The 55,812-nt window shown below is 45.8% G+C and carries 62 protein-coding genes (2 of these 62 only partly in view); 29 read left to right on the top strand and 33 right to left on the bottom strand.

The genetic code is table 11. From position 1 onward, the window contains the following. The 4 genes in view from LZG75_RS05790 to LZG75_RS05775 are tightly spaced (at most 45 nt apart) and all read right to left on the bottom strand, a layout consistent with a single transcriptional unit that may run on beyond the window. Positions 1–726, bottom strand: partial view of a tripartite tricarboxylate transporter substrate binding protein gene (locus tag LZG75_RS05790; RefSeq protein WP_233936113.1) — the 5' portion only. Its footprint begins 312 nt before the window's first position; the window shows 726 of its 1,038 coding nt (coding positions 1–726); its start codon is at positions 724–726; the stop codon falls past the left edge of the window. A gap of 7 nt (positions 727–733) precedes the next feature. Beyond that, entirely contained in the window at positions 734–1,453 is a 720-nt protein-coding gene (locus LZG75_RS05785; RefSeq protein WP_233936111.1) for a haloacid dehalogenase type II, read from the bottom strand. 45 nt (positions 1,454–1,498) lie between these two features. After that, entirely contained in the window at positions 1,499–3,397 is a 1,899-nt protein-coding gene (locus LZG75_RS05780) for a ferrous iron transporter B (protein WP_233936107.1), read from the bottom strand. Further along, positions 3,394–3,642: a FeoA family protein gene (locus LZG75_RS05775; protein WP_233923927.1), complete on the bottom strand. Its 249-nt coding sequence runs from the start codon at positions 3,640–3,642 to the stop codon at positions 3,394–3,396. Before LZG75_RS05775 ends, LZG75_RS05780 begins: the two co-directional genes overlap by 4 nt. A 146-nt stretch (positions 3,643–3,788) precedes the next feature. Between LZG75_RS05775 and LZG75_RS05770 the strand changes: the two genes are divergently transcribed. Beyond that, positions 3,789–5,243 (top strand): carbohydrate porin, encoded by a 1,455-nt coding sequence (locus LZG75_RS05770; RefSeq protein ID WP_233936103.1) that lies wholly within the window; start codon positions 3,789–3,791, stop codon positions 5,241–5,243. Between the two features lie 5 nt (positions 5,244–5,248). Here LZG75_RS05770 and LZG75_RS05765 read toward each other — a convergent pair whose 3' ends face one another. The 6 genes from LZG75_RS05765 to tcuB form a co-directional block, all read right to left on the bottom strand. After that, the gene (locus LZG75_RS05765) at positions 5,249–6,487 is read right to left on the bottom strand and encodes an ABC transporter permease (RefSeq protein ID WP_233923925.1); all 1,239 of its coding nucleotides are present in this window, start codon (positions 6,485–6,487) and stop codon (positions 5,249–5,251) included. A gap of 4 nt (positions 6,488–6,491) precedes the next feature. After that, complete coding sequence (locus tag LZG75_RS05760) at positions 6,492–7,184, bottom strand: ABC transporter ATP-binding protein (RefSeq protein ID WP_233923924.1); 693 nt, start codon at positions 7,182–7,184, stop codon at positions 6,492–6,494. A 20-nt stretch (positions 7,185–7,204) separates the two neighbouring features. After that, on the bottom strand, positions 7,205–8,527 hold the full coding sequence (locus tag LZG75_RS05755) for an efflux RND transporter periplasmic adaptor subunit (protein ID WP_233936100.1): 1,323 nt from the start codon (positions 8,525–8,527) through the stop codon (positions 7,205–7,207). A 79-nt stretch (positions 8,528–8,606) separates the two neighbouring features. Beyond that, complete coding sequence (locus LZG75_RS05750; RefSeq protein ID WP_233923922.1) at positions 8,607–9,218, bottom strand: hypothetical protein; 612 nt, start codon at positions 9,216–9,218, stop codon at positions 8,607–8,609. Positions 9,219–9,388: 170 nt separating this feature from the next. Continuing rightward, a complete protein-coding gene (locus LZG75_RS05745; RefSeq protein ID WP_233936098.1) occupies positions 9,389–10,615 on the bottom strand; it encodes an aminoacetone oxidase family FAD-binding enzyme in 1,227 nt (408 codons plus the stop codon). Between the two features lie 67 nt (positions 10,616–10,682). Continuing rightward, positions 10,683–11,858, bottom strand: coding sequence for a tricarballylate utilization 4Fe-4S protein TcuB (tcuB, locus tag LZG75_RS05740; RefSeq protein ID WP_233936096.1), 1,176 nt, complete (start codon positions 11,856–11,858; stop codon positions 10,683–10,685). A 220-nt stretch (positions 11,859–12,078) separates the two neighbouring features. Here tcuB and LZG75_RS05735 point away from each other — a divergent pair, with 220 nt between their 5' ends. Next, on the top strand, positions 12,079–12,813 hold the full coding sequence (locus LZG75_RS05735) for an ABC transporter substrate-binding protein (protein ID WP_233936094.1): 735 nt from the start codon (positions 12,079–12,081) through the stop codon (positions 12,811–12,813). Between the two features lie 61 nt (positions 12,814–12,874). Here LZG75_RS05735 and LZG75_RS05730 read toward each other — a convergent pair whose 3' ends face one another. Continuing rightward, positions 12,875–13,162, bottom strand: coding sequence for a hypothetical protein (locus LZG75_RS05730; protein WP_233936092.1), 288 nt, complete (start codon positions 13,160–13,162; stop codon positions 12,875–12,877). 58 nt (positions 13,163–13,220) lie between these two features. On the opposite strand from LZG75_RS05730, the gene LZG75_RS05725 reads away from it, so the two are divergent. The 3 genes from LZG75_RS05725 to LZG75_RS05715 are packed head-to-tail and all read left to right on the top strand — an operon-like array spanning position 13,221 to position 15,232. Further along, complete coding sequence (locus LZG75_RS05725) at positions 13,221–13,874, top strand: FABP family protein (RefSeq protein ID WP_233923917.1); 654 nt, start codon at positions 13,221–13,223, stop codon at positions 13,872–13,874. 40 nt (positions 13,875–13,914) lie between these two features. Next, a complete protein-coding gene (locus LZG75_RS05720; protein ID WP_233923916.1) occupies positions 13,915–14,082 on the top strand; it encodes a rubredoxin in 168 nt (55 codons plus the stop codon). Next, positions 14,060–15,232, top strand: a complete 1,173-nt coding sequence (locus LZG75_RS05715) for an NAD(P)/FAD-dependent oxidoreductase (RefSeq protein ID WP_233936089.1) — start codon at positions 14,060–14,062, stop codon at positions 15,230–15,232. The genes LZG75_RS05720 and LZG75_RS05715 overlap by 23 nt, the downstream gene beginning before the upstream one ends. A gap of 78 nt (positions 15,233–15,310) precedes the next feature. Here the strand turns inward: LZG75_RS05715 and LZG75_RS05710 are convergent, their stop codons facing one another. Continuing rightward, a complete protein-coding gene (locus LZG75_RS05710; RefSeq protein ID WP_233923914.1) occupies positions 15,311–15,907 on the bottom strand; it encodes a urate hydroxylase PuuD in 597 nt (198 codons plus the stop codon). Positions 15,908–16,061: 154 nt separating this feature from the next. Between LZG75_RS05710 and LZG75_RS05705 the strand changes: the two genes are divergently transcribed. Beyond that, the gene (locus LZG75_RS05705) at positions 16,062–16,985 is read left to right on the top strand and encodes a hydroxymethylglutaryl-CoA lyase (RefSeq protein WP_233924083.1); all 924 of its coding nucleotides are present in this window, start codon (positions 16,062–16,064) and stop codon (positions 16,983–16,985) included. Positions 16,986–16,987: 2 nt separating this feature from the next. On the opposite strand, the gene LZG75_RS05700 is transcribed toward LZG75_RS05705, so the two are convergent. From LZG75_RS05700 to LZG75_RS05680, 5 genes are read right to left on the bottom strand one after another with little or no spacing between them, the layout of a single operon-like run. After that, positions 16,988–17,764, bottom strand: a complete 777-nt coding sequence (locus LZG75_RS05700) for a 3-hydroxybutyrate dehydrogenase (protein ID WP_233923913.1) — start codon at positions 17,762–17,764, stop codon at positions 16,988–16,990. A gap of 54 nt (positions 17,765–17,818) precedes the next feature. Then, entirely contained in the window at positions 17,819–20,215 is a 2,397-nt protein-coding gene (locus LZG75_RS05695) for a xanthine dehydrogenase family protein molybdopterin-binding subunit (protein ID WP_233936087.1), read from the bottom strand. Further along, positions 20,199–20,684, bottom strand: coding sequence for a (2Fe-2S)-binding protein (locus LZG75_RS05690; RefSeq protein ID WP_233936085.1), 486 nt, complete (start codon positions 20,682–20,684; stop codon positions 20,199–20,201). Before LZG75_RS05690 ends, LZG75_RS05695 begins: the two co-directional genes overlap by 17 nt. A 41-nt stretch (positions 20,685–20,725) precedes the next feature. Beyond that, on the bottom strand, positions 20,726–21,583 hold the full coding sequence (locus LZG75_RS12320; protein WP_233936083.1) for an FAD binding domain-containing protein: 858 nt from the start codon (positions 21,581–21,583) through the stop codon (positions 20,726–20,728). After that, positions 21,580–22,053, bottom strand: coding sequence for a CoxG family protein (locus tag LZG75_RS05680; RefSeq protein ID WP_233923909.1), 474 nt, complete (start codon positions 22,051–22,053; stop codon positions 21,580–21,582). Before LZG75_RS05680 ends, LZG75_RS12320 begins: the two co-directional genes overlap by 4 nt. Before the next feature lie 110 nt (positions 22,054–22,163). Between LZG75_RS05680 and LZG75_RS05675 the strand changes: the two genes are divergently transcribed. The 8 genes from LZG75_RS05675 to LZG75_RS05640 all read left to right on the top strand — a co-directional run bounded on the left by LZG75_RS05675 (position 22,164) and on the right by LZG75_RS05640 (position 29,272). Then, positions 22,164–22,844, top strand: coding sequence for a TetR/AcrR family transcriptional regulator (locus LZG75_RS05675; protein WP_233923908.1), 681 nt, complete (start codon positions 22,164–22,166; stop codon positions 22,842–22,844). Beyond that, positions 22,844–23,299, top strand: coding sequence for a VOC family protein (locus LZG75_RS05670; protein WP_233936081.1), 456 nt, complete (start codon positions 22,844–22,846; stop codon positions 23,297–23,299). The genes LZG75_RS05675 and LZG75_RS05670 overlap by 1 nt, the downstream gene beginning before the upstream one ends. Positions 23,300–23,306: 7 nt before the next feature. Then, positions 23,307–24,572 carry an FAD-dependent oxidoreductase gene (locus LZG75_RS05665; protein ID WP_233936079.1) on the top strand — a complete coding sequence of 422 codons (1,266 nt, stop codon included), beginning with the start codon at positions 23,307–23,309 and terminating at the stop codon, positions 24,570–24,572. Between the two features lie 48 nt (positions 24,573–24,620). Further along, a complete protein-coding gene (locus LZG75_RS05660; protein ID WP_233923905.1) occupies positions 24,621–25,859 on the top strand; it encodes an ABC transporter substrate-binding protein in 1,239 nt (412 codons plus the stop codon). A gap of 64 nt (positions 25,860–25,923) precedes the next feature. Next, complete coding sequence (locus tag LZG75_RS05655) at positions 25,924–26,820, top strand: branched-chain amino acid ABC transporter permease (RefSeq protein WP_233923904.1); 897 nt, start codon at positions 25,924–25,926, stop codon at positions 26,818–26,820. A gap of 12 nt (positions 26,821–26,832) precedes the next feature. Further along, a complete protein-coding gene (locus LZG75_RS05650) occupies positions 26,833–27,813 on the top strand; it encodes a branched-chain amino acid ABC transporter permease (protein WP_233936076.1) in 981 nt (326 codons plus the stop codon). Continuing rightward, positions 27,810–28,565 carry an ABC transporter ATP-binding protein gene (locus LZG75_RS05645; RefSeq protein ID WP_233923902.1) on the top strand — a complete coding sequence of 252 codons (756 nt, stop codon included), beginning with the start codon at positions 27,810–27,812 and terminating at the stop codon, positions 28,563–28,565. Before LZG75_RS05650 ends, LZG75_RS05645 begins: the two co-directional genes overlap by 4 nt. 2 nt (positions 28,566–28,567) lie before the next feature. Continuing rightward, entirely contained in the window at positions 28,568–29,272 is a 705-nt protein-coding gene (locus LZG75_RS05640) for an ABC transporter ATP-binding protein (RefSeq protein ID WP_233923901.1), read from the top strand. A 12-nt stretch (positions 29,273–29,284) separates the two neighbouring features. Here LZG75_RS05640 and LZG75_RS05635 read toward each other — a convergent pair whose 3' ends face one another. Both LZG75_RS05635 and LZG75_RS05630 read right to left on the bottom strand, forming a co-directional pair. Next, positions 29,285–29,797, bottom strand: a complete 513-nt coding sequence (locus LZG75_RS05635; RefSeq protein ID WP_233923900.1) for a YqaA family protein — start codon at positions 29,795–29,797, stop codon at positions 29,285–29,287. Continuing rightward, entirely contained in the window at positions 29,797–30,990 is a 1,194-nt protein-coding gene (locus LZG75_RS05630) for a CaiB/BaiF CoA-transferase family protein (RefSeq protein ID WP_233923899.1), read from the bottom strand. The genes LZG75_RS05635 and LZG75_RS05630 overlap by 1 nt, the downstream gene beginning before the upstream one ends. 109 nt (positions 30,991–31,099) lie before the next feature. Here LZG75_RS05630 and LZG75_RS05625 point away from each other — a divergent pair, with 109 nt between their 5' ends. Beyond that, positions 31,100–32,269: an acyl-CoA dehydrogenase family protein gene (locus LZG75_RS05625; protein WP_233923898.1), complete on the top strand. Its 1,170-nt coding sequence runs from the start codon at positions 31,100–31,102 to the stop codon at positions 32,267–32,269. Then, entirely contained in the window at positions 32,269–33,489 is a 1,221-nt protein-coding gene (locus LZG75_RS05620; protein ID WP_233936074.1) for a CaiB/BaiF CoA-transferase family protein, read from the top strand. The genes LZG75_RS05625 and LZG75_RS05620 overlap by 1 nt, the downstream gene beginning before the upstream one ends. A 19-nt stretch (positions 33,490–33,508) precedes the next feature. Here LZG75_RS05620 and cls read toward each other — a convergent pair whose 3' ends face one another. From cls to LZG75_RS05605, 3 genes are read right to left on the bottom strand one after another with little or no spacing between them, the layout of a single operon-like run. Next, positions 33,509–35,002 (bottom strand): cardiolipin synthase, encoded by a 1,494-nt coding sequence (cls, locus tag LZG75_RS05615; RefSeq protein WP_233936072.1) that lies wholly within the window; start codon positions 35,000–35,002, stop codon positions 33,509–33,511. Next, complete coding sequence (locus LZG75_RS05610) at positions 34,999–35,712, bottom strand: endonuclease/exonuclease/phosphatase family protein (protein WP_233923895.1); 714 nt, start codon at positions 35,710–35,712, stop codon at positions 34,999–35,001. Before LZG75_RS05610 ends, cls begins: the two co-directional genes overlap by 4 nt. A gap of 26 nt (positions 35,713–35,738) precedes the next feature. Further along, on the bottom strand, positions 35,739–35,975 hold the full coding sequence (locus LZG75_RS05605; protein WP_233923894.1) for a (2Fe-2S)-binding protein: 237 nt from the start codon (positions 35,973–35,975) through the stop codon (positions 35,739–35,741). Between the two features lie 136 nt (positions 35,976–36,111). Here LZG75_RS05605 and LZG75_RS05600 point away from each other — a divergent pair, with 136 nt between their 5' ends. Both LZG75_RS05600 and LZG75_RS05595 read left to right on the top strand, forming a co-directional pair. Then, the gene (locus LZG75_RS05600) at positions 36,112–36,807 is read left to right on the top strand and encodes an ABC transporter permease (RefSeq protein WP_233923893.1); all 696 of its coding nucleotides are present in this window, start codon (positions 36,112–36,114) and stop codon (positions 36,805–36,807) included. Between the two features lie 4 nt (positions 36,808–36,811). After that, the gene (locus LZG75_RS05595; protein WP_233923892.1) at positions 36,812–37,498 is read left to right on the top strand and encodes an ATP-binding cassette domain-containing protein; all 687 of its coding nucleotides are present in this window, start codon (positions 36,812–36,814) and stop codon (positions 37,496–37,498) included. Between the two features lie 19 nt (positions 37,499–37,517). Here LZG75_RS05595 and apbC read toward each other — a convergent pair whose 3' ends face one another. The 4 genes from apbC to LZG75_RS05575 all read right to left on the bottom strand — a co-directional run bounded on the left by apbC (position 37,518) and on the right by LZG75_RS05575 (position 41,216). Beyond that, the gene (gene apbC, locus LZG75_RS05590; protein ID WP_233923891.1) at positions 37,518–38,606 is read right to left on the bottom strand and encodes an iron-sulfur cluster carrier protein ApbC; all 1,089 of its coding nucleotides are present in this window, start codon (positions 38,604–38,606) and stop codon (positions 37,518–37,520) included. A 20-nt stretch (positions 38,607–38,626) separates the two neighbouring features. Next, on the bottom strand, positions 38,627–39,568 hold the full coding sequence (locus LZG75_RS05585; RefSeq protein WP_370634790.1) for an anion permease: 942 nt from the start codon (positions 39,566–39,568) through the stop codon (positions 38,627–38,629). Positions 39,569–39,663: 95 nt separating this feature from the next. Then, positions 39,664–40,311, bottom strand: a complete 648-nt coding sequence (locus LZG75_RS05580; protein WP_233923889.1) for a DUF47 domain-containing protein — start codon at positions 40,309–40,311, stop codon at positions 39,664–39,666. 98 nt (positions 40,312–40,409) lie between these two features. Beyond that, entirely contained in the window at positions 40,410–41,216 is an 807-nt protein-coding gene (locus LZG75_RS05575) for a DUF3047 domain-containing protein (protein WP_233936068.1), read from the bottom strand. Positions 41,217–41,302: 86 nt separating this feature from the next. On the opposite strand from LZG75_RS05575, the gene LZG75_RS05570 reads away from it, so the two are divergent. The 6 genes from LZG75_RS05570 to LZG75_RS05545 are packed head-to-tail and all read left to right on the top strand — an operon-like array spanning position 41,303 to position 47,702. Continuing rightward, positions 41,303–42,211: an NAD(P)-dependent oxidoreductase gene (locus tag LZG75_RS05570; protein WP_233936066.1), complete on the top strand. Its 909-nt coding sequence runs from the start codon at positions 41,303–41,305 to the stop codon at positions 42,209–42,211. A gap of 22 nt (positions 42,212–42,233) precedes the next feature. Further along, positions 42,234–43,760 (top strand): glycosyltransferase family 39 protein, encoded by a 1,527-nt coding sequence (locus tag LZG75_RS05565; RefSeq protein WP_233936064.1) that lies wholly within the window; start codon positions 42,234–42,236, stop codon positions 43,758–43,760. Further along, positions 43,757–44,800 carry a lysylphosphatidylglycerol synthase transmembrane domain-containing protein gene (locus LZG75_RS05560; protein WP_233923885.1) on the top strand — a complete coding sequence of 348 codons (1,044 nt, stop codon included), beginning with the start codon at positions 43,757–43,759 and terminating at the stop codon, positions 44,798–44,800. The genes LZG75_RS05565 and LZG75_RS05560 overlap by 4 nt, the downstream gene beginning before the upstream one ends. A 9-nt stretch (positions 44,801–44,809) precedes the next feature. Next, positions 44,810–46,054, top strand: coding sequence for a glycosyltransferase family 9 protein (locus LZG75_RS05555; RefSeq protein WP_233923884.1), 1,245 nt, complete (start codon positions 44,810–44,812; stop codon positions 46,052–46,054). A gap of 28 nt (positions 46,055–46,082) precedes the next feature. Beyond that, entirely contained in the window at positions 46,083–46,823 is a 741-nt protein-coding gene (locus LZG75_RS05550; RefSeq protein ID WP_233936061.1) for a phosphatase PAP2 family protein, read from the top strand. Positions 46,824–46,850: 27 nt separating this feature from the next. Continuing rightward, on the top strand, positions 46,851–47,702 hold the full coding sequence (locus LZG75_RS05545; protein ID WP_233936059.1) for a 23S rRNA (adenine(2030)-N(6))-methyltransferase RlmJ: 852 nt from the start codon (positions 46,851–46,853) through the stop codon (positions 47,700–47,702). Positions 47,703–47,720: 18 nt separating this feature from the next. On the opposite strand, the gene LZG75_RS05540 is transcribed toward LZG75_RS05545, so the two are convergent. From LZG75_RS05540 to LZG75_RS05515, 6 genes are read right to left on the bottom strand one after another with little or no spacing between them, the layout of a single operon-like run. Then, the gene (locus LZG75_RS05540) at positions 47,721–48,665 is read right to left on the bottom strand and encodes an LD-carboxypeptidase (RefSeq protein WP_233936056.1); all 945 of its coding nucleotides are present in this window, start codon (positions 48,663–48,665) and stop codon (positions 47,721–47,723) included. After that, on the bottom strand, positions 48,662–49,114 hold the full coding sequence (tadA, locus tag LZG75_RS05535; protein WP_255698800.1) for a tRNA adenosine(34) deaminase TadA: 453 nt from the start codon (positions 49,112–49,114) through the stop codon (positions 48,662–48,664). Before tadA ends, LZG75_RS05540 begins: the two co-directional genes overlap by 4 nt. A 4-nt stretch (positions 49,115–49,118) precedes the next feature. Beyond that, complete coding sequence (gene queD / locus LZG75_RS05530) at positions 49,119–49,589, bottom strand: 6-carboxytetrahydropterin synthase QueD (protein WP_233924082.1); 471 nt, start codon at positions 49,587–49,589, stop codon at positions 49,119–49,121. Between the two features lies 1 nt (position 49,590). Next, positions 49,591–50,244 carry a 7-carboxy-7-deazaguanine synthase gene (gene queE / locus LZG75_RS05525; protein WP_233923879.1) on the bottom strand — a complete coding sequence of 218 codons (654 nt, stop codon included), beginning with the start codon at positions 50,242–50,244 and terminating at the stop codon, positions 49,591–49,593. Between the two features lie 40 nt (positions 50,245–50,284). Then, positions 50,285–50,998, bottom strand: coding sequence for a hypothetical protein (locus LZG75_RS05520; protein WP_233936051.1), 714 nt, complete (start codon positions 50,996–50,998; stop codon positions 50,285–50,287). After that, positions 50,989–51,762 (bottom strand): hypothetical protein, encoded by a 774-nt coding sequence (locus LZG75_RS05515; protein ID WP_233923877.1) that lies wholly within the window; start codon positions 51,760–51,762, stop codon positions 50,989–50,991. Before LZG75_RS05515 ends, LZG75_RS05520 begins: the two co-directional genes overlap by 10 nt. On the opposite strand from LZG75_RS05515, the gene LZG75_RS12265 reads away from it, so the two are divergent. The 5 genes from LZG75_RS12265 to LZG75_RS05495 are packed head-to-tail and all read left to right on the top strand — an operon-like array spanning position 51,756 to position 55,682. Next, positions 51,756–51,878, top strand: a complete 123-nt coding sequence (locus LZG75_RS12265; protein ID WP_255698798.1) for a hypothetical protein — start codon at positions 51,756–51,758, stop codon at positions 51,876–51,878. The two genes, LZG75_RS05515 and LZG75_RS12265, sit on opposite strands and share 7 nt — an antisense overlap. A 48-nt stretch (positions 51,879–51,926) precedes the next feature. Then, a complete protein-coding gene (locus LZG75_RS05510; RefSeq protein ID WP_233923876.1) occupies positions 51,927–52,907 on the top strand; it encodes a tripartite tricarboxylate transporter substrate binding protein in 981 nt (326 codons plus the stop codon). A gap of 4 nt (positions 52,908–52,911) precedes the next feature. Then, entirely contained in the window at positions 52,912–53,811 is a 900-nt protein-coding gene (locus LZG75_RS05505; RefSeq protein ID WP_233936048.1) for an N-formylglutamate amidohydrolase, read from the top strand. A 7-nt stretch (positions 53,812–53,818) separates the two neighbouring features. Then, complete coding sequence (locus tag LZG75_RS05500) at positions 53,819–54,694, top strand: oxaloacetate decarboxylase (protein WP_233936046.1); 876 nt, start codon at positions 53,819–53,821, stop codon at positions 54,692–54,694. Between the two features lie 10 nt (positions 54,695–54,704). Next, complete coding sequence (locus LZG75_RS05495; protein WP_233923873.1) at positions 54,705–55,682, top strand: tripartite tricarboxylate transporter substrate binding protein; 978 nt, start codon at positions 54,705–54,707, stop codon at positions 55,680–55,682. Positions 55,683–55,705: 23 nt separating this feature from the next. Here LZG75_RS05495 and guaA read toward each other — a convergent pair whose 3' ends face one another. After that, positions 55,706–55,812, bottom strand: partial view of a glutamine-hydrolyzing GMP synthase gene (gene guaA, locus LZG75_RS05490; protein WP_233936043.1) — the final stretch only. The gene runs 1,501 nt beyond the window's last position; the window shows 107 of its 1,608 coding nt (coding positions 1,502–1,608); its start codon lies off the right edge, out of view — the gene reads right to left on this strand; the stop codon is at positions 55,706–55,708.

Genomic DNA, 55,812 nt, shown 5'->3' with positions numbered 1-55,812 from the left:
TGCGCGTATTTCACCCGCCTGAATTAATGGTAATGCTGAAACCAGATTATCAAAAGCCATACTGATGCGCCCGCTAACGAGGTCAGGTAAAAATTGTGCCCGCCCCTTGTAGGGAATATGCCGTATTTGTATTCCAGTCATTTCCTTTATTAGTTCACCCGACATGTGCAAAGAAGTACCCGACCCCGATGAACCAAAAGTCAGCTGATTAGGCTCGGTTTTGGCTAGGGTAATGAGTTCACTTAAATTACTGACCCCTAATTTTTTATTCACTACCAATACATTCGGGGTGCTAGCTAAAAAACTAATGGGTGCAAAATCACGGACAGGGTCATAGCTCAATTTCTCGTAAAGCACGCCATTAATTGCATGGATGCCAACGGTGCCAATTAACAAGGTATAGCCGTCAGCATCGCTTTTAGCTACATAGTCGGCGCCAATATTGCCACCAAAACCTGGGCGATTTTCAACTAAGACGTTTACTCCCAGAGTCTTCTGCCAACTTTCAGCCAAAATACGCGCCAATGAATCGGGAGCACCCCCAGGCGTAAAGCTCACGACCAGATGAATTGGCTTTTTGGGCCACAGCATCACGTCGCTTTTCTGGCTACTAGCACTAGCACTAGCATTTTTATGCGCATTCGCTTGCGAAAAAGCTACTGTGCTCAGCAGGCAAAAAACTAAGCTCAACAATAAACTTGCAACTATTTGAAAATGTTTTTTCACGGGTAAATTAACTTATACCAAGCTGATGTGCTAGATCGAGAAAATCTTTAGCATGAAAATCAGTCCAAGTCTCCACCTGCATATCTTGACGCAAATGATTGGGCCCGTGCTCAAAGGGTCGCTCAACAAACGCAGTTTTAAGACCTAGTTTGTGGGCCGCTAATAAGTCGTCTTTATGGGTAGCCACCAGCATGACCTGCTCGGGAGCAATATCAAAGGTTGCCGCTACCCCTAAATAGGTTTCTGGATCAGGCTTGTAATGACGAAACACTTCGGCTGACAAAATTAAATCCCACGGCAGCCCCACATTTTTCGCCATCTCGGCCAATAAGCCTAAATTCCCGTTCGATAAAGTCACAATAGTGTATTTGCTTTTGAGCCGCTGTAAACCCAGTACGGTATCGGGCCACGCGGCTAGCCGATGCCACACCAAATTCAAATCTTTTTTCTGCGCCTCATTCAGTGCATCAACCTTGAACTCAATTAGCACTTGATCCAGAATCATCCGATGTAAATCGTCGATACGCGTCCAGGGCAACTCACCCGAGCGCACACGGGCCATAGCGGGCTTATAGCCATTACGCCAAGCAGTGGCAAATGCTAATGGATCAACATTGAGATCAAATTGAGAAACTTCTTTTGCAATAGACCCATGCCAGTCAACGACGGTACCAAAAACATCAAAGGCCAAAACACGAATTGCGCCTACATTACTCAAGGCTTGCATAGGAGTTACCATATTTAAAGCAAGGATTGCCGAAGGTTCATTATCTCATCCCCATCCAAAAATAAGTGCAGTTTGATAAGTAATAAAAGAGGCTAAATAAGCTAAGCCAAATAAATAGCCAAGCATAATCAGGGGAATTTTCCAACCACCTGTTTCGCGCTTCACTGCTGCAATGGTCGAGAGGCACTGCGGCGCAAAGACAAACCAGGCCAATAAAGAAAGTGCGGTGGCTAAACTCCATGCGTGGGAAATTAACGGAATCAGAGATTGACTAGCTTCAGTATTAACTACAGATAAAGCATAAACAGTCGCCAATGAACTCACCACGACTTCACGTGCAGCCATGCCTGGCACTAAAGCTATGCTAATTTGCCAATTAAAACCAATCGGTTGAAGAATAACTGCCAATGTTTTACCTAACATGCCCGCAAGGCTATATTCAATCGGCGCACCACTAGCATTTGGTGGTGGGGCAGGAATACTAGAGAGCGCCCATAGGCATACTGTAAGCACAAAAATAACTCCGCCTACCCGTCGCAAAAATATTTCACATCGCTGCCATAAACTAATCAGTAAATTACCTAAACGGGGCAAATGATAACTCGGCAGCTCCATCATTAAAGCATGTACTTGAAATTGCTTACTGGTAAAGTGCTGCAAAACCCAAGCCACCGCCATTGCGCCAACAATGCCCACAAGATACAGAAAAAATAATACGAGACCCTGTAAATCAAGGCCCGCCCATAACTTTTGATTGGGAATAAAAGCAGAAATTAATAAAGCATATACAGGTAAGCGCGCTGAACAAGTCATCATCGGAGCAATTAAAATGGTTACAAGACGATCTCGTGGATTAGAAATACTCCGCGTAGCCATGATGCCCGGAATAGCACAAGCGAAACTTGACAACAAGGGAATAAAAGAGCGGCCCGATAAGCCAACTGTCGCCATTAAGCGATCTAATATAAAGGCAGCTCGTGGTAAATAACCCGACTCTTCGAGCAGCAAAATAAAAAAGAACAGGATTAAAATTTGCGGTAGAAATACTAATACCCCTCCTAAACCTGCCAAGATGCCATTGATGAGCAGGCTACGTATCCAAGAATCTGACATATGGGAACTGACTACTCCCGCCAAAGCATCAATTACCCACTTAATTGCTTCCATCGGCAGGGCAGCCCAACTAAAAACGGCTTGAAAAATTAAAAAAAGTATTGCTACAAGAATCATGGGGCCGAATATTGGCTGCAGCAAAATACGATCGAGACGATCGGCTAATACATCAGGCACCACTTCGTTGAGTGCGAGCTTTTCTAGTATTTGATGAACCCGCAGATTATCGGTTTCAGTGTGATTGAGTAGGCTATTAACTTGTGCAGTTCCTGTAGTTAGCCGAGATAAATTCGACCAGTCCAGCTCATCTAAAAAGTGCTTCAAGTCATCAGCCCCGTGTGGCTTGATGCCAATGGTCGAAATCACCGGCAAACCTAACTCCGCCGATAAATCAGCAAGCTTAATTTTTAAACCCTTGCGCTGGGCAATATCTGCCATATTGAGCAAAACAATACAGGGTAAACCCAAGCGTTTTGCTGCTAACACTAACCGTAAGTTTCTGCGTAGATTTGTAGCATTTAATACACATAAGACTAAATCGGGGCGCTTTTCGCCTTCGGCACGACCGAGCAGCACATTGCAAGTTACTCGCTCATCAAGCGAACGGGGATACAAGCTATATGCGCCCGGTAAATCTAGAATGCGGATGGCTTTACCCGAAGGCAGTGTGAGGCGCCCTTCTTTACGTTCAACGGTGACGCCAGCATAATTCGCCACTTTTTGCCGACTACCGGTGAGCAAATTAAAGAGTGCTGTTTTGCCGCAATTAGGATTACCCAATAACGCTAACAGCGGATCGCTATCAAAAAAATGAATCTTGCTCGATTTCATTGAGAAATAATTGCCACCTCAATCAATTGAGCCTCGGCGCGCCGTAAAGCAAAAGTTGAAGTGCCAATTCGCACCATTAAAGGGTCGCCCAGCAAGCTGCGCCGCAATACAGTTACCTGCTCGCCAGGCAAAAACCCAATATCTTCTAATTGTTGGGCTAATTCAGGCTTATTACTCGGCGCATTTACGCGCTCGACTTGTCTTACTAAGCCAATGGGAAGCTGGTTCACAGTGATGGATTTCATGGTTGTTTCACACTAACAAGCTAGAATCACGCAAGCATTTCATATGCCGAAAATTGTTATCAAGAATCATTATCATTATAAGCTATTCTATTGAGAATGATTCCTATTATCGGTTTAGAGCGTTTTTTTGATTTTGGCGTTAAAACATGTCGGATTTTCAGTTCCAGTATCGCCATCTACTTGGCAAACTTCGAACCCAAATTAATTGCTGGGCGGGACACTATCAACTCAATTTTCCTGCCCTATTCCTTTTCCTTGCCCTATCCTTGATCGCCATACCTCCTGCCATTGCAGCGGAAGCCATCTCCGATACGCCGATTGTTGATAGCTTAACGCCATTAGCCAATGATACCGAGCAATGGAGCATTCACGCGCAATCAACTTATATATCGCAATGGAAAAATAACTTTAATTCACCCTACTATGGTGAAAAAAGTATGCTGAATAAAACTGAGGGCGATATTGGTCGCAGCTACACCTTTTCTGCCACGGTATTTTTGGGGGCGCGCTTATGGGAAGGTGCGGAGGTGTATTACAACCCAGAAATGTTTGAGGGGCTGCCCTTTTCGAATTTTAGTGGACTGGGTGGTTTTACCAATGGGGAATTACAAAAAGGGACTTCAGTACCCCCTTCGTATTACACTGCGCGCGCATTTATACGCCAAACCTTTGGCCTAGGTGGCGGTAAGGAACATATTGAAGGGGTAGCCAATCAATTAGCTGGTAATGTTGATAAAAATCGATTGGTCTTTAGTTACGGTAAGTTTGCTGCTTTAGACTTTTTTGATGCCAATACTTATAGCCGTGATCCGCGTACCCAATTTTTAAACTATGCCATTATGTCCAGCGGTGCTTATAGCTTTGCAGCAGACACCAAAGGCTATACCTATGGCGTAGTTGCAGAGTGGTATCAGGGTGATTGGGTGACACGTGCAGCACGTTTTGCCATGCCAACCGAGCCTAATACCTTGCAGCTTGATTACAGCATGACGCAAGATTACGGCAATCAAATTGAAATTACCCGTGACCATACCATAGGGGACCAAGCAGGAAAAATTCGCGCTTTATGGTTTCAAACCCATGCTTATATGGCCAACTATCAAAATGCCATTAGCTTAGCTGCTAAAACCAATTCGGTCCCCTCAATCTATAACGCTCGGCAAGCCAATCAAACGGCATGGGGGTATGGCTTAAATGCAGAGCAAGCTTTGACCAAGGACATCGGCATTTTTGCGCGCTGGAGTTGGAATAATGGCCAAACTGAAACCCAAACATACGACATTAGCAAGTCATTATCTGGCGGTGTTTCTGTGAATGGTGCAATCTGGAACCGCAAAGAAGATACCTTTGGGTTAGCTTTTGCAGCCAATGGCATTTCTGCTTCTGAAATTAACTACTTACAACTAAAAGCCAGCACGATGTTTATCGGTGACGGTGCCTTGAAATATAAGCCCGAACAAATTATTGAAACTTACTATAGTTTGAATGTTTATAAAGGTGTCTACTTAACTGCCGACTATCAGCGCATTGCTAATCCAGCCTATAACGCTGCACGGGGCCCGGTCAATTTCTTTGGCCTACGCGCCCACCTTGAACTCTAAAGAAACTATTCATAACGCAAAGCTTGAATCGGTTGCATAGTGGCAGCTTTCTTGGCAGGATAGTAACCAAAAAATATACCAATCGCGGCAGAAAATCCAACTGCAAGCGCAATCGATGCAAACGATAGCTCGACTGGCCAACCGGCAAGCGAACCCACTAATAACGAAGCAATAGATCCTACTAACACCCCAATCACGCCACCAATAGTAGCTAAAGTCATCGCCTCAACTAAAAATTGCGCCAAGATATCTTTACTGCGCGCGCCAATTGCCATGCGTAAACCAATTTCTCGAGTCCGCTCGGTTACTGAGACCAGCATAATATTCATAATGCCAATGCCACCTACCATTAAGCTTACCGATGCCACTGCAGCCAATAAAAGCGACATCACTTTACTCGATGCCTCTTGCGCTTGTAATATCTCGGTCAAATTACGCACTGTAAAATCATTATCAGCAGTAGGCTGAAGACGGTGGCGTTGCCGCAATAATTCAGTAATATGTTCTTCGGCTAGTTTCATATTCTCACCAGCCCCAACCTTCACAATAATTGAGCCCACCCGTGAAATTCGCCCTAAGGCCTCACCAAAAATCCGCCTGCGCCCAGTAGATAATGGTACAAATACGCCATCATCTTGATCTTGACCTTGGCTACTTTGCCCTTTGCGCTCTGTAACACCAATCACTAAAAATGGAATGCCTTTAATGCGCACCATTTGATCAAGCGGATCAACCTCTTCGAATAATTCACGCGCAACCGTTTGCCCTAAAATCACCACTTTACTTGCACCTTGTAATTCGCCAGCATCAAAAAATCGACCTTTAGCTAAAGTCCACTCACGCGCATCAAAGTAATCATTTTTGACGCCATAGATAGTGGTACCCCAATTATTATTGCCAGTCACGATTTGTCCAGCGCCCCGTGAAGTTGGAGCGGCAATGGCAACCTCGGGTACCTCGCGCACAATCGCAATAGCGTCTTCTTCGGTTAAGCTTTGTGCATTACCTGCGCCTAGACGCACCCCCGATTGCAATAAGGTACCAGGAATTAATATCATTAAATTAGAGCCAAGACTGGATATTTGTTCTTTCACGCGAGCCTGAGCGCCGCTGCCTACGGCCACCATCGTAATCACCGCCGCCACACCAATGATGATGCCCAGCATCGTTAATATCGAGCGCAATTTATTAATTCGTAACGCTAATAAGGCAATCGATAAATTGGTTTTAAGATCTAGTTGCATTACGCTAGTTCACTTGAATATCAACGATTTGACCATCACGAAAAGTTATTTGTCTTTTGGCATAAGCAGCAACCTCTAAGGAATGGGTTACCACTATCACCGTCATACCTTGCTGATTTAGACGGGTCAATAATTCTAATACCTCAACTGAAGTTTTAGAATCTAAAGCGCCAGTAGGCTCATCGGCCAAGATTAAAAGGGGATCATTTACTAAGGCTCGCGCGATCGCAACACGTTGTTGTTGGCCACCCGATAACTCAGCGGGTGTATGGGTCAAACGCTTGCCCAGCCCCACTTGCTCTAAACGTACGCGAGCATGAGCGATGCGCGCTTGCTGATCTAAATGGGCTAGTGGGCCATTACGCGCATACAGTAAGGGCAGTGCCACATTATCGAGGGCCGAGGTTCGCGGTAACAAATTAAATTGTTGAAATACAAAACCAATTCTGCGGCTACGAATATCTGCTAAAGCATCCGTATCCATTACTTCGACATTCTCTCCAGCCAAATGATAAGAACCACTTGTTGCTTGATCAAGGCAGCCAATCAAATTCATAAAAGTAGATTTGCCAGACCCCGATGCGCCCACTATCGCCACAAAATCTTGCTCATCAATATCCAGTGATACATGATCTAAGGCGTGGACGATTTGATCGCCCATGCCATATGTTTTGCTTAAATTTTTAGTATGAATCAACACGTCATTTAATTGTGTTTTTAAAACATGCGTGGGCCAGCCGGCCGACTTGGGCTGCTACTGGCAGCGCCAGAAGATTTACTATCCGGCGACTGTATGCCAATAATCACTTCCTCACCTACTTTAAGGGGCGGTAATTTTGTGTCATCATCGGGCAAAATTTCGGTGAAATTACCATCGCTTAAGCCGGTCTTAATCATGCGCTGCACTGCCTTAGAACGAAGACCTTCAGATTCTAAGAGCCAAATACGGCGGATCGTCGGTACGCCGCGATTACCCGCACCGCCAGCGCCACCGCCGCCTTTACGAGAAGCGCTAACAGGTGGCCCCGCACTGGATGGTGATGTACTCAACTGTACTTCGCCAGCAGCCGGCATACGAAAACGCAAAGCCGCGTTAGGTACCTTTAAAACCTTTTCGCGTTTATCGATCACAATTTTTACGTTCGCTGTCATCCCCGGCAAGAGCTTGAAATCGGGATTATCGGCTGACAATATCACCGTATAAGTCACCACATTTTGAATGGTTGTTGGTGCTTTACGAATTTGTGTAATCTTAGACTTGAAGATACGGCCAGGAAATGCATCGACGGTAAAACTGGCATTCAGTCCCTCGCTTAAACGACCTACGTCGGCTTCATCTATTGCAGTATCGACTTGCATCTCAGCTAAATTTTTTGCAATAATAAAAATCTCAGGAGTTTGTAAACTAGCCGCCACGGTTTGCCCAACTTCCACGCTCCGCTTCACAACTACGCCATCGACAGGTGCTCGAATAACTGTATCGTCAAGTGATTTTTTTGCTGATCGTAAAGCCGCCTCAGTTGTTTTATAAGCCGCTTCGGTTTGCACTAGGGCTTGTGGGGAAATAAAACCCTGTTTAATTAACTTAAGGTTAAATTGATGATTTTTCTGTGCTAAGGTGTAATTAGCCAAGGCTTGATCATATTTAGCTTGAAAATCGCGTGGATCAATTAAAGCAATCACTTGCCCCTGCTTTACTGGCGAATTAAAATCGACTAATAATTCTTTTACCATACCAGTTACTTGTGATCCTACCGTAACTTGTTTTACTGGATTTAAAATACCACTGGCATTAATTGAAGCAACCAGAGGGCCCTCCTCAATTAAAGCAGTACGGAAATCGGGCGTATTTAAACCGAAAACCGAACGTACTAGAAACCACAAGAGCGTAATCACCATGCAGGTGATCAAGCCGATACTAAGCCAGCGCCAGCGACCCACGAAGCAGCGCTGCATGAAACGAGTTAGCATACCGCCAAACCAGCTTCTGCTCACTAGCTGCGTTACGCGCAAGAAAAAAGGCTTTATTCTTTTTAACATCTTTATTAATCAATTAAAAAAACCCACCAGATCACTCTGATGGGTTTATCAGGCTAAAGCGGCATAACCGCAAGCTAGTTTACTTCTTTGCAGGTGCTGCTGCTGGAGCTGCTGGAGGTGTAACAAAAGTAATGACTGTTTCATCAGCATACTCAACCATCACATCATCACCAACTTTAAATTTCTCAAGACCAAGTACAGCTTTGTCCACTTTTACTTTTTGCTTCTCACCGCTTGGCAGGGTGAAGGTGACAACGCGTGAAGCGGCATCAATTGCAGTAATTTTGACAGTTGCAAAAACGGTGTCGGTAATATCGGTAAATGGCTTAGCACCACCTTTACCGGCAATTTGTACAGAGCGAACGCCTGAAACGCCAGGTTTTGCATCTTTACCTGCTGCTGTTAAGCCTACGGCAACAGCTTCAGCATGCTCAACTACAAAAATATCGCCCTTTTTAACTTTGCCTAAGTTATTAACGTCTTTAGAAACGCGCATTCCTACCATATTGCCTTTGTCGTCTTTAAACATGACGGTGCGTGCTTTCATATCCACTGAATCAACCGTGGCAGTAATAACAACTACACCAGCTTCGATTGGCATCATGGCTGGTTTAGCTGGTTTAGCTGGTTGAGCAATTGCAGTTGCAGTAACGGTTGCAAGCATTGCTGCAAATAGTAATGATTTTTTCAAGATAACCCCTAAAAGAAATAAAAGAAAGTTAATGCCGCAAAACGTAAAGCGGGCAACTAGCCAGCTGGGAATACGCCATTAATCTGTCAGCATTCTAACCTGTTTCTATGGCTATTTAAGCTTAATTTATTGCAATGCAATAAATTCTCTAATAATCTAGCGCATGCGCCCTAAAGGGAATAAGCACAAACATAGGCGCTGGACCAGGCCCATTGGAAATTATGGCCCCCTAAATGCCCTGTCACATCAACGCATTCACCAATAAAGTAGAGGCCAGGATGATTCCGCGCCATCATGGTCTGGCCATTTAAAGCGTCGGTATTTACCCCGCCACGCATCACTTCAGCCTTATTCCAGCCTAAGGTACCAGCCGGCTTAACCCGCCATTGGGTGAGACTGGCTTTTAATGCCTGCTGCTCAATCTTGCCAACTTCAGCCCATTTCTTGCTCAATAAACCCGCTTGCTCAGCAAACATTTTTGCTAATCGCAGGGGCATCACACTCGCCAAAATATATTCAGTAGTTTTAAGACGGTTTACGTTGGCAGAAAAAATTTCATCAAATAATGTTGCGCCAGGCATACCCGCTTTATTACTCAGCCAATCAATTTCAATTAGCTCGCCCTCTTCCCAATAACTACTTGCCTGCAATACACCAGGGCCCGAAAGACCCTTATGGGTTAATAATAAATCCTCGTGAAATACGCTGGCTCCATACTGCTGTCCTTTTATCCCTGAGCGAATAGCTACTGGCAAGCTGATGCCTGCTAAAGAATCGAGTTGAGCAAATGCCTTTGCTGTAAACGACAGTGGCACTAATGCCGCACGTGGTGTAATCACGTCAATATTAAATTGCCTAGCAAGATCTAAAGCAAAACTGCTGGCACCTATTGCGGGAACGGGTAAGCCACCGGTAGCAAGAACTACTGCATGGGTGTTGTGGATGCCCTGTGCAGTCATTACTGCCCAGTGTGATGATGTCGAATCAATCGCACTAACGCTTACTGGATGCCGAATTTGTACTTGGCCTTTAGCGCATTCCTGAAAAAGTAAGTCTATTATTTCTTTGGCCGAGTTATTACAAAATAATTGTCCTGCATGTTTTTCGTGAAAACTAATCCCATAAGCTCTTACTAAATCAATAAATGCCCTAGCGGGATAACGCGCTAGAGCACTTTTCATAAAATGCGGATTAAGAGATAAAAATTGTTGTGGACTGGAATCGGTATTCGTAAAATTACAGCGTCCACCACCACTAATACGGATTTTTTCACCCAATACTTCAGCATGATCCAACACCAGAATTTTTTTACCACGTTGACCTGCTAGGCCAGCACAAAATAGTCCTGCAGCGCCACCGCCAATAATAATTGCGTCCCAGATTGCTGGTGTGCTCACTTATAAAATCTCGGCAACCTCGGCAAAGTCAAAACGCGGACCGCGCGGATATAAGAAATGAGATTACTCATTCGGAACCTAACATCAAATTATTAGCTTGACGTTTTTCAATAGAATTTTTCAACAAGGCAGCTACCCGATAAACTCCATGGGCAAATTTGCTATAGGGCATGGTGAGAAAAAATGCCATGACAAAGCCGAGATGTACTGCTAATAAAATTGCCATGGCCGCAGTCTCGCGATACGCTAACAATAGTAATCCAGAAATACTAATGAGCAACAATAGCAAAATAAAGCCGCGATCCATTGGCTTTTGTGATGCATCGCCATGTTGCTCTGCGCGGGTGAAATTTAAATACAACAAACCTAGCGGGCCGATGACTAAACCTACTCCGCCTACCGTTCCTAAGATAACCGGCAGACTCAAAATTGCATAGGGTGCCTGCCAGCCAAATACATAGTGGTATAGCGTGGCCACACTAGTGGCAGCAAAGCATAAACCAAAACCATAAAAGGTGTAATGATGAAAACGTTTACGCCATAAGGAAAAACCATCGTCCGCATTATTGCAGCCTTCGCCATGGCCACCGCCAAGGTACTTTAAGGTAAGGGCATCATGCGCCGCTTCTGCGCTTGCCACTAAGCTGGTCGAACCCATGCCACCAGGAGAAATATTCTGCCAGAAATCCCTTACCCCAATACCTAAAGCAAGCACGGCGAATAAGAAGGTGGCGCTAAATAGATAAGCTAGCGTGTTGTGCGAAAAGACAGCGTAAAAGTTTCCATTTACACTGGGGCTCATTAAACTACCATTTAATGCTAGCGTTAATATCAAGAAAAAAATGAGTGCAAGCGAGCTTGCCAGGACTAAAGTAATGCCGTTTTTACGATATAGGGCCCCAAGTGCTCGTGGCCAAGCATATTCAATATAAGTTTCCTTTCTCACTACGGCCATAGACTGCGGCACATTGACGCCAAACTCATGGGGTGGTGCATATTGGCAAGCATGTAAACAGGCGCCACAGTTATGGCATAAGTTGGCTAAATAATGAATATCACTCGGGCTAAATGTGAGGCGCCGCGTCATCGCTGGGAAGACTGCACAAAACCCCTCACAATAACGGCAGGCATTACAAATTTGTAGAATACGTGCAACCTCGCCCACTGCTGGATCGATTGCTATTTCGGCAGCATTTGCGCCTAAAGCTTGAGCTTCTGCCACTAATAAATTCAGTTGCCGCATCCGTCTACTAGTTCCTCAGGTGAAATACCAATTATCAAGTCCATATGATATCCACTATCATGAATTTTGACCGATGCAGACACGATTGGATAAAATGAAATTTCTTAGGCCTCTGGCTTGGCACTCAGCATTGCTGCAGCAAGTGCTGCGATTGTGCTGTTTTTGCGTAATCGGCTTTTTTTATACTGCCGCCATTAGTCAAACTAACCCTCCTACCAATATGCCACTTTCTCCTACCCTCATTCAAACCTTTGCACCCACGGGTAAATTACGGGTTGGCATCAATTTAGGCAACCCTGTTTTAGCCTCCCTAGAGCTTGGCACAGGGGCGCCAAAAGGCGTATCGGTTGATATTGCGAATGCTATTGGCAAACAAGCGGGCGTAGCAATTGATTTTCAGCTATTTAAAAGTGCTGGCGCTACTGTTGAAGCGATGAAAAATGGTAGCCTTGATCTCATTTTTGTCGCGATTGATCCAGTGCGCGGTGCTGATATTAGCTATACCCCTCCCTATATTCAAATCGAAGGGGCTTATTTAGTGAAGAGCAATTCCCCATTCCAAAAAAACGATGAGGTCGACCGTCCTGGAAATGAAATTGTGGTTGGCAAAGGCAGCGCCTACGATCTCTTTCTTACGCGTGAAATAAAACAAGCGAGCCTCATACGAGTAGCAAGCTCACCTGCAGTGGTCACAGAATTTATGAGTGGTAAAGGGAATGTTGCCGCCGGCGTGAAGCAGCAACTCGAGGTTGACGCGAAGCGCTATACCAATGTCCGTTTATTGCCAGGTCGCTTCATGGTCATCAATCAGGCCATTGGCACCCCAAAAGAACGCGCCAATAGCGCAGAAATTACGAGCTATTTAAGCGCCATCATTACTAATCTGAAATCATCGGGCTTTGTTGCTGAGGCTATGAAGCGCCATCAGATTGAAGGCGCTCGCGTAGCCGAGTAATCCTTGCACGATGAAGTCAGTTGCTAATTACTAAAAGCCTTGTGAACAACTATCGCGTAGATTACGTAGCAGAATTCGACTGGCTAGCCTTTGGGTTTTTTTTCTTAGCTTTCTTGTCAGCCTTTTTCTTGGCTTTTTTATCTTTCTTAGCTTGCTTGGCACTTTTTTCTGGCGCAGCAGCAGAAGGCGTGTTCGGGCTAGCCATTGGCGCGGCGCTTGGCGCGGGCGCTGCAGCAGGAGCAACCGGCGCTGCTGGCGCAGCGGCCTGAGCAAAGACAGTTGCTGAAGGCATAGCTACTGCAGCTGCGATAAAGCCTGAAAGCACTACTTGGGATATACGTTGAACCATTTAAATCTCCTCATCAAATACAATTCGTAGAATCATCATACTCTTTGAAAGAATCGTCATGGCACAGTTTCCCTCCGATATTTATACCGAGCCTAGCGACGTTAGTGTAGATACGCTGAAAAACCTCGGCCCGCTTACCCGCCTTGCTGGAATATGGGAGGGCACTAAGGGGCTGGATGTAAAACCCAAAGCAGCGGGCCCTAAGCAACAAGCCTATGTAGAGCATATCGAACTACAGCCTATCGACCCTCAAACCAATGGCCCCCAACTGCTATATGGTTTGCGTTATCACACCTTTATTACCAAGCCCGACAATATCAAGATGTATCACGATCAAGTTGGGTACTGGTTGTGGGATCCCAAAACCCAGTTAGTGATGCAAACCTTGACAATCCCGCGCGGTCAAATTGCCATGGCCTCGAATACCGTAGACCCTCAGGTAGATCAATTTAAATTAAGCGCCTATCAAAATGATCCTACTTCAGGTATTTCGTCTAATCCGTTTCTTGAATATGCCTTTAGAACCACTGAGTACCATATTGAAGTTAGTTTTAATGCTGATGGCACGTGGTCATATCAACTCGATACCATTCTCATAATTAAAGGTCAAACTGAACCATTTCACCATACCGATGTTAATACCTTGCATAAAATTGGTGAGCCCACCCCCAATGGTTTAGCAGCGCATTTATATTCTCCTCAAGCGGCTTAAAGCTGCTGCGTTTAACCATTAAATCTTGAAAGGTTTTACTATGAAAATGTGGCAATGTATCGTTTGTGGCTTTATTTATGATGAAGCCTTAGGCTTGCCCGAAGATGGGCTTCCCCCTGGTACTGTTTGGGCTGATGTACCCGATAGCTGGGCATGCCCCGATTGTGGCGTGGCAAAATCCGATTTTGAAATGGTCCAAATTGGTTAAGCTTGAGGCACCGATAGTCATCATTGGAAGTGGTTTAGCGGGTTACACCGTCATTCGGGAAATTCGCAAATTAAATCAAGAAATACCCGTCACCCTAATTACCCGTGAGCCGGCTTACTTTTATTCGAAGCCGATGCTCTCGACTGCTATTGCCGGGAGAAAAGAGCCCATGCAATTAATTACTGGCTCACGCGAGGACATGGCAGCGCAATTAGGCATCACTATTTTGGCGCAAACTGAAGTCACCGCAATCGACATCAAAAACCAAATTATTACCAGTGCTCAGGGCAATATTAGCTACACAAAATTAGTTTTAGCTTTAGGTGCCGATCAAATTCGTTTGCCCTTGCAGGGTGATGCTGCAGATCAAGTTATCTCAGTGAATGACTTAGAAGAATACCGCTCTTTCCGTGAGCGCATTACCAATAAAAAACGCATTGCAATTTTAGGCGCGGGTTTAATTGGTACTGAATTTGCTAATGATTTAATTGCTGGAGGATACACCGTAGATGTAATTGATTTAGCTAACCAACCGCTGGGGCGCCTGCTACCGCCCAGTGCTGCTGCCGAGCTAAAAAGAGAGCTAGCCAATGCTGGCGTAAGCTGGCATTTTGAAACAACGATTGAAACCATTACCCATCATCAAGATGCCCTGCTGATTCAACTAAAAAATGGGGTTCAACTAGTGAGTGATGTAGTGCTATCGGCGGTTGGTTTGCGGCCCCGTACGACTTTGGCAAAGTTAGCTGGCCTCAACACTAACCAGGGCATTCGGGTTAATCGTCGGCTCGAAACCTCTGCACCTCAAGTTTATGCGCTGGGTGATTGCGCCGAAGTTGATGGTTTAGTTCTGCCGTATGTCATGCCTCTCATGCAAGCTGCACGGGCCTTAGCCCCAAACTTACTCGGCGAAGAGGTAACCGTGCTATACCCCGCAATGCCAGTGATGGTAAAAACACCGGCTATGCCAATCGTGGTCTCTCCACCTGCTAAAGATGCGGTGGGTATGTGGGAATCAACTGCTCAAGAAGGTGGTATGAAGGCGTGCTTTAAAAGTGCCACTGGTAAGCTACTGGGCTTTGCCTTAGTTGGTACAGCAACTACCGAGCGTGCCGCCTTAGCTAAATTACTCCCACCCGTTTTAATTTAGTGAGCCAAGCAATAAAAAACCCACCGACAGATTGCTGCGGTGGGTTTTTTAGCAATTAAATCTTTAAAGACTTAAAACTTAGGAAATGATGGCGATAAACCAACCTTGGTTATGTGACTGCGCACTCATCAAAAATAACATTGGAATTGATAGTACGGTATTAATACGTGAAGTTAACATCGCAACGCGTGCCGATTTTGCCTTGACATCAGGTTCAACGGTCACAATGCCCAGTGCCCGTTTTTGATTGGGCCAAATGATGAACCAAACATTAAAGGCCATAATTAAGGCAATCCACATACCTAAACCAATTGCACGGAAAGCAGGTTGCAAGGTAAATGCTTGATGAGCGTAACCACTAATCAACGCGACTAATAAGCCTGTTACCACCGTTGCTAAAGCAGCCCAGCGAAACCAAAATAAAGCGACTGGGGCAATGACTTTGCTAATTGCGGGCTTTTGCTCATCCGGAATTTTGGGCATCGACGGAATTTGGACAAAATTAAAGTACCACAGCAAGCCAATCCACATGACCCCTGAAGTGACATGCAACCATCGAAAAGTAAACAAGGTCCAGCTATTACCAGCAAAGCCGCCTAATGCAAAAATGATAATCAGCAAAAGGATGAAGCCGGCTAATACCGTACGCCCTAATGAAGTCAGAATTGAAGCCATCTAAAATTCTCCTGTTTATAAACAATCGGTTTGATTCGAAGTAACTATAAACGATTCAGAGAATATCTTCCGCGGCACGAAAACTACAGAAATCCGCTATTCTTAATTAAAATAGATACTTAGACCTTTCTAACCTTCATTGTTCCTCTTGAAAATGACTCCTAAACGCCTGTTTATCCAGGAAGTTGTGACGCGTGATGGCTTTCAAGCTGAGTCTCAGTTTGTGCCAACGGCTGAAAAAATCCAGCTTATTAATCGCCTCAGTAATGCCGGTTACGCGAAAATTGAAGTGACCTCATTTACTAGCCCCAAAGCGATTCCGATGTTGGCAGATGCCGAACAAGTGATGCAAGGCATCAAACGTAATCCAGGAATTGAGTACACCGCCCTCATTCCAAATTTAAAAGGCGCCCAAAGAGCTGGGGCCGTTCATGTTGATGAGTTTAATTTAGTAATGTCCGCAAGCGAAGCGCATAACCAAGCCAATTTGCGCATGAGCCGTAGCGATTCGGCTGCAGCCCTACATGCGGTCATTGCATTTGCTAATCAAGCAGGTATTGCGAGTAACGTTTCTTTATCCACAAGCTTTGGTTGCCCTATTGCTGGCGCAATCAGCCTTAAAGACCTGATGCATTGGGTAGATTACTTCGCTAACTTAGGGGTACGCGGCCTAACGATATGCGATACCACTGGGATGGCGAATCCGGCGCAAGTCAAAGCCGTTTGCTACGCGGTCCAAGATAAATATCCGCATATCCAGTGGACCTTACACTTTCACAATACCCGCGGCATGGGGCTGGCTAATGCCCTGGCTGCAGTAGAGGCCGGCATTGTGCGCTTTGATTCCTCCCTCGGTGGCTTGGGCGGTTGTCCTTACGCACCAGGTGCAACTGGCAATATTTGCACCGAAGAATTAGTGCATATGTTTGATTTAATGGGCTACGATACCAATATGAATTTAGATCTTCTGTTGGAATGCTCGAATGATTTGCAAACCTTGATTGGACGAAAACTGCCTAGCCAATTACTGATGGCAGGGAAAGTGGATCGACTTCATTCGGCGCCTCAGCAACCGTAGTTTTATTGCGCTACCCATCCGCCATCCATATTCCAAGCGGCACCCCTCACTTCAGAAGCATCTGGTCCACAGAGAAAGATAGCTAGCGCACCCAGCTGCTCTGGCTTGACAAACTCTCCTGAAGGCTGCTTCTCCGAAACCAAGGCAATTTTGGCGGCTTCATTTGAAATATGTTCACGTTCAGCGCGCGCATCAACCTGCTTTTGTACCAAGGGTGTGAGCACCCAGCCCGGGCAAATTGCATTACAAGTAATGCCAGTGCGCGCATTTTCTAAGGCAGTTACTTTTGTTAGGCCAATGATTCCATGCTTAGCAGCAACATAAGCTGACTTTTCTGCTGAGCCTACTAAGCCGTGGACTGAAGCAATATTAATAATCCGACCCCAGTTGCGTTTTTTCATTGCCGGTAAAGCATAGTGGCTCGCATAAAACGCTGAACTAAGGTTGATCGCAATCACCGCTTCCCACTTTTCCACCGGAAAATCTTCAATTTTATCGACATGCTGGATGCCAGCATTATTGACTAAGATATCAAGCGCACCAAAACGTTTCTCAACTGTCAGAATCAAGTCTTCGATTTCTTTAGGCTTACTCATATCAGCACCGTGATAATCTACATCTACTCCATGAGCCTTAACCTCGGCAAGCGCAGCTTCTTTTTCACCAAAACCATTCATCATGACGTGAACGCCTTGCTGTGCCAAGGCTTTCGCAATAGCTAATCCAATGCCACTAGTTGAGCCAGTTACTAAAGCAATTTTTCCGCTTAAAAAAGACATCATTATTCTCGCAATTAAATATAAAGATAAGCAATGGTACAGGACTTAAAAAACTTATATTTTTCCTAATGCATGCAGAATTTTTTCCGAGGTAATGGGCTGCTCAAATACCTTAACTTTAAATGGCATTAAGGCATCATTAATGGCATTCATCACTGCCGCGGGCGCGCCAGCAGTGCCCGCTTCACCCGCACCTTTAGCGCCTAATTGAGAAGAGGCAGTCGGGGTTTGGACATGTGCCACTTCAATATCGGGCATTTCATTGGCCATCGGGACTAAATAATCAGCCATATTGCCATTACGCAACAAGCCACTGTCATCATAAAGACACTCCTCATAGAGTGCGCCGCCAATTCCTTGCACAATAGCCCCGCGCACTTGCTCATCAACTAACATTGGATTTAATACTCGACCACAATCTTCAACTGCCCAATGCTTTAGTAAAGTAACAAATCCAGTATCGAGATCTACTTCAACGTAAGAAGCTTGTACACCATTCGTAAAAATAAAGGGATAATCACGTTGCGCATAATGACGAGTCACCATGAGGTCCACTTTAAAATCATTTGGTAAGGTATCGGTTCGGAAGTAACCAATACGCCCTATTTCTGAAAACGGCAGCACTGCTTGGCCAGTGGCTTTATCAATTATTTGACTACGCCGCACCAGCAATTCGGCGGTATCGCGCTGCAAAATAGCACCGGCTAATCGTAAAATATTTTCTTGCAAAGCCTGAGCTGCTAACAATACTGCTTCACCACCAATACCCGCACCGCGAGATGCCCAAGTGCCACCCCCATAGGGTGTGACGGCAGTGTCACCAGTAATAATCCGCACATCAGCAATCGGTACTCCCACGGCATCAGCGGCAATTTGGGCATAAATACCTTCGGTGCCCTGCCCCTGTTCACCAACACCTACCATGATGCTCACCACACCCGAAGGGTCGAGTCTAGCTGTGGCACCATCTTGCGACGCAATGCGGGCACCACCAACCCCATAAAATGCGGCGCTCGGGTTCGTTAATTCAATTAAGGCGGCAAAACCAATGCCGCGATAAATTCCTTTTTTTCGGAGTGTGGCCTGCTCTTGGCGTAATTCTGTGTAATTCATCATTTTTTCAATGGTGCGCAAACACTGTTCATGCGAGAGAATTTCGAATTTAATTCCCGAGGCCCCCGAGCATGGATAGGCATCATCGGGAATCACATTACGCTGGCGAAAAACCAACGGATCCATCTGTAATTTTTCAGCCGCTAAATCAACCAAAGCTTCAGTGACAGCGCAAGCGATGGGATGACCAACGCCACGGTATTGACACGTGGGGGTTTTGTTTTGAAATACGACACTCAGTTGCGCCCGATAGTGTTGATGCTTATAGGGGCCGCCCACTAAATTCACTACTTGATTGCCCTCAATTGCACTGGTTCTAGGAAACATTGAATAGGGGCCAATGGCCGTTAAGTCGTCAATTTCGAAAGCCAAAATATCGCCCTGCTTAGTAGCAGCAATGCGACCTTTAACTTGATGTTCACGGGCATGAATATCACTGGTAAACGATTCTAAGCGATCAGCCACAAACTTAATCGGGCGCCCTAATAAAATAGCTAAGCCAACTGTTGCGAAATCATCGGGATAAGCGTGGACTTTAATCCCAAATGAACCACCAACATCTTTACAAATGACATGTACATCGGATTCAGCCAAACCAAATTGACGACAATATAAATCTTGCATCATATGCGGCGCTTGTTGCGAGTGATAAACCGTTAAGCGGTGATCGCCTGGGTTGTAATCGGCAATTTGACAACGAGGCTCAAGGGTTACACCAGTGTGGCGACCAAAACCAAAGGTAGCTTCAGCAATGACATCTGCAGCGGCAAATTGTGCGTCGACCTCACCCACATTTAAACTGCGGGTAAAACACAAGTTATCGCCTAGCTCAGGATGAATCAAGGGTGTTGCAGGATCTAAAGCTGTCAACATCGAGACCACAGCGGGTAACTCCTCCCACTCCACCTCAATCAGTTGTAAAGCATCTTCGGCTTGCGCACGAGACTCTGCGACCACTGCTACTACGGGCTCGCCTTGCCAGCATGCGCGCTCAATCGCTAAAGCATGTTGTGGGGCCGACTTCATCCCTGCTAAATGACTTAAAGTGGCCACCCAAGGTTTGCAAATGGTCGCCATTTGCACGCCATCAACGACAGCTAAAACGCCAGGCAGATTGCGTGCTGCGGCAGAATGGATTTGAATAATGCGCATATGTGCTACTGGTGAACGCCAATACACCACATGACCCATGCGCGGAAACTGTAGATCATCAACATAGGTGCCTTGGCCTTCTAATAAGCGTTTGGCACTATGGCGTGGTTCACTCTCGCCAATGTAGCGTTGGTCGGCAGTAACAGGATCGAGTACTAATCCCGCCAGATCATTCGGTTTGTTCACGCTGCGCCTCCAGTATATCCATAATGGCATCCACAATCGAATGGTAGCCAGTACAACGACAGTAATTACCAGAAATCCATTCGCGCACTTCGGCGCGGGTTGCTTGTGGTTGCTGTTCAATCAATTCCGCTGCCGCCAGCAACATGCCAGACGAGCAAAACCCGCATTGCATGGCATTGCGCCGCATAAAAGCGTCTTGTAGTTCAGTTAATGCGCCTTGTGCAGTTAAGCCCTCTACGGTATCCACCACTTTGCCATTGGCTTGCACTGCTAAATACAAGCAACCACGCACAATTTGGCCGTTGACCCGAACCGTACATGCGCCACAGGCACCTTGCTCGCAACCCAAATGGGGGCCCTTTAAGCCCAAATCTTCCCTTAAGAAATCAACCAAATGACGGCGTGGTTCAATTTCAGCCTGGACCCTATTTCCATTCACTATCATTTCAATCGGAATTTTTGGATTCATTCTTCTTTTCCTTAATTAGCTCAAGTGCAAGCTGCTCATCTTTACTCAGCTAACATTTTTTTTAAAGCCCGCTCAAGTAGCACACCGACTAAATGACTTTTGGCTGCGGCGCTATTGGTAATATCTTCCATGGTTTCAATCTCCGCACGCGCTGCTGCAACTGCTGCTGCAATTAATTCGGCGTTCACCGCTTGGTCATTAACTAGGCTTTGCGCTTGCACCGCAGCTACCGGCGTTGTCGCTACGGAGAAAAAAACAAAATGGCAGTCGCTAAAAACTTGGCCTGTTTTTTTTGCTACCGCAGCTAAGCCTGCCACAGCATAATCGCCATGCCGTCGCGCTAATTCTTGAAAAGAGAAAACCTGTTTCGCATTTGCCAGCGGAATTTCAGTGCCCATTAAGATTTCATCAGGCGCCAAGGCGGTGGTATATAAATCGACAAAAAAATCGCTTGCTAGAATGCGGCGCTCGCCCTGCAGGCCTCGCACTACCATGGTTGCATTCACGGCAATACTGCAAGCAGGCCACTCGGCTGCTGGATCACCATACACTAATGAGCCGCCCCAAGTACCTAAATTACGAATAGCCCGATGGGCAATATGCGGAGCTGCTGCGCATAAAATCGGCGCATATTTTTTTACTAGGGCGGCGTTTTCAATTTCAGTATGCGTAACTAAAGCGCCAACCCACAAATGCTCGCCAATTATTTCAATGCCTTTTAGTTCAGTCAGTTCTGTAATGTCAATCAATAACTGGGGCTCTGATAAGCGCATATTCAAGGTAGCCAATAATGTTTGGCCACCAGCCATTAAACGGGCATCATCACCATGCTCGCTCATTAAGGCCAATACCTCGGGAACAGATTGCGCCTTAATATAATCAAACGCTGCTGCTTTCACGCTACGCCCCCATCGGTAATTTCATTAGCAAGGGGATTTAATTCTTTAGCAAAAGCTTGAAAAAAATCATCTGCAATTTTTTTTGCTGAAGCACTAATTAAGCGCCCGCCAATTTGCCCTAACTTACCGCCAATTGAGGCCTCGGTAGTAAAGCTCACTAAGGTACCTCCTTCAGCATTACTTAATTCAACGCGCGAGCGTCCTTTGGCAAAGCCAGCGGCTCCACCCGAGCCTTCAAAAGCCAGTGCACACGATTTTTCTTCAACTACTTCAGAAAGCAACAGCTTGCCAGCGAACCGAGCACGCACGGGGCCAATCTTAAACATCACCTTAGCGTGAACTTCTTCAGGCGAAATTCGCTCAATGGATTCACAACCCGGAATTGCCTTTCCCAGTACTGCAATGTCATTTAAGCCCCGCCAAACAACGGGCACAGAAGCAGCAATAAACTGCTCGCCATTGAGTTCCATTCAATCTCCTCGGGTTTATACGAATAGAGTCTTATCAACCAAGTGGTCAACAATGAACCATTATTGAACCTTTGGTCAATAAGACTAAATGAGGATAAACCCTTAAAGGCATGGAATTCATCACTAGCGGAGTTTTAGATAAGCCACCTGCCCTGCGGCGACGGATGAGCACGGTTGATCGTCATAAACAAATTATTGATGGGGCAATCCAATTTTTTGCTCGCTATGGGATGGATGGGCAATTACGTAACCTTACAGATGAACTGGGTATTACCCACACCCTTCTATATCATTACTTTCCCACCAAAGATGCACTGATTAAAAAAGTCTATCAAGAGGTTTTTGAGCGGCGTTGGAAAACCGAGTGGGAAGATCTACTAGATGATAAAACACAACTACCCGAGGCCAAGTTAAATGCCTTCTATCTCGATTACACCGCTAGTGTGCTCACTTACGACTTTGTGCGCATTCTCATTTATTCGGGCTTAAGCGACCACGCCATTAGTGATCGCTTTTTCGAATCCTTACGCTCGCGCTTAATTCCTCGCCTTATTCGTGAAACACGAAAATATTGCCACCGTAATACCCGCGCTAAACCAAGTAACCGTGAACTCGAGCTGCTAATGGGCTTGCACGGCGGTATTTTTTACATTGGTATTCGGCGGTGGATCTATGGCCAGGCGATTTACAGCCCCACGTCGCCACAGACCGATGAAGCAATTATTAAGGATCGAATTTATTCCTATCTTTTGTCTGCCCAAAATCTATTTACATCTTCAGCGAGGTCATGATGGCGCAATTAATTTTGAATCATTTCTCTATTCGTAGTTTAGAAATTGAAAAAACGGTGGCTTTTTATTCCCAAGTTTTAGATTTAAAAAAAGGCCCGCGCCCTGATTTTCCTTTTCCCGGTGTGTGGCTATATAGCGGTGCAGATAATGATTACAACAATGCAGTTCTGCACCTTATCGCGATCGATAAAAATGATCCAGAGGGCTTAAAAAAATATTTAGGTGAGCGTGACTTTACCTCTTTACAAGGCTCAGGGGCCATTGATCATATTGCTTTTTTAGCTGCTGGCTTAGGCGCTATGCTGAAAAAATTAAAAACCCTGGCAGTACCCTATCGCGAACGAACTGTGCCTGTCTTAAAGTTGCACCAAATTTTTCTTGATGACCCTAATGGTATTGTCATTGAACTGAATTATCCAGCTGCTGAAAAAACCGCTTTAGATGCGCAAGGCTAACCCATCAATGGCAAAAATAATCGTCGCAGGCGGCTCTCTAGGCGGTCTGTTTGTCGCCAATATGCTACTTCGCCAAGGTCATGATGTAGTTATTTTAGAAAAGGCCTTAGGCTCGCTAGATGGACGTGGCGCGGGGATTGTTACCCATGATGCGCTGGCAGAAGCACTCATCATTGCAGGCGTGCCAGTGAATGAATCACTCGGCGTTCAGGTTAATAAAAGGGTGACTTTAGCCGAAGATGGGCACTGTCTCGACGAGATGCTCTTACCGCAAGTCTTAACTTCGTGGAGTAGGCTTTACCACCTACTGAAAAATCAATTTCCACCTGAGCGATATTTACAAGGCAAAACAATAATTTGCCTGAGTCAAACCGCTAGTGCTGTAAAAATTACTTGTGAAGATAAAAGTGAATACCAGGCTGAACTCTTAATTGCTTCTGATGGAATTCGCTCGGGAGTGCGGGCCCAACTTGCGCCCATGGTGCAGCCCGAATATGCTGGTTACATTGCTTGGCGCGGGGTTTGCGATGAAAGCGTGTTATCAAATTACACCCGTTCAAGTCTTTTCAATTACTTCGGATTTTGCTTACCGAGTGGCGAGCAAATGCTCGGTTATCCAGTAGCAGGATCAGGTAACGACACGCGTGCTGGTAAGCGCCGTTATAACTTTGTCTGGTATCGACCCGCTGACTCGACTAGTGAGCTTACTGAATTACTCACCGATACTGATGGCATAACCTATCCCTTGGGCATTCCTCCGGCTAAAGTTGCCTGGCGCCACATAGCGCATATGCGGGAAACCGCGCGGGCGATTTTGGCACCACAATTTGCCGAAGTAACCGAAAAAACCCCGCAACCTTTTTTGCAAGCTATTTATGACGTCTATTCGCAGCAAATTGCTTTTAATCGCGTTGCCTTGATGGGTGATGCGGCCTTTGTTGGTCGCCCACATGTCGGTATGGGGGTTACCAAAGCCGGGGATGAAGCGCGTGTCATCACCAGCTGTATTGCCAGCTTTGGGGCAACCCCGCAAGCCTTGCTGGCCTATGAAAATTCCCGCCTTACACTGGGCCAACAAGTAGTAAAGCGGGCGCAGTACCTTGGGCGGTATATGCAGTCTCAAGGCAAGCAAGGAAATTCAGCAGAACTATCAGCTACTGCCGTAAAACGCAATGCTATTACAGTGATGTCTGAAACCGCAGTTGATATTAGTCAATTATTAGCAGCAGGTAAGGCTGTACCACAAGAATTCCAGCATTCAGTTAAGATTTAAAAAATAGTTATTCATTTCAATATAAAACGTTTTTATGAAGGAGACACCATGAGCCGCAAACCAAGCACAAATCCCCAGCGTCGCAAATTGCTAATCGGTGGCGCAGCTGTTGCCTCGACACCATTTTGGTTCAATATTGCCAAAGCACAGGCAGCGCCAATTAAGATTGGTTTTCCAACCCCCTTAACCGGACCCTTTTCTGCAGAAGCGCAAGATCAAGCTCGAGCTGCCGAGTTAGCGATTAAAGAATTTAATGAGGCTGGCGGCTTTAATGGTCGCAAAGCGGAATTACTGGTTCGCGATGACAAATTAAATCCTGGTGAAGCTGCTACTCGCACTCTTGAGTTAATTGAAAAAGATAAAGTCGATTATGTGGTGGGCTCCTTATCTGCCGCTACTCAGCTCTCAATTAATGCAGTTTGTAAAGAGCGTAAAGTCATTTTTAACTCGATTAGTCAGTCTGATGCAATTAATGAAGTAAAAGATTGGAGCATCTATACCTTTCATGAGGCATTAAATCCCACCATGACTGCAGGCGCTGTAGCCCGCTATGCGATTCCCCGCTTTGGTAAAAAAATTGTTTTTCTCACTGCTGACTATGCCTATGGTCACGAAATGGTGCGTGCTTTTGAACGGGCGGGTAAAAAGATGGGGGCAACTACCTTGGCTGATATTCGTCACCCCCTTGGCGCAGCAGATTACTCCGCTTTCTTACCACGGATTAAAGCCTTAAATCCTGATATTTTGGTGTTATGTAACTTTGGTCGTGATCTAGTTAACTCCGCTAAGCAATGCACCGACTTTGGTCTAAAGAACAGTATGAAAATTGTTACCCCAGTGCTGCTCTACACGGCGCGGCAAGCAGGAGGCCCAGAGGCCTTTGAAGGCATCATGGGCGGCACTTCTTATTACTGGGGTCTGGAAGATCGTATTCCCAGTGCCAAGATATTTAATGATCGTTTTCGTAAAGCCTATGGTGGAGCAGTTCCTTCCGACTATGGCGCTCTAGGATATTCAGGAATTCGTAGTATCTTACAAGCCATTAAAAATGCGAAGTCTACCGATACCGCAAAAGTGATTACAGCGCTTGAACAATTAAAATATGATTGGTACAAAGGACCAGAGTATTACCGCAAGTGCGATCATCAGGCAGTACAGTCGGTCATTCTAATCGACTCAAAATCAAAAAATATGAAAGATAAGTACGACGTCTTTAATATTTTGCAGATTGATCCAGTCTCGGAAGAGAATATGCGTAGCTGTGCTGAGCTAGGATTTAAAGCCTAAGTACAAAACTGCAGCCAATGAAAGGCCGATACCCTCAAAGCTTGAATTGGGTATCGGTTTTTTAATGTCAAACGTCATGACTGGATTAACCCTCGACCTACTCTGCATGCAATTGTTGACGGGGATTGCCTTGGGTAGTATTTATGCTTTGCTTGCGCTTGGTCTGTGCTTAATTTTTGGCATGCTAACCGTCGTGAATTTTGCTCACGGTGCTTTTTTTATGGTCGGTGCATTTTTAGGGGTTTATTTTTTGGGCCTTACAGGCAGCTTTTGGTTTAGTTTGCTGGTAGTCCCACTTATTACTGGTGTAATGGGCTTAATCACCGAGCGCTTTTTGGTGCGCCCCATGTATGGTCGTGGCATTGATTACCCTCTGCTACTCACCTTTGGTCTCTCGTATGTCTTAATTGAATTGACTCGGATTATTTTTGGTATTGAGGGTATGCCGTCAATTACCCCCGAGGGCCTTAGCGGCTCAGTAAATGTGGGCTTTGGTTACTTTCCCAAATACCGACTTTTTTTAATCTTGGCTACCGCAGTCATTATTTTATGCATCTGGTTATTTATTCAAAAAACCCGCTATGGCTTAATTATTAAAGCAGGTTCACGTGATCAAGAAATCCTTAAGGTATTGGGCGTTGATATTGCCACGGTTTGGTTGTTAGTATTTGCAGTTGGTACGGCTATTGCAGGCCTCTCGGGGATCTTAGCCTCACCCACTCGTTCGGTTAATCCTGAAATGGGTATTCCTATTTTGGCCGAGTCTTTTGTGGTGACAGTTGTAGGTGGTATGGGTTCACCCGTTGGCGCCGTGGTTGCCGGCTTACTAGTGGGCATTGTGTACAGTATGACTTCACTATTTGCGCCCGATTTGGCCGAACTTTCCATTTTTGTCTTGATGGCAGTAGTGCTAATTATTCGCCCACAAGGTCTGTTCGGTAAAGCCGGATTAATGGGTTAAATCAAATTCACCATGCCATCAACCCAAACTAATCTCGCGAAAATAACTCAAGCTATTGCTCGTCATCGCGTAATTTCAGTCGCTATTGCCTTATTGATTCTACCCTTCGTTATGCCCTATGAAGCACTGGCAATCAATATTTTGGTATTTGGTTTATTTGCTATGGGCTTTAATTTATTGTTTGGCTATATGGGCCTACTGTCTTTTGGCCATGGTGCATTTTTAGGTATGGGCGGTTACCTTACCGGTATTAGCATGGTTCATTTCTCATTACCATGGGGTTTGGCAATTGTTATTGGAGTGCTTGGGGCTGCGCTTGGTGGCTTGGTGATGGGCTTTTTAGCGATCCGCACGCGCGGCATTTATTTTTCAATGGTCACGCTTGCCTTGGGTCAAATTATTTATTATATTTTTTATAAGGCTGAAAGCCTGACGGGCGGCGAAAATGGTTTACGGGGTGTAAAAGTAGATTCATTTTCTTTCTTCGGTTTCACTGTAGATCTGCTTAATCCAATCACTAAATACTATTTTATTTTTATTTTTGTACTGGCGGCTATTTGGTTTGTATCGCGTATTTTAAATTCACCACTAGGCGCAGTCATGGAGGCGATTCGCGAAAATGAAAAACGGGCTGCTGCTTGCGGCTTTAATGTTGCGCGTACCAAGCTACTAGTCTTTATTTTATCTGCGGGAATTTGTGGTTTAGCCGGGTCATTGCGAGCCTTGCATCTGTCGATTGTACCAATCGACTCCTTACATTATTTGCAATCGGGCCAAGCGGTGATGATGAGTATTTTAGGGGGGATGGGTACCTTCTTTGGGCCCTTTATTGGCGCAGCAGTCATGCTCTACCTTGAGGACGTTATCACTAATTTCACCACGCATTGGATGTTAGTTGTTGGTCTTATCTTTATGTTTTTTGTACTCTTTTTTCCGCAAGGAATTTGGGGCAGCATTTTGCATAAATTACCGCTTTCAAAAAATTCAAAATGAGTCTCTCGCCAACTCCCCCTATTCTTGAGGCGCGCAACCTCACCATGTACTTTGGTAAGTTTCGGGCACTTAATGATGTTTCAGCGAGTTTTGCAGCGGGCTCATTAACGGCGATTATTGGCCCTAATGGCGCTGGTAAAAGTACTTTTTTTAATCTTCTCAGCGGCGCATTTCCTCCGTCTAGCGGCGAGATCATCTTTAATGGCGTTAATCTCACTGGGCAACCGCAATATGAGTTTCCGCGCCAAGGAATTTCGAAAAGCTTTCAAATTACTAATGTTTTTAAAAAACTTAGCGTGCACGAAAATGTGCGGGTTGCCGCCCAAATGGAGGTGTCTCGTTTTAATTTCTTGAAAAATGCACAGAGCTATCCCGACCCCATCATCATCGCGAATGAATTACTGCAACGCGTGAATTTAGAAAAATTACGCGATCGGAAAGCTGGTGATTTAGCCCATGGCCAACAACGTGCCCTGGAAATAGCCATGGCCCTAGCCTGTAACCCCAGCTTATTATTATTAGATGAGCCTACTGCAGGCATGTCACCTGAAGAAACACTAGTAATGATGGATTTAATTCGTACCCTCGCTACTGAGCGTACCGTCATTTTAGTTGAGCACAAAATGAAGTTAATTATGGGTCTTTGCCAACGTATTATTGTTTTACACCATGGTGAATTTTTGGCTGAAGGCAGTCCTGATGAAATTCAGAGTAATGCTGAAGTTCGACGTGTTTATTTAGGTCAGGGTTGATGATGTTAAAAGTTGAAAAGCTCAACGCCTGGTATGACCAAAGCCACGTCATTCAGGGCCTGAATTTAGAAATTCATCGCGGCGAAATTGTGACCCTTATGGGACGCAATGGCGCTGGAAAAACGACTACTCTGCGTACCTTAATGGGTTTAGTTGAAAAGCGCAGTGGCACTGCCCTATTTGATGGAAAATCGTTTCTCGAGCAACCCGCCCACCTGCGTTACCACCTTGGCTTAGCTTACGTTCCTGAAGATCGACGTATTGTGCCGGGCTTAACAGTAAAAGAAAATCTTGAGTTAGGTGTTATTGCCAAAAAATCGCGCGGCGATTTGCATGCCTTAGTTGATGAAATAGCAGAAACCTTCCCACGTTTAAAGGAGCGCCTGCATCAAGATGGTAGCTCACTCTCTGGGGGTGAACAACAAATGCTCGCTATCGCCCGAGCCATGATTGGTAAGCCAAAAATGATTTTGCTTGATGAGCCGTCTGAAGGCATCATGCCAGTTTTAGTCGATGAAATGTTTGAATTATTTGCTCGCATGCGCAGTCAAGGTATCACTATTTTATTGGTTGAGCAAAATGTACAACAAGCCCTGTCTATTTCTGATCGAGCCTATATTATTGATCAAGGCGAAATTGTATTTGAAGATACTGCGCAACGTTTACTTGATAATGATGACATTCAGCAAAAATATTGCGCTGTTTAGGTGGCTCTAAGCTTAATGCAAAACTGGTAAATGCAACCATTCGGCCAATTGATGCCAATACTGCATTGGGATTTCAGTTAATAACCAAGTCATCATTATAAAACGTAATAGTTTTCCAATTGCCATATAAATTAGGCAAGGTAGCCAAGCTAAGCGCATCCAGCCTGCAACCACACAGAGGGGGTCGCCAATGATGGGTACCCACGCCAATAATAATAATTTTGGCCCACTGCGTTCAAACCACTTGCCAATGCGGTAATGGGTTGGGCCCTTTAATGATTCATAAGCATTGCGGGCAATTAAACCCATCCACCAGTCGAACATACCACCTAAGGTATTGCCCAATGTCGCGACCCCAATCGCAGCCCAATACATATCGGGTCGCAAACTAATGTATCCAAATAAAATGGGCTCAGAGCCCAGCGGAATCAGAGTTGCCGAAGCAAAGGCGGTAATAAATAAAGTGCTTAAGCCCACGCTAGGTAACTGCGCCCATTGCAATAATTGCTGCAGTATTTCTGCCATTAAGCAATGACCCCAGCTGCACGTAAGGAGATAATTTGTGCCGCAGTTAAACCTGCTGCTAATAACACCGCATCGGTGTGCTCGCCAAGGGTTGGTGCACGTTGACGAATTGCACCAGGGTTATGAGATAGCTTCGGGAAGATGGCTGGCATCGCTACCGACAAACCGTCGGCAGACTTTACTGTAGCAATTGCCCCACGGGCAGCATAATGCGGGTCGGTAGCAATATCCTGCGCGGTATAAATCCGCCCTGCGGGCACTGCGGCATGTAATAAGCGCTCTAACAAGTCCTCTAACTGAAATTGGCAGGTCCACTCGCCAATCGCGGTATCAATCTCAACTGCTCTTTTAGCGCGCCCATCGTTGCGAGCCAAGGCTGGGTCTTCAGCCAAATCAGCGCGGCCAATTAAATTCATTAAACGCTTAAAAATCGAATCACCATTGCCTGCTATCAAAATATATTGGCCATCGGCGCAAGGATAGGCGTTCGAGGGCGCAATGCCAGGTAGGGCACCCCCTGCCGGTTGCCGAATAGTGCCAAATACCGAATATTCAGGTAACAAACTTTCAGTTAAGTTGAAAACCGCTTCGTACAGGGCAACATCAATCATTTGCCCTTCACCACCACGCGCATCGCGCTCATACAGGGCCAATAAAACACCTAATGCTCCATGCAGGCCTGCAATCGTATCGCCCAAAGAAATGCCAGCGCGTACAGGTACACCCTCAGGCTCACCAGTGATATAACGCAGTCCAGCCATGGCCTCGCCAATTGCTGCAAAGCCAGGTTCATCGCGCCGAGGTCCATCTTGACCAAAGCCAGAAATGCGCAACATAATTAAGCGCGGATTAAGGCGATGTAAATCGTCCCAACCTAAGCCCCATTTTTCCAGGGTACCGGGGCGAAAATTTTCAACTAAGATATCAGCCTCTACAGCTAAACTGCGGGCAATTGCTTGCCCCTCAGGAACGCGTAAATCAAGACAGACCGATTCTTTATTGCGCGACTGCGCTTGCCACCAAACAGAAGTTCCTTCATGCAACATGCGCCATTTACGCAAAGGATCGCCCTCGCCGGGAGCCTCAACTTTGATGATCTCAGCGCCAAAATCAGCTAAAGTTTTGGCAGCAAAAGGGCCAGCAATTAATTGCCCTAACTCCAACACCTTAATCCCTGCAAGAATTTGCCGCATTGCCTACCCCCTGATTGATGACTACTCCATAAGCAATTCGATTATGCTAGAGGCATCAAAAGATTAATCCGTCTATTTTAATTGCGTCTCAAACTAAACGTCTTAAACCATGAACCCCACTATTCCCCAGCCCGACCAATATCAAGCTATACGTGAAGCCCTCAGGGCAATTTGTGGGCAATTTGATTCGGCTTATTGGCAGGCGATTGATCATCAGCGCGCCTATCCAGAGGCCTTCGTCAAAACCCTGACTGAAGCAGGCTGGCTATCCGCCCTCATTCCTGAGGAATATGGTGGCTCTGGTCTAGGCTTGGCAGAAGCATCGGTCATTATGGAAGAGATTAATTTTTCTGGGGGCAATGCTGGATCCTGCCATGGACAAATGTACAACATGGGAACCTTACTGAGGCATGGCTCAGAAGCACAAAAACAGCTTTACTTACCCAAAATTGCCGCCGGCGAATGGCGCTTGCAAAGTATGGCAGTTACTGAACCGAGTACTGGCACCGATACGACAAAACTAAAAACCATGGCAGTGAAAAAAGGGGATCAGTATTTTATTCATGGTCAAAAGGTCTGGATTTCGCGCATTCAACATTCCGACTTAATGATTTTATTAGCGCGAACCACCCCCTTAGCAGAAGTAAAAAAGAAATCGGAGGGCATGTCCATTTTTATTGTGAACTTGGCCAATGCAATCGGTCAGGGCATGGAAGTGCGCCCAATTAATAACATGGTCAATCATGAAACTAATGAAGTATTTTTTGACAACCTCGCAATTCCTGCGGAAAATTTAATTGGCACTGAAGGGCAAGGCTTTAAATATATTCTCGATGGGCTAAATGCAGAGCGCGCCTTAATTGCCGCTGAGTGCATCGGCGATGCGTACTGGTTTATTGACCGCGCACGTCGCTATGCCAATGAACGTATCGTCTTTGATCGCCCCATTGGTAAAAATCAGGGCATTCAATTTCCTCTCGCTGAAAGTTATATTGAAACTGAAGCCGCCAATTTAATGCGCTTCAAAGCCTGTAACCTATTTGACGCTAGCGCTGCATGTGGTGCCGAAGCGAATATGGCGAAATATTTAGCCGCAAAAGCCTCATGGGAAGCAGCCAATATGTGTATACAAACCTTTGGCGGCTTTGGCTTCGCCAGTGAATACGATATTGAACGTAAATTTCGTGAAACCCGTCTGTATCAAGTAGCCCCCATTTCAACCAACTTAATTTACGCTTACATTGCTGAGCATGTTCTCGGTTTACCCCGCTCCTTCTAATGTCTTCCACTCAAGCCAAGCCCCAGCAAACCCAGGTGGCCCAACGACCCCTTGATGGCATCACGGTGATAGCCTTAGAGCATGTGATTGCAGCGCCCTTTTGTACTCGCCAGTTGGCCGACTTAGGGGCCCGCGTCATTAAGATTGAGCGCCCTGGTTTAGGCGACTTTGCACGTGCATACGACACCCGCGCTAAAGGCATGTCATCCCATTTTGTTTGGGTTAATCGTTCCAAAGAAAGCTTAACGCTTGATTTAAAACAAGCGGCTGCCTTAGAAATTTTGCATAAGCTACTACAAACGGCTGACATCTTCGTACAAAACTTAGCGCCTGGGGCCGCTAGCCGTATGGGCCTGAGTGCCGATCATTTGCAAAAAGTCAATCCACGCTTAATTTATTGCGATGTTTCTGGTTATGGCAATGACGGCCCCTATCGCGATAAGAAAGCCTACGACCTATTAATTCAAAGCGAAGCTGGGTTTTTATCGGTTACCGGTACACCAGATGAACCCAGTAAGGCGGGAAACTCGATTGGTGATATTGCTGCAGGTATGTATGCCTACTCAAATATATTGGCTGCGCTGCTACTTCGTGAGAAAACGGGTCTTGGCTCTTGTATTGATATTTCGATGCTGGAATGTTTAAGTGAATGGATGAGTTTCCCGCTGTATTACGCGATGGATAATACGGATCCTCCTTCACGCAATGGTGCCTCGCATGCCACTATATATCCGTATGGACCTTTTCTGGCGGGGGATGGTAAGACGGTGATGTTAGGCCTACAAAATGAGCGGGAATGGTTGCAATTTTGCCGTCAGGTTCTTCTGAATGAAGCACTAGCAATTGATCCTCGCTTTAATAGTAATGCCCTGCGTAATGAGAATCGTGCCGCCCTTAAGCAAATTATTTTAGATACCTTTCGCCCGCTTAATAGCCAACAAGTCATTGCTAGGCTTGATCAGGCTCAAATAGCCAATGCGCAATTGAATGATATGGCTGGCTTGTGGCAACACCAACAACTAGCCGCTCGGCAACGCTGGGTCGAAGTAGAAAGTGCGAGCGGTACGATGCCAGCGCTCATTCCCCCCGGTATTAATGATGCCTATGAATACCGCATGGGTCCCATACCCAGTGTAGGAGAACATACCACCGCTATCTTAGAAGAATTAGGCTTGTCGGAGAATGAAATTAGTACACTACGCCAAGCAGGCACAATTTAATTTTTAAACCTCACTCTGCTTAGAGTAGCGGTGAAATTAAATATGCTGCATTTTCTTTCAGCCTTTGTAGGCGACTGCGTTTAGCCCAAGCCACTGGATCAACAAAACTCGATTTTTGAATATACGTTTGCAAGAGGGCATTAAGGCGCTGACAAAATTCAGTGTTATATACCAGTAAACTAATTTCAAAATTAAGATGCAGACTACGCATATCAAAATTAACCGAGCCAAACATGGCTATGCGCCGATCGATGAGTAAACTCTTGGTATGTAACAAGCCGCCATTAAATTCAGCAATGCGCACTCCCGCCGCCATTAACTCTTCATAATAACTACGACTACTAAGTGCCACTAATTTGGAATCATTCTTCCTAGGCACAATTAAAGTGACATCAACGCCACGATGGGCTGAAGCCATTAAAGCCTGCATTAAGCCATCATCCGCACCAAAATAAGGAGTGGTAATGATTAAACTTTCGCGCGCATCAATTAAGGCCGAGAGGATGAATTGATACAAAATATCATCGCGCGCAATCGGTCCCGTCGATAATTTTTGCGCCAAAATAGTGCCTGGCAAAATCTGCTGTTGAAATGACCGGGGATAAAATTGCGTCACTCGAGGGTTACAAACACTCCAATCTATTTGGAAAGTAGTTTCAAATTCAGAAACAACGGGGCCCTGTACCCGTAACATCGCATCAACCCATTCCCCTACGTTCGCATCTTGTTTAAAAGTGCGTGGATCAACTAGATTCATACTTCCTGTCCAAACAATGACTTCATCGATCACAAAAATTTTACGATGCAAACGTAAGTCAACTCGTCGAAATTGAAAGTTGCCAAAATGAATTGGTAAAGCGGCAATTAATTCGACTCCCGCATCCCTTAAGCGCTCAGGCCAAGCTGAATTAAGCCAATCTTTGCTCCCCAATGAATCCAGTAGCACCTTACAATCGATCCCCCGTTTTGCAGCCCTAATCAGTGCTTCAGCTACCTTATCGGCATCACCGCCAATGGCCCATATATAAAACTCTAAGTGCAAAGATTTTTTTGCCGCTTCAATATCAGCAATAAAGTGAGACAAAATAGTTAGCGAATCAGTCAATAAATCAATTCGGTTACCTGCAACGACAGGGGAGCCAAAGTGGGATGCGGCCAAACGACTGATAGCTTTTTCCTCAAAAGGTAATTGATCTTGGTCAGCCTGATAAAAACTAAATGCGGCATTTAATTGCTGCTGGAGTGCATCTTTAAGGTTCTCGGCCTTGTCCATTAAGGCGCGCCCAATCGATTTACCACCGATCAGGAAATAGGCAATTAAACCCAAGAAAGGAAAAATAAGCACCACGCCAAGCCAAGCTAAAGCGACGCTAACAGTGCGTCGCACCCAAATTAAATGCAGCCCAATACAGGCAACTGCAATAAAATGTAAGGTGGTAAAAAAAAGAAAGTAATCGCCTAAAAGAAAGGTATCACCATATATATTCTGTAGCAGTTGATAAAAATAAATCATGTCAATTCCAATTCAGTCGTAATCCCTAAATGGTCCGATAATTTTTCCCAATCGTGCAACAAGGCCGCCGAATGAATTTTCAGCCCACGAACATAAATTCGATCCATCGGTAAAATGGGTTTTATGCTTGGAAAGGTTTTTGCTGGAACTCCAGTTAACTCCTCAAATACTTCGCTAAAGCCCGCGGCGCGCATTGGCTCACTTAGACGGTTACGCCAATCGTTGAAATCACCAGCCACGATAGTTGGCCCGCCGGCAGTTAATTGCTTAATATGCGCAATAATTTCAACTAATTGACGCTCGCGTCCACTTTGAAATAAAGCTAAGTGAACGCAAAAACAATGAATTACTGGGCCATTTTCAGTAAGTTGAATTTGGCTATGTAGTAAGCCCCGCCGCTCGAAACGATATGCAGAGATATCGTAATTAAGGCCTTTTTGTAAAGCATGTTGCGAGAAAATAGCATTGCCATGGTGCCCGTGCTGATATTCAACATTTTTCCCATAATGCCAATGGCGCCAAAACCCAGCTGATAAATAATGGGTTAATTCATTATGTGGCCACCATCCATACCGTTTTGCTCTACCACGATGCTCTTGTTGTAATTCTTGGAGAAAAATGAGGTCAGCATGTTGGTGACGCATTTTTTGGCGCAAGCCATAAATCGTTGGGTGCAGATGCAAGGCCGAGAGCCCCTTATGCATATTCATGGTAATCACCCGCAGGCGCTGACCCTTCAAGTCGGCCCCACTGCATTTTGGCGACGGATGCGTGCCGCATAAATTTCACTGGCAACTAAATCTTCGCATTGCAAGCATTTATTACAAATCGAGGCCTGCTCGCGCAGCTCCTCAATCGAGGCAATCGGATGCGCATCGAGGTATTCGCGTAAATCTTCATCCCATACCCCATTGCAAAGACAGATGACTTCAGCCATGTTGAAATTAATATTCCCAATATTTGAATGCCCCATTTTGCCACTGCTTCTATTAATTGCGATGGCCAAGGGAGGCGTCTATAAATAAGATGAAAGCTAACTTGCTAGAATCAATACCTGAGCGTTTCTTGCGTAACTTACCATTTGGATCCTTTAGCCCTTATCCCACTTCATGCTTTCAGCCATTAACGATGCCCTACTTCTTCTCGGCCAGCCCAATAGCGGCATTCTGGGTATTGTGCTGGTCTCTTTGCAGGTGAGCCTCAGTGCACTCTTCCTTGGTTGCATAGTGGGCCTACCTATAGGCGCCCTGCTTGCAACGGAATCATTTACAGGGCGGCGTTTTTTGATCGTCGTCTTAAATAGCTTGATGGGCGTGCCCACTGTTGTTGTTGGAGTGGTAGTTTATTTGCTCTTATCGCGAACTGGGCCGATTGGTAATTGGGGTTGGTTGTTTACTGTCAAAGGCATGATTCTTGCACAATTTTGCTTAACGACACCTTTAATTGCCGCCTTAAGTCGTCAGCTTATTGAAGATGCCTGGAACTACCATCGAGAGTCGTTTTTATCCTTGCAACTAGCTTGGTTACCTCGCCTTAAATGGCTTATCTGGGATTGCCGTTTTTCCTTATCAATTGTTTTATTAGCCGGTTTAGCACGCGCCATTTCTGAAATTGGCGCAGTCATGATCGTTGGCGGTAACATCGATCACCATACCCGTACCATGACAACTGCGATTGCCCTCGAGACGAGTAAAGGTGATTTACCGCTAGCCCTAGCCTTGGGATTAATACTCATGTCTTTAGTAATTGGCGCCAATCTGATTACCTATCTGATTCGCCATAATGCGGAACAACGCTATGGATAAGCAGATGATTGCAATCCGTAAGCTGCAACTGGTTTTAGATAATAGAATTATTTTAGATATTCTCAGTGCTGATGTTCCCGCAACAGGAGTAGTCGCTTGTATTGGCGCAAATGGCGCTGGTAAAACCTCTTTATTAAAAGCTTTGCATGGCATTGTGCAGCCCCAACAAGGAAATATCACCATGCCATTACAACATCCCAGTGGCGCATTACGAAGCGCGCTGGTATTGCACCATACGCCAATGATTAAGGCGTCCGTACGGGCTAATTTAAATTTAGTGAGCGATTCGCCTTACCCTCCTGCTCCAGGTGCTGTAGATGTTATGTTGCGGGAAATTGGCTTGGCTCATTTAGCACTAGCCCCAGCCAAGAAGTTATCGGCTGGTGAGCGGCAAAAACTGTGTATTGGGCGAGCGCGCTTACTCAAACCACAATTAGTTTTACTTGATGAGCCCACAGCAAATTTAGATCCTAACGCCACCGAACAAGTTGAAGCATTAATTCGGACTCTCGCACAAGAAAACACCGGGGTGATTTTTTCTTCTCATCAGCTAGCCCAAGTGAAACGTTTAGCTAATTACATTATTTTTATGGATGCTGGCAGTATTGTTGAGTGTGGCACTCCGAAGGAATTCTTCAATAACCCCCAAACTACCGCCGCTAAACGTTTTTTACAATTTAGTGGCGGCTGATTGATTTAGCTTGAGCGCTTCAAGTATTTTGCACCACAATATTGGGGAACTTACTGCTCATATCTTTCGCCAATGTTCCCACCCGAATGGCAATTTGACGAGCCATATTTTTATAAATTGCGCTAATTGGCCCATCTGGATTAGCGATCACGGTTGGCATGCCAGCATCGGCGTCTTCACGAATAGATAGATTCAAAGGTAAGGCGCCGAGAAAATCGACCTTATAGTCACTGCACATTTTCTGCCCGCCGCCAGTACCAAAAACGTGTTCCTCATTGCCACACTTAGGGCAAATATAGGTACTCATATTTTCAATCACCCCAACAATGGGAATGCTGACTTTTTCAAACATCTTGAGACCCTTGCGCGCATCTAATAAGGCGATGTCTTGTGGGGTGGTAATAATGACCGCACCAGTAACTGGTACTTTCTGCGCTAGTGTGAGCTGAATGTCGCCAGTACCGGGTGGCATATCGACGATTAAATAATCGAGATCACGCCAACGCGTTTGATTTAACAATTGCTCAAGCGCAGAAGTGACCATCGGGCCACGCCAGACCATGGGATTATCTGCATCAATTAAAAAACCGATTGAACTAGCCTGAATTCCGTGCCCCATCATGGGCTCAATAGTGTTAGCCTCAAGTGATTCAGGGCGTCCTTGAATACCTAACAACATGGGCTGACTTGGGCCATATATATCAGCATCTAAAATCCCCACTTGAGCACCCTCGGCTGCTAATGCTAAAGCGAGATTGACTGCAGTAGTCGATTTTCCAACACCACCTTTACCACTGGCAATTGCAATAATATTTTTGACACCAGGCAATAATTTGACCCCTCGCTGTACAGCATGGGCGACAATATTACTGGCAATGGTGATGTTGACTTTAGTCACACCAGGTATTGCACTTACAGCACTCATCGCCAAGCCACGAATCAAATCAAACTGGCTTTTAGCTGGATAAGCCAAGACAATGTCAAAACTCACATCGCCTGCAGCAACCTGCAAATTACGAATGCATTTTCCGGCAAGCAAATCAATTTTTGTATTAGGGTCAATAACTTGCTTTAATGCCTCTTGAACTACTTCTACGGTAACAGCCAAAGGATTCTCCAGATAATCAATTAAAACAATAACAAGCTAAGGTAATACACGAGGGCTGCCATGATAGCAGTAGCAGGAATTGTAAATATCCAAGCCCATATAATATTGCTAGCGATCCCCCAGCGTACTGCACTAGCCCTTTGGGTAGACCCTACCCCTACAATAGCCCCAGCAATAGTATGGGTAGTAGAGACTGGTATGCCAAAGCTGCTAGCTAAAAATAAGGTGATTGCACCCCCTGTTTCAGCGCAAAACCCTCCTACTGGCTTTAATTTAGTTAGCTTTTGACCCATCGTGCGCACTATTCGCCATCCACCAAACATGGTGCCGAAAGCAATTGCAAAATAACACGTCAAGATAACCCAATATGGGGGCGCAGTGGCAGCAGCGTCGATATACCCTGTAATAATCAACATGAGCCAAATAATTCCAATGGTTTTTTGCGAGTCATTGCCGCCGTGCCCCAAACTATAAGCGCCAGCAGAAATAAGTTGTAAGCGTCTAAACCAACGATCAGTTCGCGAAGGCGTTTGGCCCCGGCAAAGCCAAAATACCACTAACATCATTAGGGAGCCAAATAAGAATCCAAGCAATGGTGAGATAACGATAAAGGCGACCGTTTTCAAAATACCACTCCAGACAAGTCCAGCAAACCCTGCTTTTGGTATAGTGGCGCCCACCAAACCACCAATCAAGGCATGCGAAGAACTCGAAGGTATTCCGTAATACCAAGTAATTACATTCCAAGTAATAGCCCCTACCAAAGCGCCAAAGATGACATGCAAATCAATCGTATTCGGGTCGACAATGCCCTTGCCAACGGTAGCGGCAACACTGAGATGAAAAATGGCAATCGCAAGAAAATTAAAAAAAGCGGCAAAGATAACTGCTTGATGTGGTTTTAAAACTCCAGTAGAAACAACCGTTGCAATTGAATTGGCTGCATCATGAAAACCATTCATGAAATCAAATAGGAGCGCTAATAACACCAGTAGCACTACAACCCAAAATGCAACTTCAAGCGCTAGCAAATTAATCTACCTTAAAAATACAACAATTAAGAGTTCTCAAGTACGATACCTTCAACCAAATTAGCTACGTCCTCGCATTTATCAGTAGCCTCTTCCAGCAACTCATAAATACGCTGTAGTTTAATTAGCTCGCGCACTTCTATTTCTTCACGAAATAATTTAGCAATCGAAGTAGAAAGCAGGCGATCAGCATCCGATTCAAGGCGATCGATTTCCTCGCAAGTTTTAAGCGTATCTTTCGCTACTTCAGGATCGGAAATGGATTTTAGACAAGCGATCACATTCTTCACTCGCCCACAACATTGCGTACAAATTTCAGCCATCTTTAACATTTCAGGGGTCATTTGCTTGACGTCATACAAATGCATTGCTTCGGTCGCATTCTGAATTAAATCAGCAACATCATCCATGGTATTAGTTAAAGAAAAAATCTGATCTCGATCAATCGGTGTAATAAAAGTTTTATGTAGCCGCCGATTCACTTCTTTGACCACAATATCGGCAGCATTCTCGGCGCTATCTACCTCCTGCGAATATTTCAAACGCAGAGTTTCATCGCTGTAATTCTTAATAAATTTTAGGAAGGCTTCAGAAGCTGCAAGAATATGGTTGGCATGCTCATTAAACAACTCAAAGAAATTGCCATCGTGGGGCATCAACTTACTAAAAAACATGAGTTTGGTTCCTTTGCATAAATGAGGCCATGAAGACAATCTGGGTGAGTCATTCTAAAGGAAGTTACTTTACCTTTAATAAAGCCAACGACAAGGTCCTAAGGCTTAGTACTCTTCCGTACTATCTCAATATCACCATAGAACGCTTTGACTTCGGAATGGGTATTGTCAGTATCCGTCAAGATGCCCACCCCAATCAAATTACCTGGGGCTTCGCCATAGGCAGCAAAATAATCCGCCGAAAGGTCGCGTTGATGTTTGCGCCATTCCCCAACCCCTTCCCAGCCCGAATCGACTACCACCATTTTGATGCGTGCTGAATTGGCATTAGGAATAATGCTATCGACTACTCCTTTACCTGCCCAGATATACATTAAGGTTGCATAAGGCATTTCTTGGCCACTAATTAAGTTAGCCATCTCAAATGCCAAGCGATCTTTTAAGGGGAGTTTTGACTTGTTACCATCAAACGCAATTAAGATACGTAGCGGAGCGTCATCAGTTGTACGCTCGGCATTATCTGCAGTCGGAATCGAACCCCCGGCTTTCCACTCCCATTGCAACCAGGCATTTTTAGGCGACTGGGGCTTGAGCTTCACAGCTAAGCCAGATGCAGCTGACTGCGCATTAGCGCTTAAGACAGTGCGGCCTTGATAATTCTCTAAGCGATAAACAGTATTTTTCTTATAAGGTGCCAAACGATAAAACTGCCAACCTTTAGGCAGCCCAGTTTGTCCGCTTTGGACTGAAAATTTCATTACTGAATCTTGGGGATCTACCCGATCAGCGTTCGAAACTCCGCCGGCCTGACCATCTGCAGAGACCAAAATGGGCCCGCTGCAGGCAGCCAGCTGAAGCGCTACTGCAACGATGACTAGGCGGCTAAAAAGAGGACTTAACTTCATCAATTGGAATTGTCCCAGAGATTCTGCGCAGACCAGTCTAAAATCACCTTTTCATCATTTTTATTCACCCCTTTAAAGACTCGATCATGACAAACACCTCAGTAAAAAGCGCCAACCCTGCGCAATGCAAAATTGGTTTTATTGGTACCGGCATTATGGGCAACAGTATGGCCGGTCATTTGCTCGCTGGTGGATATCCAGTACAGGTCTTTAACCGCACGAAGGAAAAAGCTGCTGGCCTCATTGCGCGCGGCGCCATTTGGGCCAACTCGCTGGCGGAACTAGCTGCGCAAGCAGATGTGATTATTACTATTATTGGCTATCCCCGCGATGTCGAAGAGACCTATTTGGGCCCGCAGGGCATTTTGGCTAATGCAAAGAATGGCGCCATAGCCATCGACATGACCACTTCCAGCCCTGCTTTAGCGGTACAAATTGCTGCCGCAGGATCTAAAAAAGGGGTTGCCTGCCTCGATGCGCCAGTGTCAGGTGGCGATGTGGGTGCCCGTGATGCCAAACTCTCCATCATGGTTGGCGGAGATGCTACAGCCTTTGACCAAGTACTCCCCCTCTTTCAACTGATGGGCAACAATATTGCGCTCTTAGGGCCTGCTGGTTCTGGACAAAATACTAAACTTTGTAACCAAATTGTGATTGCCTCAACCATTATGGGAGTGTGCGAAGGCCTTTCGTTCGCCAAAAAAGCCGGTCTCGATCCTTTGGCTGTACTCAAAGTGATTGGCAGCGGAGCTGCTAGTAGCACCCAATTAAATATGTTGGGGCCAAAAATGGTACAAGGAGACTTTGCCCCCGGCTTCATGATTGAACATTTAGTGAAAGACCTAGGGATATCGATTACCGAGTCAGAGCAAATGGGTCTCAATTTACCGGGCTTAAAACAAGCCAAAAAACTCTACGATCTTTTAATGACCAAAGAACTGGGTCGTTCCGGCACACAAGCCCTTTTTAAGGTGTACTTGGAAAACTTAGCCTAAACAGGCTGCTTCAACAGCTCGCATGACAACTTTCTTGCGCTCGTCAGTACTACTGCGCTGGGTTTTAGGCTGCGTGCTTGGTGCGGCATTAATTCATTTGGCACTGGGCTTTGCCGTTGAATTTTCAGTCGACGAAGCGCACTATGCCTTATATGCCAAACACCTGGCTTGGAGTTATTTTGATCACCCTCCTTTAGTTGGCTGGATTCAATGGCCTTTAGTTGCCAATGACTTCAGTGAGGGTGTGATCCGCTTCATACCTGAACTGCTGTGGCTCATTTCATGTGTATTGGTGTATTACATCACTAACGATTTAATGCTGTATCTACAAACCAAAACTCGCAACTCGCTAGCCCAGCAATTACCCTCAAAACAAATGGCTAGTGTTGCTGCTATGCTTGCCATTGTCTTAGCGCCATTGCCACACGTTTTAGCAATTGGCCTCTTACCCGATTCGCTTTTAACCCCGTTAGTATTAACTTTATTATGGCTGGCCATTTGCTGGCTGCAACAAGCGCAGCAGTTTTACGTTTGGCAATGGGTGGTCTTGGGTGTAGTCCTAGGCTTAGCCGGTTTAAGTAAATATACTGCCATTTTTAGTGCACTTGCGCTTGTGCTGGTTTTTTTAGTATCTCCACGTAAGAACTGGCTCAATCAGTCTGGTTTTTGGCTAGCGTGTTTCATTGCACTCGTTGCGATCAGTCCGATTATTTTCTGGAATTGGGCCCATGCGTGGATTTCCTTTCAATACCAAATCAATCATGGCGGCGGCGGTACTTGGTCTTGGTTGGGTATAGCGCGATTTTTTGGACTGCAATTGTTAGCCTATGGAGTCTTACTGCCAATCGGCGGCGGTATTTTTATCCGCTACTTTCTGAAGCTTGATAAACCGCAACTACTCGCTTTGTTAAGCTTCTTTTTCTTGCCATTTATTCTTTTTGCAATTCTCTCTGCTGGCGGTGGTCTACCTCATTGGACAAGCCCCGCTTGGTTTTGTTTAGCGCCTTTTGCTGGTATTGGCCTAGCTGGGCTGTGGCAAAAATCATATCGTTGGTTGCTCAGCATTTGCGCAGGAACGCAATTATTGCTTTGCTTATTAGGCTTCACCTTAGTATTTATCGGTGGCATCAGTTTTAGGGGGCAACCAAATAATCCCATCGCTGATCTGTATGGCTGGAATTTAGCAGGAGCCCGAGCTGCGCAACTAGTACAAGAGAAACAAGCTGCTGGAACTGCAGTACAAAATTGGACTCTGGCTAGTCGCTTAGCTTGGTATAGCGAGCCTTTACCGGTTTTTGTCATCGACCAGCGTCAAGATCAATTTGATCTCTGGTTTGGCCCTTTACCAGAAAATGCCAACGTTATCTTGGTGAACTGGTCAGGCCTACCGTTTGCCGCGCCAGTGAATACAAGCGATCCGCGGGGTTATTTTAGTACTTGCGAAACCATCGAGAGCCTTACTATTAACCGCTTTAACCAAGCTTTATCCCGCTTTGACTTCAGCTTTTGTCAGGGCTGGCACCCCAAAGCATTATCCTTACGCCTATGAGCAAAAATAGGCCCTTAGACGCCGCCCCTCAACCTGGCTGGAAAACCATTCTCAAGCGCAGTTGGCCCACTATTCGTATTTTGTTGTCGATTGCCCTGTTATGGAAAGCCACCAGTGGCATCGACTGGCATGCACTTTTTACGACTGAATTAAAAATGCAACCCATGTGGTTTATTGGGGCGGTTTTGGCTATTTTCTCGGCGTTTACTTGTGGCGGTATTCGTTGGGCCCTCTTGATGCGTAAAGTAGGCTTTCAAGGGAGTGTCTTTGCTTACATTAAGTTGTATTTTGCTGGCACCTTAATTAATCAGGGCTTGCCTAGCACCTTGGGTGGCGATAGTTACCGGGCTGTTACCGGCAGCCACCTGACCGCTGATGACAAGGTTGGCGGCAAAAAAGAGCTTGATGAGGAATTGCATCATGAAGTCGATTTAGGGCACGCCACACCAAAGTTACGCCTAGGTTTTGCGATGACTTTAATTGATCGTATGCTGGGCTTAGCAGGTAACAACTTATTAGGTGGGATTGGCTTGGTATTAGGTGGCGCTACGCTAGCTAGCTGGGGGGTTGAATTAGGTTACGGCGTAATTGCAATCATGCTCTTTGCTGGCATAGTTGGTGCGCTCATTTTAATTTGGGGGCCCAGCCTCAGGCTCTTAGAAAAAATCTTGGCGCGCTTTCGCATGATGGCTACCTTACCAGGCATTCGTTTTGCTTTTGGTTTTCCTATAACCATTGCCCAAGTGACTTTCTCAATTGGCATTCACTGCTTTAATATCGTTGCGCTAGGCTGCTGCTTAAAGGCCTATGGGGCTGCCGTTCCAGTAGAAGCGCTGATGATTGGTTTGCCTGCCCTCAGTTTGCTGCTCATGCTGCCGATTAGTATTTCTGGTTGGGGGCTACGCGAAGCAACACTCTCCTCGGTACTCGTTTTATGGGGAGTGGAACCCTCTTTAACCGTGTTAGCCTCAGTTAGCTTTGGTGCATTCTCTGCGCTCTGTGCTCTACCTGGCGTTTATCCCATTTTAAAATTTAAATAAGCGTACCGAATGAGTATTCGTGTCAATACCATGCGAAGCATCGACCATTGGGTGGGGGTGCCACTCTGCGCAATCATCAGCCCGCTAGTTTCAGTACTCGATCGCCTCCAAAGCGCATTTAAACCAGCATTACAAACGCCACGTAAATTACTGTTTATTGAATTATCCGAAATGGGTAGTGCAATATTAGTTGATCCAGCCATGCGCGAAGCCCAAGCTCGCGGAGCAGAAATTTACTTTCTTATTTTTAAAAGTAATCGTGCGAGCTTAAGCTTGTTAAATACTGTAAAGCCAGAAAATGTTTTTACCATTGATTCATCGGGCTTATTTAGCCTGATGCGCGACTCGGTGGTTTTTTTATGGCAAGCACGACAGCAGCGAATTGATACCGTAATTGACCTCGAATTATTTTCTCGCTTTACCGCCCTCTTAACAGGGCTCTGTGGTGCACAACGGCGGGTTGGTTATCATATTTTTCACGGTGAGGGATTATGGCGCGGCACCATGCTAACGCGTAAGGTGCATTACAACCCCCATATTCATATCGCTAAAAACTTTATTTCTTTGGTGCATGCAGCATTTGCAACTGCCATTGAAATTCCTTTTAGTAAAATTACCATTCCCGATTCTGCGATTCGTATTCAGCAAGCCAAGATCGATCCACAGGTTCTACAAACTGTACAAGAGCGCATTATTGGCTTAGCTCGGCAACTCGCTATTCCGTTTGCTGCTCAAGCCCAACGCCTCATCCTCGTCAATCCCAATGCCAGCGATTTGTTGCCCCAACGCCGCTGGGCACCGCAACGGTTTGCTGAGCTCATTGCGGCAATCCATACCCGCTGGCCAAACGATCTCATCCTCATTACCGGCTCGGCCAATGAAGTTGCTTATGTTGAAGCCATTCGCTTAGAAGCAAAGGTGGAGCGTGCGATTAACTTTGCTGGCAAAGTAAGTTTTGGTGAATTACCCGCTTTATATACGCTGGCTAAAGTCATGGTTACCAATGATTCGGGTCCCGGTCATTTTTCTTCGGTTACCCAATTACGTACCGTGGTGCTTTTTGGCCCAGAAACTCCAGCCTTATATGGCTCGCTCGGCCGCTCGATTCCCATTACTGCGCAGCTTGCCTGCTCCCCTTGTGTAAGCGCAGCTAATCATCGCAAAACGCCTTGTCAAGATAATGTCTGTATGCAGGCTATTACCGTTGCAGAAGTGATGGTCAAGGTCGCAGTGCAACTGGATGCCACCGATTAATCGCGCACCGCGGCTGCTATTCTGGCTTTTGCCCCTACTTCCCATTGCGTTGGGGCTTGGTTTATTTGTCTCCCACCAACAGGTTAGTTCGTTTTTAGTACTCAATGAAGCCAGCCAAATTCTTCCGAACTGGGCCTGGGCAGCATTTACGTATTTAGGTAACGGTTGGGGTCTTTTTGCGATTACCTTCCCGCTGCTTATTTTTGCGCCGCGGGCTTTAAGTGCTGGTATTTTTGCTGGGGCCTTAACAGCGGTCATTAGCTCTATTCTGAAGCCGCTGCTAAGCCTACCCCGGCCTTCTGGTGTGCTGGCTGAAGGCAGTTTTTTTCGCTTTGGCGATATGTTGTTAAGCAACTCCATGCCATCAGGTCATACGCTCACTGCTTTTGCTGTGGCCACAGCAATATTTTTCTGTGCTAAGCAAACCTTACGCACCCCCCTTCTGCTTTTATTTCTCCTCGCTATTTTGGTGGGAATTTCACGCAGTGCCCTCGGCGTGCATTGGCTGAGCGATGTGTTAGTGGCAGCGGGTTTAGGCTTTTGGTGCGGCCTCATTGGTGCCTATCTAGCCGATAAAATACCTCGCAAACAACTCCTAGCCAATGGCTGGTGGCCACGCTTTATTGCCTTGGGTGGCCTTATTACCATCTATATTTTGCTAAATACCTCTCTCGATTTTGCTGAAAACCAGTATTTACAAAATCTTGGGGTAATGCTTATTTTCCTCACCCTCATCGTTTTTGGTCTCCGCCAAAAAACGTCTGCCTAGTCATTCACTGCTTCATCATGCATTGTTATGTTTAGTTACCGCCATGCTTTTCATGCTGGTGGACATGCTGACATGTTGAAGCATCTTGTGCTTATTGAGTTAATTCACTACCTCCAAGAAAAACCAGGGGCAGTCACTTTTATTGATACGCATGCTGGTGCTGGCATTTATCACTTGCAAGACGGCTTTGCGCAAATCAGTAAAGAAGCGCAATGGGGTATTGAACGCTTAACCACCAAATTAGTACCCTCTTTTCAAAACTTATTTCAGCAAGTTCAGCTTGAAAACCAAACTGAGTCCTTATCTATTTATCCAGGTTCTCCCTTTATTTTGGCGAGGCTCTTAAGACCGCAAGACCGCCTCAAATTATTTGAATTACATCCCCAAGAAATTTTGATTCTGCAAAGAAATGTAGCGCAACTACCCAATGCCAAACAAATTGATGTCTATGCCAGCAATGGCTTTAGTGGACTTAAAGCATTATTACCTCCACCCGGGCGCAGGGGCTTAGTTTTAATTGACCCTGCTTATGAAGATAAAAATGATTATCGCCAGATTGAAACCACGCTTGCTGAAGGTTTGCAACGTTTCGCTACAGGTTGTTTTGCCATTTGGTATCCCATTCTGCCGCGGCGAGAATCGATCGCTTTAGCTGCGCGCTTAAAAAAAATCATTATGAGTTACTCAAGACCTTGGCTGCAAGCAGAGTTGCGGGTAGCGAATAATCCAAGTGAGCGGCGCTTACAAGCGAGTGGGATGTTAGTTGTGAACCCGCCCTGGACTCTAAATGAAAAATTGAAGCTTGCTTTACCAGCTCTGCAGGAGGCTCTGGCACAAGACTCTAAAGCCAGCTTTCATTTAAGTAGTGCCGAAGCTTAGCCTGCTTAGGCGTAATTCCTACCAATGTGCCTGCAGGTCAAATCCGCTTAAATTGGCTGTCAAATTAGCCTGCGCGCCCACCGGTAAAGTCAATTTTTCAGGGCAATGGCCAAATGGCAAGCCCATTAAAATCGGAATCGAGCTTGGCAGGCGCTCGCGCAACCAAGCCACAGCGGCTGAGAAATCGTAACCACGATCATTGTCAAGTAGTCGATAGCCTGAAAAATCGCCTAATAAAATGGCCTGCTGCTGTGCAAAGACCCCAGCCTCTAATAACTGAATGAGCATGCGCTCAAGCCGATAAGGATGTTCGTTAATGTCTTCTAAAAATAAAATTCCGCCCCGAGTTTGCTCAGCGCTCGGCATAAACTCACTACCGATTAAGGTGCATAAAATAGTAAGATTGCCGCCCCACAAGATGCCCTTTAGTGCTACTGCATTTTGCTTCGCTCCCAGATAGGGTTGTGCTTTTAGAACTTGGCAATCTAATTGACGTGCGTTGATTGCCTGTTGAAAATGCTGCCACATGAAAGCATTGGGGGGAATGGGCTCACCTGCTGCATTCACTCGCCCAAAATCGTAATTCAGCATTGGGCCCGCCAAGCTAATCGCACCTGTTTTAGCCAATAGGCCTAATTGCAGCGCAGTGAAATCGCTATGTCCGCATAGTTGCACGCCCCGCTTTACTGTATTCGCTAATGCAACCCAGTCAATGCTCGGCAAAATACGCTGCAAACCATAACCACCGCGCATGGCCATTACAGTCGTGTCAGGATCAAGCTTGGCAAGCGCATTGAGCTCAGCTAAGCGCTCAACGTCAGTTCCAGCAAAGCGCTGATGAACTCGTTTCACACAAGCAAGGTTCTCTACGGCAATACCCTGCTCAATCAAGTAGCGCACCGCATTATCAGGGCTACGTTGCTCAAGCGCTGCACCAGAGGGGGCAATGAGATGAATTTTCATCTGCGGCGGGCCTCAAAAAAGGTGCGCAATACATGACCACAGTCATCACCTAAAACACCACCGGTGACGGCAGTTTGATGATTAATTTGCGATTCACCAAAGATGTTAAGGACGCTGCCAGCCGCTCCTGTTTTAGGGTCAGGCGCTCCATAAACAACACGTTCGATACGCGCATGCAGCATCGCCCCGCAACACATCGCACAGGGCTCGAGGGTGACATAGAGCGTGGTATCTGGTAAACGATAGTTTGCAAGCTGCACTGCAGCTAAACGCAAGACATTCATTTCAGCATGTGCGCTCGGGTCGTGTTTAGCAATAGGCTGATTAAAACTACGTGCGAGGACCGCGCCATTTTTAACCAATACTGCCCCCACCGGAACTTCTCCTTGGGCGGCCGCTAATTGTGCTTGTTCCAATGCTAGCCTCATAAAATCAATATCAGCATTCATCAAATTAAACTGCTACCGTCACTGAACTAAAAACATCAGCCCAACAATTAGGCGTTTCGTACAAACGAATTGAAGCTAAAGTCAGGCGCCCCTGAAAGGAGTCCTTAAAAACAGGCTCAAGTATCTGAAAAGCGGTTCGCGCTAAATTTTCTACGGTAGGCACATCAGCCAAAACGACAGTTTTATGATTTGGCATACTTGCTAAAAAAGTAACGACGCGCTGGTCTTCCTGCGCCACTAAAAAAGCGTGATCCCATAAACTCACTAAATGCACTTGTGTTAAGTGCTTAACTTCACCAAAATCAAGCACCATACCATCATCGGCAGCGCCAGGATGCTGCAAAACCTCGCCAGCAAGTGTGATCTCTAAAGCATAACGATGACCATGCAAATGGGCGCATTGACCCTCGTGGTGGGGAATACGGTGACCTGCATCAAACTCGAACCGCCTAGTAATCGTAATCATAGGGCTAATATTAAGGCATCCCAATGTATTTATGGGTTTGAAGACTTAAACGCCACAAGGGTCTTTTTTGGCAAAGCTGTACTGCTAAAGCGGTATTCGCTGTGCGCTCTACACCATCAATGGGTTGTAAAAAACGATGTCGGTAGTCCATGCTCTCAAATCGTTTCAACAACATCTCCAATTGAGTATGGCCATTTTGTGGCACCGCCAATTTAATTTCATCGGCTTGTTTGACCACCAACTCAGTGCCTGCCTTCGGGCTCACACACACCCAGTCGATTCCGGCAGGCAATGGTAAGGTGCCATTGGTTTCAACGGCAATTTCGAACTGAAGCGCGTGTAAGGCTTGCAGAAGAGCTTCGTCTAACTGCAAGAGCGGCTCTCCTCCGGTAAAAACCACATAGCGGTAATGACGGCCGGCAGCAGTAGTTAGCCAGGCAGCTTCAATTGCACTCGCTAACTCGCCAGCAATCGAAAATTTTCCACCACCAATACCATCAACACCAATAAAATCGGTATCGCAAAATTGGCAAATAGCAGTAGCACGATCTTCCTCACGTCCGCTCCAAAGATTGCAGCCTGAAAACCGACAAAATACAGCAGCACGTCCAGCATGCGCGCCTTCACCCTGTAAGGTAGGAAAAATTTCTTTAACGCTATACATTAATTAAATTGCTGGGTGAATAAATTAGCTAGGAAAGAATTTATTTCCATGACTGCAGCTCCCACTCTAAATAATCCTCCCAAAATGAGCCAGACCAACTCATGCCGCCTAATAAATAGCGCCCCATGCTACGGCGAATCGCCCAGCGTCCAATTTCGGGTACTAGCCAAGTTTCTTCATTGCGTAAGCTAGCGAAACGTGAAACATCATTACTTTCAAAATAGGGTGAGTCGCTACTGTATTTCAAGGCGACAAATGATCCAGCTGGCGTACGAATTTTTTCCCAAGCAATTGCTGAAATAGTGACTAGCCAAGCAAAGTCAGCATCTGGGTAACCGAGCACTTGATAACGATCGCGATAAGAACCAGACCAGCCCAGCTCTAATTTTTCAGGCCATATTGGTAGTGGACGAATAAACTTTTGCGCAGGTTGCCAATGCGGATCTTGAATGATCTTGCCCCAAGGTCCTTGAACTTCATCGGGTAAGGGGCCTATTTTATTAGAGTTACGTTGGATGCGAATTTGCTCGCCTACTTGCACCACCGTTTCTGTAACGACATCGAGTGTCTCTTGGTTAAAAATATTCCGCACGGCGTAAACCCATTGCTGCCCCACTTGAGGTGCTCGCATTTGGGGAGGTACACTCGGCGTTGGGCTTACAGTTGCAGCAGGATAAGGAATCGGGGTGAGACAAGCACTGGGTAAGGCGCCTATAGCGATTAAACAAACACGGCGCGATAAATTTATTTCCAAGAGCTTAGCTGCCAAACATATTCATTTTCTAAAAATGGCGATTGCATAACACCAATTAACATATACGATCCCGATGATTCCCGTGCTACCCAGCGCCCAATTTGCGGGGCAAACCAGCAGGTTTCTCGCCAAATGCAATTAATTTTATTCGCATCGGGACTAGTGTAGTTGACTAAACTACTAAATTTTAATGCGGTAAATGTGCCAGCTGGAACCGTGATGGTTTCCCAAGCGCTAGCACTCATATATTCTTCCCATGAAAAGGTATAGCCCGCATTGCCAGCTACCTGATATTTGGTATTGGTTTGCTTACTCCAGGATGCATTTAATTGTTGGGGCCAGGCTGGTACTCCTGGGTTAAATAACAATAAGGTTTTCCAGTTGGGATTCGCTAAAAAAGTGCCCCATGGGCCTTGCACTTCATTGCCCATTGAACCAATTGGTTCATTGATTTGATTGATATCTTTCATAATGGCACCAAAGGCACCAGAACTCGTATTGGCTGATGCTGTGCTCGTATCCATCGAGCGGGTAATGACAATTTGCGAGCCCACCGACTGCACCCGTTCGGTTAAGGTGCCCAGCGTATTGCCATTAAACATATCCCGCTGTAAATAAGACCACTCTTGACCCACCTGCGGTGGACGCACTGCCGGCATCGGACTTGGCGCAGGCACAGCAGTCCCGCGTAAATAACCGATTGAACCACAGCCAAAGGGAGCCAGAGCGGCAGACAGCATAAAAAGGCGACGTGAAAATGGCATTGATTGCTCCAGTTCGTAAATTAGCGGATGCTTCAGACCCTTATGATAAACAATTTACCTTGTTGCTGGCCGAGCTCAAGTGCATTGAATTCATTGAGTGCGGTAAGGTAAACTGACAAGCCATTAAACGCCAACTCTTCTTGTTTTTGGTACTGAGGAATCCTATGCCTAGATTGCGTCAGTTGCTCCATCTTCTCTTGGGGGCCCTGCTGTTCTGCGGCTTACCTACTTTTGCCCAGAGTAATTACCCCGATCAACCAGTGAAGCTAATCGTTCCTTTTGGCCCTGGTGGATCAACCGATCTGGCTGCACGCCTCATCGCTGAATATGCCGGCCGTGAATTAGGTCAGCAAATCATTGTAGAAAACCGGGCTGGTGCTGGCGGATCGGTTGGCATGGAGGTTGTCGCGAAAGCAAAGCCCGATGGCTATACCCTAGGAATGGCCACCATGAGTACGCATGGGGCTAATTCAGCGGTGTATGCCGGAAAACTCAAGTATGACCCGATTAAAGACTTCGCGCCCATTACTAATGTGGCGGCAACGCCGAGCGTATTTGCGGTCAATCCAAAAGTGCCGGCTAACACCATGCAGCAATTCATTGCCTTAGCTCAAGCTAATCCCAATAAATATACCTTTGCTACCCCTGGCACCGGTTCATTAGGGCATGCCAACGTTGAGTACTTTGCCATGCTCGCCAAAATTCGTTTACTGCATGTCCCTTATAAAGGTGCAGGCGCAGCAATGAATGATGCGTTAGCAGGGCAAGTCGATGCCATTACCGATAACCTACCCTCAGCATTACCGCAAATTAAAGCAGGGCGTTTACGAGCCTTAGCGGTACTGGCAGAAAAACGCTCACCCGCCCTGCCCGACGTGCCCACCTATGGCGAATTAGGGTTTCCGCAAATGGGTGGTGGTGGCTGGTTTGGGATTGTGGCCCCCGCCGGTACCCCACCGAGCATTATTGCTAAGCTCAATAAAGCGATCCATCAGGGCATGAAAAATCCTGAATTTATTAAGAAGCTTGAGGAATCTGGTGCGATTGCTATACCTGGAACACCCGCTGAATTTGCCAAGCAGATTCAGCAAGCAATTGACCGATATCAGCGCATCGCTAAAGTGGCCAACATTCAAGTTGACTAAGGCCATGATCGGCTCTCAAAACTCGCCTTATCGCTTGCTTGAACCAGCCGATTCAGCCATCCCTTTGGTTTGTGACTCACCACATAGTGGTACCGAATATCCTGCAGATTTTTGTCATGTTGTACCGCGAGCCCAACTCAGGGGGGGCGAAGATACCCATGTTGATCAACTCTGGCGCGCCGCTCCTAGTGTTGGAGCCACCTTACTGTTAGCTAACTTTCCTCGCACTTACATCGACCTAAACCGCACAGCGAACGATATTGATCCTCTGTTATTAGATGGCGATTGGCCAGAACCATTGTCTCCAAGCGAGAAAAGTCGCTTGGGTTACGGCTTAATTTGGCGAAAACTAAACGCTGCCACTGTAATTTATGATCGCCAATTGAGCGTAAACGAAGTACAGCAACGCATTCAAAACTATTATCGCCCGTATCATTTCGCGCTAGCGCAAGCCATCGAAAATAGCATACAACGGTTCGGCGGGGTATGGCATTTAAATTTACACTCCATGCCAAATAATGCCTACGAACGCTTACAGATAAAAAATAATCCTCATCCTTTGGCCGACTTTGTGCTTGGCGATCGCGATGGCACCACCTGTGAGCCAGAATTTATGAATCTGATCGAACAATATTTGCGCACGCTGGGTTACACAGTTGCTCGCAACGATCCATATAAAGGCATGCAACTCATAGCGCAGATTGGTCAACCTAATAAAAATCGACATAGCCTTCAAGTCGAAATTCGTCGACCCATCTATATGAATGAAGCAAGCCGAGAGCCGAATGCAAATTTTCAAACGGTGCAAAACGATATCACCCAGTTGCTAAAAAAGATTGCCGAGTATTTAAGCGAGCGCTCTTCACCAACCCTTCAGCAAACACATCAAGTAAAAAATGAATAGGATCGCGATGCCTTCTCAAAGAGACACTTTTAATCAAAGACTTGCTAGCCCTGGCTTAATTGTTGCCCCCGGAGTATTTGAAATGGTCTCGCTCAGATTGGCAGACCGCATGAATTTTGATGCTCTGTATATGACCGGCTATGGCACCGTAGCCTCTCTTTTAGGCCTTCCCGATGCGGGCTTAGCCACTTATACTGACATGGTTGGCAGAGTTACCGCAATGGCTGGCATGGCTAAGACACCGCTTATTGCGGATGGCGATACCGGTTATGGGGGCTTATTAAATGTGCGGCATACCGTTCGCGGATATGAAACAGCTGGCGCAGTAGCGATTCAATTAGAGGATCAAGAGTTTCCCAAAAAATGTGGCCATACCCCTGGAAGACGCGTCATACCGCTGGCAGAGATGGTTAAAAAAATTGAGGTTGCAGTTGCTTCAAGGGTCGACCCACAATTTAAAATTATCGCCAGAACTGATGCCAGAACTACGTTAGGCTTGGATGAAGCGTTAAAAAGAGGTGAAGCCTATGCTCGTGCTGGAGCGGATATATTATTTATTGAATCCCCTGAAAATCTAAACGAGATCAGACGCATTGGCGAAACTTTTCCCAACCATCCATTGGTTGCCAATATGGTGGAAAAAGGTCGTACCCCTATTTTGTCAAAATTAGAATTAGAGCAATGTGGATTTAAGCTTGCAATCTTTCCGGTTACGGCTTTATTGGCCTCAGTTCAAGCGATGACTAAGGTCTACGAGCACTTTAAACATTCAGGCTCTTCCATTAATAACCCAGTCGACTTATATGACTTTGGCGAGCTTTCCGAGTTAATGGGCTTTCAAGATGTTTGGGAATTTGAAAAACGGTTTGTAGAAACAAAGTGAGGGAACTGAGATGAAATTACACAAATACCTATTGCATGGACTTTTAGTCGGAACATTTATTTTCTCGCTCACCTCACATGCACAAACGAACTATCCTAATCGACCCATACGCCTCATTATTCCATTCACTCCTGGTGGGGTGACAGATACTTCAGGCCGCTTTATTGCAGAACAGCTTTCTTTAAAATTAGGGCAACAAGTCATTGCTGATAATCGCCCTGGAGCATCTGGCAATATCGGCACGCAAATGGTGGCTGCTGCCGAGCCCGATGGATATACCCTGCTCCTAGGTTATGCCGGAACTTTATCGATCAACCCATCACTTTTTGACAAAATCTCGTTTGATAGCGTAAAAGATTTTGCGCCCATTGGCAAAATTGGCGATGCAATTTTGATTGTGGTGGCAAACAATGATTTCCAAGGCAAAACTTTAGCTGATGTGATTGCCATCTCCAAAAAAGATCCGAATGGCTTATCTTATGGCACCTCTGGTGCTGGCGGAACGCCGCATATTGCTGGTGAATTACTCAAGCAAAAAACTGGCGCTAATTTAGTTCACGTGCCTTACAAAGGCGGTGGGCAGGCCTTAATTGATTTATTAGGCGGGAACATCCCCTTGGTTTACACCGCTGTGGCGGGTGCTAACCAATATGTAAAATCAGGGCGCATTAAAGCCATTGCAGTCTCAAGCGCAAAAAGAAGTCCAAGCATGCCAGATGTACCTACTTTTACCGAGTCAGGCATCAAAGAGTTTGAAATAGATGATTGGGTAGGTTTGTTGGCTCCGGCAAAAACACCCAAACCTATTTTGATTAAATTAAACCAAGCCTTAAATGAAATTTTGAACTCACCAGAGGGAAAGACTAGACTCTTAGCAATGGGTATTACTCCATCACCCGGCACCCCTGAAAAATTTGGTGAGCAAATTAAGGGGGATTTAATTAGGTTTGCCCCAATTGTTAAGAGCATGCAAATAAAGTCTGAATAAAGGCTTGATGAGGTAAATAAATTCTATTCCCACTCAATCGTAGCGGGTGGCTTACCGCTAATATCGTAGACCACACGATTGATTCCGCGCACCTCATTAATAATTCGGTTAGATACACGCCCTAATAGTT

Source organism: Polynucleobacter sp. IMCC30063, from assembly GCF_021395235.1.
Classification (GTDB): Bacteria; Pseudomonadota; Gammaproteobacteria; order Burkholderiales; family Burkholderiaceae; genus Polynucleobacter.
The sequence above is the reverse complement of the archived record's forward strand: the minus strand, read 5'-3'. Positions and strand labels throughout refer to the sequence as shown.

Excerpts from the sequence above, each read along its gene's own strand:
- tcuB (WP_233936096.1), bottom strand. The coding sequence starts at position 11,858 with ATGCGGCAACTGAATTTATTAGTGGCAGAAGCTCAAGCTTTAGGCGCA.
- LZG75_RS05655 (WP_233923904.1), top strand. The coding sequence starts at position 25,924 with ATGTCAAACGTCATGACTGGATTAACCCTCGACCTACTCTGCATGCAA.
- LZG75_RS05515 (WP_233923877.1), bottom strand. The coding sequence starts at position 51,762 with ATGCCATTTTCACGTCGCCTTTTTATGCTGTCTGCCGCTCTGGCTCCC.
- LZG75_RS05575 (WP_233936068.1), bottom strand. The coding sequence starts at position 41,216 with ATGAAGTTAAGTCCTCTTTTTAGCCGCCTAGTCATCGTTGCAGTAGCG.
- LZG75_RS05495 (WP_233923873.1), top strand. The coding sequence starts at position 54,705 with ATGAAATTACACAAATACCTATTGCATGGACTTTTAGTCGGAACATTT.
- LZG75_RS05735 (WP_233936094.1), top strand. The coding sequence starts at position 12,079 with ATGCCACTTTCTCCTACCCTCATTCAAACCTTTGCACCCACGGGTAAA.
- LZG75_RS05555 (WP_233923884.1), top strand. The coding sequence starts at position 44,810 with ATGAGTATTCGTGTCAATACCATGCGAAGCATCGACCATTGGGTGGGG.
- LZG75_RS05605 (WP_233923894.1), bottom strand. The coding sequence starts at position 35,975 with ATGGGGCATTCAAATATTGGGAATATTAATTTCAACATGGCTGAAGTC.
- LZG75_RS05500 (WP_233936046.1), top strand. The coding sequence starts at position 53,819 with ATGCCTTCTCAAAGAGACACTTTTAATCAAAGACTTGCTAGCCCTGGC.
- LZG75_RS05600 (WP_233923893.1), top strand. The coding sequence starts at position 36,112 with ATGCTTTCAGCCATTAACGATGCCCTACTTCTTCTCGGCCAGCCCAAT.
- LZG75_RS05540 (WP_233936056.1), bottom strand. The coding sequence starts at position 48,665 with ATGAAAATTCATCTCATTGCCCCCTCTGGTGCAGCGCTTGAGCAACGT.
- LZG75_RS05620 (WP_233936074.1), top strand. The coding sequence starts at position 32,269 with ATGTCTTCCACTCAAGCCAAGCCCCAGCAAACCCAGGTGGCCCAACGA.
- LZG75_RS05660 (WP_233923905.1), top strand. The coding sequence starts at position 24,621 with ATGAGCCGCAAACCAAGCACAAATCCCCAGCGTCGCAAATTGCTAATC.
- tadA (WP_255698800.1), bottom strand. The coding sequence starts at position 49,114 with ATGAATGCTGATATTGATTTTATGAGGCTAGCATTGGAACAAGCACAA.
- LZG75_RS05505 (WP_233936048.1), top strand. The coding sequence starts at position 52,912 with ATGATCGGCTCTCAAAACTCGCCTTATCGCTTGCTTGAACCAGCCGAT.
- LZG75_RS05670 (WP_233936081.1), top strand. The coding sequence starts at position 22,844 with ATGGCGCAATTAATTTTGAATCATTTCTCTATTCGTAGTTTAGAAATT.
- LZG75_RS05720 (WP_233923916.1), top strand. The coding sequence starts at position 13,915 with ATGAAAATGTGGCAATGTATCGTTTGTGGCTTTATTTATGATGAAGCC.
- LZG75_RS05755 (WP_233936100.1), bottom strand. The coding sequence starts at position 8,527 with ATGTTAAAAAGAATAAAGCCTTTTTTCTTGCGCGTAACGCAGCTAGTG.
- LZG75_RS05705 (WP_233924083.1), top strand. The coding sequence starts at position 16,062 with ATGACTCCTAAACGCCTGTTTATCCAGGAAGTTGTGACGCGTGATGGC.
- LZG75_RS05700 (WP_233923913.1), bottom strand. The coding sequence starts at position 17,764 with ATGTCTTTTTTAAGCGGAAAAATTGCTTTAGTAACTGGCTCAACTAGT.
- LZG75_RS05725 (WP_233923917.1), top strand. The coding sequence starts at position 13,221 with ATGGCACAGTTTCCCTCCGATATTTATACCGAGCCTAGCGACGTTAGT.
- LZG75_RS05765 (WP_233923925.1), bottom strand. The coding sequence starts at position 6,487 with ATGCAACTAGATCTTAAAACCAATTTATCGATTGCCTTATTAGCGTTA.
- LZG75_RS05570 (WP_233936066.1), top strand. The coding sequence starts at position 41,303 with ATGACAAACACCTCAGTAAAAAGCGCCAACCCTGCGCAATGCAAAATT.
- LZG75_RS05580 (WP_233923889.1), bottom strand. The coding sequence starts at position 40,311 with ATGTTTTTTAGTAAGTTGATGCCCCACGATGGCAATTTCTTTGAGTTG.
- LZG75_RS05650 (WP_233936076.1), top strand. The coding sequence starts at position 26,833 with ATGCCATCAACCCAAACTAATCTCGCGAAAATAACTCAAGCTATTGCT.
- LZG75_RS05630 (WP_233923899.1), bottom strand. The coding sequence starts at position 30,990 with ATGCGGCAAATTCTTGCAGGGATTAAGGTGTTGGAGTTAGGGCAATTA.
- LZG75_RS05680 (WP_233923909.1), bottom strand. The coding sequence starts at position 22,053 with ATGGAACTCAATGGCGAGCAGTTTATTGCTGCTTCTGTGCCCGTTGTT.
- LZG75_RS05595 (WP_233923892.1), top strand. The coding sequence starts at position 36,812 with ATGATTGCAATCCGTAAGCTGCAACTGGTTTTAGATAATAGAATTATT.
- LZG75_RS05645 (WP_233923902.1), top strand. The coding sequence starts at position 27,810 with ATGAGTCTCTCGCCAACTCCCCCTATTCTTGAGGCGCGCAACCTCACC.
- LZG75_RS05585 (WP_370634790.1), bottom strand. The coding sequence starts at position 39,568 with ATGAATGGTTTTCATGATGCAGCCAATTCAATTGCAACGGTTGTTTCT.
- cls (WP_233936072.1), bottom strand. The coding sequence starts at position 35,002 with ATGATTTATTTTTATCAACTGCTACAGAATATATATGGTGATACCTTT.
- LZG75_RS05690 (WP_233936085.1), bottom strand. The coding sequence starts at position 20,684 with ATGAATCCAAAAATTCCGATTGAAATGATAGTGAATGGAAATAGGGTC.
- LZG75_RS05710 (WP_233923914.1), bottom strand. The coding sequence starts at position 15,907 with ATGGCTTCAATTCTGACTTCATTAGGGCGTACGGTATTAGCCGGCTTC.
- LZG75_RS12265 (WP_255698798.1), top strand. The coding sequence starts at position 51,756 with ATGGCATTGATTGCTCCAGTTCGTAAATTAGCGGATGCTTCAGACCCT.
- LZG75_RS05665 (WP_233936079.1), top strand. The coding sequence starts at position 23,307 with ATGGCAAAAATAATCGTCGCAGGCGGCTCTCTAGGCGGTCTGTTTGTC.
- LZG75_RS05770 (WP_233936103.1), top strand. The coding sequence starts at position 3,789 with ATGTCGGATTTTCAGTTCCAGTATCGCCATCTACTTGGCAAACTTCGA.
- LZG75_RS05545 (WP_233936059.1), top strand. The coding sequence starts at position 46,851 with ATGTTTAGTTACCGCCATGCTTTTCATGCTGGTGGACATGCTGACATG.
- LZG75_RS05785 (WP_233936111.1), bottom strand. The coding sequence starts at position 1,453 with ATGCAAGCCTTGAGTAATGTAGGCGCAATTCGTGTTTTGGCCTTTGAT.
- queE (WP_233923879.1), bottom strand. The coding sequence starts at position 50,244 with ATGTATAGCGTTAAAGAAATTTTTCCTACCTTACAGGGTGAAGGCGCG.
- LZG75_RS05510 (WP_233923876.1), top strand. The coding sequence starts at position 51,927 with ATGCCTAGATTGCGTCAGTTGCTCCATCTTCTCTTGGGGGCCCTGCTG.
- LZG75_RS05675 (WP_233923908.1), top strand. The coding sequence starts at position 22,164 with ATGGAATTCATCACTAGCGGAGTTTTAGATAAGCCACCTGCCCTGCGG.
- LZG75_RS05635 (WP_233923900.1), bottom strand. The coding sequence starts at position 29,797 with ATGGCAGAAATACTGCAGCAATTATTGCAATGGGCGCAGTTACCTAGC.
- LZG75_RS05730 (WP_233936092.1), bottom strand. The coding sequence starts at position 13,162 with ATGGTTCAACGTATATCCCAAGTAGTGCTTTCAGGCTTTATCGCAGCT.
- LZG75_RS05625 (WP_233923898.1), top strand. The coding sequence starts at position 31,100 with ATGAACCCCACTATTCCCCAGCCCGACCAATATCAAGCTATACGTGAA.
- LZG75_RS05560 (WP_233923885.1), top strand. The coding sequence starts at position 43,757 with ATGAGCAAAAATAGGCCCTTAGACGCCGCCCCTCAACCTGGCTGGAAA.
- LZG75_RS05775 (WP_233923927.1), bottom strand. The coding sequence starts at position 3,642 with ATGAAATCCATCACTGTGAACCAGCTTCCCATTGGCTTAGTAAGACAA.
- LZG75_RS05565 (WP_233936064.1), top strand. The coding sequence starts at position 42,234 with ATGACAACTTTCTTGCGCTCGTCAGTACTACTGCGCTGGGTTTTAGGC.
- LZG75_RS05640 (WP_233923901.1), top strand. The coding sequence starts at position 28,568 with ATGTTAAAAGTTGAAAAGCTCAACGCCTGGTATGACCAAAGCCACGTC.
- LZG75_RS05610 (WP_233923895.1), bottom strand. The coding sequence starts at position 35,712 with ATGAATATGCATAAGGGGCTCTCGGCCTTGCATCTGCACCCAACGATT.
- LZG75_RS05780 (WP_233936107.1), bottom strand. The coding sequence starts at position 3,397 with ATGAAATCGAGCAAGATTCATTTTTTTGATAGCGATCCGCTGTTAGCG.